General features: G+C 68.5%; 53 protein-coding genes, 2 tRNA genes and 1 riboswitch (1 of these 56 cut by a window edge). Of the genes, 23 read left to right on the top strand and 32 right to left on the bottom strand.

The features are described 5' to 3' along the window. The 3 genes from KRX52_RS11715 to rimK all read left to right on the top strand — a co-directional run. Positions 1–1,322, top strand: the 3' portion of a protein-coding gene (locus KRX52_RS11715) for a diguanylate cyclase (protein ID WP_217681906.1). 160 nt of this gene lie to the left of the window's left edge; only the last 1,322 of its 1,482 coding nucleotides appear in the window; its start codon lies beyond the left edge, outside the window; it ends in the stop codon at positions 1,320–1,322. Between the two features lie 63 nt (positions 1,323–1,385). After that, complete coding sequence (gene rimB, locus KRX52_RS11710) at positions 1,386–1,865, top strand: retropepsin-like aspartic endopeptidase RimB (RefSeq protein ID WP_217681905.1); 480 nt, start codon at positions 1,386–1,388, stop codon at positions 1,863–1,865. Continuing rightward, positions 1,862–2,767, top strand: a complete 906-nt coding sequence (gene rimK, locus KRX52_RS11705; RefSeq protein ID WP_217681904.1) for a 30S ribosomal protein S6--L-glutamate ligase — start codon at positions 1,862–1,864, stop codon at positions 2,765–2,767. The genes rimB and rimK overlap by 4 nt, the downstream gene beginning before the upstream one ends. 153 nt (positions 2,768–2,920) lie before the next feature. Here the strand turns inward: rimK and KRX52_RS11700 are convergent, their stop codons facing one another. Beyond that, the gene (locus KRX52_RS11700) at positions 2,921–4,234 is read right to left on the bottom strand and encodes an ATP-binding protein (protein WP_217681903.1); all 1,314 of its coding nucleotides are present in this window, start codon (positions 4,232–4,234) and stop codon (positions 2,921–2,923) included. Beyond that, positions 4,231–4,974 (bottom strand): osmolarity response regulator transcription factor OmpR, encoded by a 744-nt coding sequence (gene ompR, locus KRX52_RS11695; RefSeq protein WP_217681902.1) that lies wholly within the window; start codon positions 4,972–4,974, stop codon positions 4,231–4,233. Before ompR ends, KRX52_RS11700 begins: the two co-directional genes overlap by 4 nt. Before the next feature lie 178 nt (positions 4,975–5,152). Here ompR and KRX52_RS11690 point away from each other — a divergent pair, with 178 nt between their 5' ends. The 3 genes from KRX52_RS11690 (at position 5,153) to gshA (ending at position 9,654) form a co-directional block, all read left to right on the top strand. Beyond that, the gene (locus KRX52_RS11690) at positions 5,153–7,471 is read left to right on the top strand and encodes a Tex family protein (RefSeq protein WP_217681901.1); all 2,319 of its coding nucleotides are present in this window, start codon (positions 5,153–5,155) and stop codon (positions 7,469–7,471) included. Between the two features lies 1 nt (position 7,472). Continuing rightward, the gene (locus tag KRX52_RS11685; RefSeq protein ID WP_217681900.1) at positions 7,473–7,856 is read left to right on the top strand and encodes a PaaI family thioesterase; all 384 of its coding nucleotides are present in this window, start codon (positions 7,473–7,475) and stop codon (positions 7,854–7,856) included. Positions 7,857–8,073: 217 nt separating this feature from the next. Then, positions 8,074–9,654 carry a glutamate--cysteine ligase gene (gene gshA / locus KRX52_RS11680; protein ID WP_217681899.1) on the top strand — a complete coding sequence of 527 codons (1,581 nt, stop codon included), beginning with the start codon at positions 8,074–8,076 and terminating at the stop codon, positions 9,652–9,654. A 150-nt stretch (positions 9,655–9,804) separates the two neighbouring features. Here the strand turns inward: gshA and argA are convergent, their stop codons facing one another. After that, the gene (gene argA, locus KRX52_RS11675; protein WP_217681898.1) at positions 9,805–11,103 is read right to left on the bottom strand and encodes an amino-acid N-acetyltransferase; all 1,299 of its coding nucleotides are present in this window, start codon (positions 11,101–11,103) and stop codon (positions 9,805–9,807) included. A 149-nt stretch (positions 11,104–11,252) separates the two neighbouring features. Continuing rightward, positions 11,253–12,401: an acetylornithine deacetylase gene (argE, locus tag KRX52_RS11670; protein ID WP_217681897.1), complete on the bottom strand. Its 1,149-nt coding sequence runs from the start codon at positions 12,399–12,401 to the stop codon at positions 11,253–11,255. A gap of 219 nt (positions 12,402–12,620) precedes the next feature. Here argE and KRX52_RS11665 point away from each other — a divergent pair, with 219 nt between their 5' ends. The 4 genes from KRX52_RS11665 (at position 12,621) to tfpB (ending at position 18,092) form a co-directional block, all read left to right on the top strand. Continuing rightward, positions 12,621–14,093 (top strand): inorganic phosphate transporter, encoded by a 1,473-nt coding sequence (locus KRX52_RS11665; protein WP_217681896.1) that lies wholly within the window; start codon positions 12,621–12,623, stop codon positions 14,091–14,093. 90 nt (positions 14,094–14,183) lie between these two features. Then, a complete protein-coding gene (locus KRX52_RS11660) occupies positions 14,184–15,545 on the top strand; it encodes a CYTH domain-containing protein (RefSeq protein ID WP_217682138.1) in 1,362 nt (453 codons plus the stop codon). Positions 15,546–15,796: 251 nt separating this feature from the next. Then, entirely contained in the window at positions 15,797–16,147 is a 351-nt protein-coding gene (locus KRX52_RS11655; protein ID WP_217681895.1) for a hypothetical protein, read from the top strand. A gap of 160 nt (positions 16,148–16,307) precedes the next feature. Then, a complete protein-coding gene (gene tfpB, locus KRX52_RS11650) occupies positions 16,308–18,092 on the top strand; it encodes a type IV pilus assembly ATPase TfpB (RefSeq protein ID WP_217681894.1) in 1,785 nt (594 codons plus the stop codon). A 61-nt stretch (positions 18,093–18,153) separates the two neighbouring features. Here the strand turns inward: tfpB and KRX52_RS11645 are convergent, their stop codons facing one another. From KRX52_RS11645 to hpaI, 3 genes are all read right to left on the bottom strand, one after another. Beyond that, entirely contained in the window at positions 18,154–18,588 is a 435-nt protein-coding gene (locus KRX52_RS11645; protein ID WP_217681893.1) for a GlcG/HbpS family heme-binding protein, read from the bottom strand. 52 nt (positions 18,589–18,640) lie between these two features. Continuing rightward, a complete protein-coding gene (gene hpaR, locus KRX52_RS11640) occupies positions 18,641–19,093 on the bottom strand; it encodes a homoprotocatechuate degradation operon regulator HpaR (protein ID WP_217681892.1) in 453 nt (150 codons plus the stop codon). A 98-nt stretch (positions 19,094–19,191) separates the two neighbouring features. Beyond that, complete coding sequence (gene hpaI / locus KRX52_RS11635; protein ID WP_217681891.1) at positions 19,192–19,992, bottom strand: 4-hydroxy-2-oxoheptanedioate aldolase; 801 nt, start codon at positions 19,990–19,992, stop codon at positions 19,192–19,194. Between the two features lie 289 nt (positions 19,993–20,281). Between hpaI and KRX52_RS11630 the strand changes: the two genes are divergently transcribed. After that, positions 20,282–21,508 (top strand): Bcr/CflA family multidrug efflux MFS transporter, encoded by a 1,227-nt coding sequence (locus KRX52_RS11630; protein ID WP_217681890.1) that lies wholly within the window; start codon positions 20,282–20,284, stop codon positions 21,506–21,508. Positions 21,509–21,762: 254 nt separating this feature from the next. Here KRX52_RS11630 and KRX52_RS11625 read toward each other — a convergent pair whose 3' ends face one another. The 17 genes from KRX52_RS11625 to KRX52_RS11545 form a co-directional block, all read right to left on the bottom strand. Then, on the bottom strand, positions 21,763–24,480 hold the full coding sequence (locus tag KRX52_RS11625) for a DUF6701 domain-containing protein (RefSeq protein ID WP_217681889.1): 2,718 nt from the start codon (positions 24,478–24,480) through the stop codon (positions 21,763–21,765). Continuing rightward, entirely contained in the window at positions 24,477–24,911 is a 435-nt protein-coding gene (locus KRX52_RS11620; RefSeq protein ID WP_217681888.1) for a hypothetical protein, read from the bottom strand. Before KRX52_RS11620 ends, KRX52_RS11625 begins: the two co-directional genes overlap by 4 nt. Next, a complete protein-coding gene (locus tag KRX52_RS11615) occupies positions 24,901–25,890 on the bottom strand; it encodes a PulJ/GspJ family protein (protein ID WP_217681887.1) in 990 nt (329 codons plus the stop codon). Before KRX52_RS11615 ends, KRX52_RS11620 begins: the two co-directional genes overlap by 11 nt. Next, positions 25,878–26,375, bottom strand: coding sequence for a type II secretion system protein (locus KRX52_RS11610; protein ID WP_217681886.1), 498 nt, complete (start codon positions 26,373–26,375; stop codon positions 25,878–25,880). The genes KRX52_RS11615 and KRX52_RS11610 overlap by 13 nt, the downstream gene beginning before the upstream one ends. Continuing rightward, entirely contained in the window at positions 26,372–26,818 is a 447-nt protein-coding gene (locus tag KRX52_RS11605) for a GspH/FimT family pseudopilin (RefSeq protein WP_217681885.1), read from the bottom strand. Before KRX52_RS11605 ends, KRX52_RS11610 begins: the two co-directional genes overlap by 4 nt. A 280-nt stretch (positions 26,819–27,098) precedes the next feature. Then, positions 27,099–27,572 (bottom strand): type II secretion system protein, encoded by a 474-nt coding sequence (locus KRX52_RS20975; protein ID WP_217681884.1) that lies wholly within the window; start codon positions 27,570–27,572, stop codon positions 27,099–27,101. A gap of 46 nt (positions 27,573–27,618) precedes the next feature. Beyond that, on the bottom strand, positions 27,619–28,149 hold the full coding sequence (locus KRX52_RS20970) for a prepilin-type N-terminal cleavage/methylation domain-containing protein (protein ID WP_217681883.1): 531 nt from the start codon (positions 28,147–28,149) through the stop codon (positions 27,619–27,621). 30 nt (positions 28,150–28,179) lie between these two features. Next, the gene (locus KRX52_RS11590) at positions 28,180–28,689 is read right to left on the bottom strand and encodes a hypothetical protein (protein WP_217681882.1); all 510 of its coding nucleotides are present in this window, start codon (positions 28,687–28,689) and stop codon (positions 28,180–28,182) included. Next, on the bottom strand, positions 28,686–29,930 hold the full coding sequence (locus KRX52_RS11585; RefSeq protein ID WP_217681881.1) for a type II secretion system F family protein: 1,245 nt from the start codon (positions 29,928–29,930) through the stop codon (positions 28,686–28,688). The genes KRX52_RS11590 and KRX52_RS11585 overlap by 4 nt, the downstream gene beginning before the upstream one ends. Further along, positions 29,930–31,651, bottom strand: a complete 1,722-nt coding sequence (locus KRX52_RS11580; RefSeq protein ID WP_217681880.1) for a GspE/PulE family protein — start codon at positions 31,649–31,651, stop codon at positions 29,930–29,932. Before KRX52_RS11580 ends, KRX52_RS11585 begins: the two co-directional genes overlap by 1 nt. Then, complete coding sequence (locus KRX52_RS11575) at positions 31,651–33,057, bottom strand: tetratricopeptide repeat protein (protein WP_217681879.1); 1,407 nt, start codon at positions 33,055–33,057, stop codon at positions 31,651–31,653. The genes KRX52_RS11580 and KRX52_RS11575 overlap by 1 nt, the downstream gene beginning before the upstream one ends. Then, complete coding sequence (locus KRX52_RS11570) at positions 33,054–33,998, bottom strand: ExeA family protein (RefSeq protein WP_217681878.1); 945 nt, start codon at positions 33,996–33,998, stop codon at positions 33,054–33,056. The genes KRX52_RS11575 and KRX52_RS11570 overlap by 4 nt, the downstream gene beginning before the upstream one ends. Before the next feature lie 4 nt (positions 33,999–34,002). Beyond that, entirely contained in the window at positions 34,003–35,625 is a 1,623-nt protein-coding gene (locus KRX52_RS11565) for a pilus (MSHA type) biogenesis protein MshL (RefSeq protein ID WP_254797543.1), read from the bottom strand. Further along, positions 35,625–35,960, bottom strand: a complete 336-nt coding sequence (locus KRX52_RS11560; protein WP_367890538.1) for a Type II secretory pathway component — start codon at positions 35,958–35,960, stop codon at positions 35,625–35,627. Before KRX52_RS11560 ends, KRX52_RS11565 begins: the two co-directional genes overlap by 1 nt. Continuing rightward, on the bottom strand, positions 35,953–36,687 hold the full coding sequence (locus KRX52_RS11555; protein WP_217681877.1) for a type II secretion system protein M: 735 nt from the start codon (positions 36,685–36,687) through the stop codon (positions 35,953–35,955). Before KRX52_RS11555 ends, KRX52_RS11560 begins: the two co-directional genes overlap by 8 nt. Then, positions 36,684–37,307: a PilN domain-containing protein gene (locus KRX52_RS11550; RefSeq protein WP_254797542.1), complete on the bottom strand. Its 624-nt coding sequence runs from the start codon at positions 37,305–37,307 to the stop codon at positions 36,684–36,686. The genes KRX52_RS11555 and KRX52_RS11550 overlap by 4 nt, the downstream gene beginning before the upstream one ends. Next, the gene (locus KRX52_RS11545) at positions 37,307–38,212 is read right to left on the bottom strand and encodes an MSHA biogenesis protein MshI (protein ID WP_254797541.1); all 906 of its coding nucleotides are present in this window, start codon (positions 38,210–38,212) and stop codon (positions 37,307–37,309) included. Before KRX52_RS11545 ends, KRX52_RS11550 begins: the two co-directional genes overlap by 1 nt. 107 nt (positions 38,213–38,319) lie before the next feature. Here KRX52_RS11545 and trmL point away from each other — a divergent pair, with 107 nt between their 5' ends. After that, complete coding sequence (gene trmL, locus KRX52_RS11540; RefSeq protein WP_217682133.1) at positions 38,320–38,781, top strand: tRNA (uridine(34)/cytosine(34)/5-carboxymethylaminomethyluridine(34)-2'-O)-methyltransferase TrmL; 462 nt, start codon at positions 38,320–38,322, stop codon at positions 38,779–38,781. 160 nt (positions 38,782–38,941) lie between these two features. On the opposite strand, the gene secB is transcribed toward trmL, so the two are convergent. Genes secB through KRX52_RS11525 form a run of 3 tightly spaced genes read right to left on the bottom strand, consistent with a single transcriptional unit; the run spans position 38,942 to position 40,113 of the window. Beyond that, entirely contained in the window at positions 38,942–39,415 is a 474-nt protein-coding gene (gene secB / locus KRX52_RS11535; RefSeq protein ID WP_217681876.1) for a protein-export chaperone SecB, read from the bottom strand. Between the two features lie 28 nt (positions 39,416–39,443). After that, positions 39,444–39,698: a glutaredoxin 3 gene (grxC, locus tag KRX52_RS11530; RefSeq protein WP_217681875.1), complete on the bottom strand. Its 255-nt coding sequence runs from the start codon at positions 39,696–39,698 to the stop codon at positions 39,444–39,446. Position 39,699: 1 nt separating this feature from the next. After that, a complete protein-coding gene (locus KRX52_RS11525; protein ID WP_217681874.1) occupies positions 39,700–40,113 on the bottom strand; it encodes a rhodanese-like domain-containing protein in 414 nt (137 codons plus the stop codon). A 167-nt stretch (positions 40,114–40,280) separates the two neighbouring features. On the opposite strand from KRX52_RS11525, the gene gpmI reads away from it, so the two are divergent. The 3 genes from gpmI (at position 40,281) to KRX52_RS11510 (ending at position 44,534) form a co-directional block, all read left to right on the top strand. Further along, positions 40,281–41,816 carry a 2,3-bisphosphoglycerate-independent phosphoglycerate mutase gene (gene gpmI, locus KRX52_RS11520; RefSeq protein WP_217681873.1) on the top strand — a complete coding sequence of 512 codons (1,536 nt, stop codon included), beginning with the start codon at positions 40,281–40,283 and terminating at the stop codon, positions 41,814–41,816. Positions 41,817–41,901: 85 nt separating this feature from the next. Next, positions 41,902–43,188 (top strand): murein hydrolase activator EnvC family protein, encoded by a 1,287-nt coding sequence (locus tag KRX52_RS11515; protein WP_217681872.1) that lies wholly within the window; start codon positions 41,902–41,904, stop codon positions 43,186–43,188. A 26-nt stretch (positions 43,189–43,214) separates the two neighbouring features. Next, positions 43,215–44,534: a S41 family peptidase gene (locus KRX52_RS11510; protein WP_217681871.1), complete on the top strand. Its 1,320-nt coding sequence runs from the start codon at positions 43,215–43,217 to the stop codon at positions 44,532–44,534. Positions 44,535–44,730: 196 nt separating this feature from the next. On the opposite strand, the gene hisF is transcribed toward KRX52_RS11510, so the two are convergent. From hisF to hisB, 5 genes are all read right to left on the bottom strand, one after another. Beyond that, a complete protein-coding gene (hisF, locus tag KRX52_RS11505) occupies positions 44,731–45,501 on the bottom strand; it encodes an imidazole glycerol phosphate synthase subunit HisF (protein ID WP_217681870.1) in 771 nt (256 codons plus the stop codon). Between the two features lie 124 nt (positions 45,502–45,625). Next, positions 45,626–46,363: a 1-(5-phosphoribosyl)-5-[(5-phosphoribosylamino)methylideneamino]imidazole-4-carboxamide isomerase gene (gene hisA, locus KRX52_RS11500; RefSeq protein ID WP_217681869.1), complete on the bottom strand. Its 738-nt coding sequence runs from the start codon at positions 46,361–46,363 to the stop codon at positions 45,626–45,628. 36 nt (positions 46,364–46,399) lie between these two features. Then, a complete protein-coding gene (locus tag KRX52_RS11495; protein WP_217681868.1) occupies positions 46,400–46,660 on the bottom strand; it encodes a DUF2164 domain-containing protein in 261 nt (86 codons plus the stop codon). Next, entirely contained in the window at positions 46,660–47,298 is a 639-nt protein-coding gene (hisH, locus tag KRX52_RS11490) for an imidazole glycerol phosphate synthase subunit HisH (RefSeq protein WP_217681867.1), read from the bottom strand. Before hisH ends, KRX52_RS11495 begins: the two co-directional genes overlap by 1 nt. Further along, positions 47,298–47,891 (bottom strand): imidazoleglycerol-phosphate dehydratase HisB, encoded by a 594-nt coding sequence (gene hisB, locus KRX52_RS11485; protein ID WP_217681866.1) that lies wholly within the window; start codon positions 47,889–47,891, stop codon positions 47,298–47,300. The genes hisH and hisB overlap by 1 nt, the downstream gene beginning before the upstream one ends. A 139-nt stretch (positions 47,892–48,030) precedes the next feature. Here hisB and KRX52_RS11480 point away from each other — a divergent pair, with 139 nt between their 5' ends. The 8 genes from KRX52_RS11480 (at position 48,031) to KRX52_RS11445 (ending at position 54,991) form a co-directional block, all read left to right on the top strand. Then, entirely contained in the window at positions 48,031–48,435 is a 405-nt protein-coding gene (locus KRX52_RS11480) for an acetyl-CoA sensor PanZ family protein (RefSeq protein WP_217681865.1), read from the top strand. Between the two features lie 125 nt (positions 48,436–48,560). Continuing rightward, positions 48,561–50,798: an AsmA family protein gene (locus KRX52_RS11475; protein WP_217681864.1), complete on the top strand. Its 2,238-nt coding sequence runs from the start codon at positions 48,561–48,563 to the stop codon at positions 50,796–50,798. Beyond that, positions 50,795–51,862: an A/G-specific adenine glycosylase gene (gene mutY, locus KRX52_RS11470; RefSeq protein ID WP_217681863.1), complete on the top strand. Its 1,068-nt coding sequence runs from the start codon at positions 50,795–50,797 to the stop codon at positions 51,860–51,862. The genes KRX52_RS11475 and mutY overlap by 4 nt, the downstream gene beginning before the upstream one ends. 35 nt (positions 51,863–51,897) lie before the next feature. Continuing rightward, positions 51,898–52,170 (top strand): oxidative damage protection protein, encoded by a 273-nt coding sequence (locus KRX52_RS11465; RefSeq protein ID WP_217681862.1) that lies wholly within the window; start codon positions 51,898–51,900, stop codon positions 52,168–52,170. 107 nt (positions 52,171–52,277) lie between these two features. Beyond that, positions 52,278–52,353 (top strand) — tRNA-Phe (locus KRX52_RS11460). Positions 52,354–52,381: 28 nt separating this feature from the next. Next, a tRNA-Phe gene (locus tag KRX52_RS11455) sits at positions 52,382–52,457 on the top strand. Between the two features lie 111 nt (positions 52,458–52,568). Beyond that, a riboswitch (cyclic di-GMP riboswitch) is annotated at positions 52,569–52,643 on the top strand. A gap of 89 nt (positions 52,644–52,732) precedes the next feature. After that, positions 52,733–53,689, top strand: a complete 957-nt coding sequence (locus tag KRX52_RS11450; RefSeq protein ID WP_217681861.1) for a calcium-binding protein — start codon at positions 52,733–52,735, stop codon at positions 53,687–53,689. A gap of 84 nt (positions 53,690–53,773) precedes the next feature. Next, positions 53,774–54,991 (top strand): methyltransferase, encoded by a 1,218-nt coding sequence (locus KRX52_RS11445; RefSeq protein WP_367890537.1) that lies wholly within the window; start codon positions 53,774–53,776, stop codon positions 54,989–54,991. The last annotated feature ends 228 nt before the right edge of the window (positions 54,992–55,219 follow it).

The raw sequence follows: 55,219 nt of genomic DNA, 5'->3' as shown, positions 1-55,219 counted from the left end.
AGCGCGCCTATCTGCAGGTCCACCCGGCGGTTCCGCTGTGCGTCGACCCTGACTGGTGGCCGTTCGAGGTCATCGACCCCGCCGGGCGGCATGCCGGCATCAGCGCCGACCTCATCGCCCTGGTGACCCAGCGCACCGGCGTCAACCTCCAACTGCAGCCCAAACGCAACTGGGAGGAAAGCCTGGCGGCGTCGCGGAGCGGCGACTGCCTGGCGCTGAGCTTCCTCAACAGCACACCCGAACGCGAGCAGTGGCTGATTTTCACCGAGCCGCTGCTGGTCGACCCGAACGTGATCATCACCCGCGAGGAGCATCCGTTCGTTTCCGACATCGGCGCGCTGCAAGGCAAGAGCATTGCCCTGCCGCGCGGCACCGCCATGGCCGAGCGCATCGCCCGCGACTTCCCCAACCTGCGCATCGTGCCGACCGACTCGGAACGCGAAGCCCTGGCGCTGGTGTCGGAGCGCAAGGCCGACCTGACCCTGCGCTCGCTGATCGTCGTCGCCGCCACCATCAAGCACGAAGGCTGGTTCAACCTGAAGATTTCCGGGCAGATCCCTGGCTACGACAACCAGTTGCGCATGGGCGTGCTCAAGTCGGAGACCACGCTGCGCGCCATCCTCGACAGGGGCATCGCCACCCTCACCCCCCTCGAGCGCCGGCAGATCGTCGACCGCCATGTGAACCTGACGGTGGTGACCGACGTGGTCACCGACTACACCCTGGCCATCTGGCTGGGTATCGTGCTCGCCGCCATCCTGGCGACCAGCCTGGTCTGGATGGCCCGGCTCAGGAAGCTCAACCGCCAGCTGCGCTCAATGGCCGAGACGGACCTGCTCACCGGGCTGCCCAACCGCCATGCCATCGATTCGTCATTCGCCCTGGATATCCTCCGTGCCCAGCGCTACTGCCGGCCGCTGTCGGTGATCCTGCTGGACATCGATTTCTTCAAGTCGGTCAATGACGACCTCGGCCATCTGATGGGCGACAAGGTGCTGGTGGAGTTCGCCCGCCTGCTCAGGGACGGACTGCGCAACGTCGACAGCGTGTGCCGCTGGGGCGGCGAGGAGTTTCTGGTGATCTGCCACGAGACCACCCTCGAGCAGGCCGCCACACTGGCCGAACGCACCCTGCAGCGGGTACGCGAGCATGGCTTTCCCTGCCGGCGGCCGCTCACGGCGAGCGCCGGCGTGGCCACGGTCATGCCGGGCGATACCGTGGTGGCGCTGGTACAACGCGCCGACGATGCGCTGTACGATGCCAAGCACAGCGGCCGCGACCGCGTCGCCCTGAACCTGGCCGCCCAGGCCGATGTCAGATGAGCAGCAGCGCCCCGTCATCGCGGACGGCGGCCATGCTGCGCAGCCAGACCGGAGTTGAGCCCCGTGAAGACTTTCGACCATCTGGCCGTGATCGGCCTGCGCGAATGGATCGCCCTGCCCGACCTGGGCCTGGCCGGCCTGCGCGCCAAGATCGACACCGGCGCCAGCACCTCGACCCTGCACGCCAGCGACATTGAGCCCTTCGAGCGCGACGGCCAGCCCTGGGTGCGCTTCACCGCCCACCTGGGCAGCCTGGTGCAGCGCCGCCACTGCCACCGCGAAGCGCCGCTGGTGTCGATGAAGACCATCCGCAGCTCCACCGGCCATACCCAGCACCGCTACGTAATTTGCACCAATATGGTGCTCGGCGACCGCCACTGGCCGGTAGAATTCACCCTGACCTGCCGCAAGACCATGCGCTATCGCGCCCTGCTCGGCGCCAAGGCGCTGGTCGAGGGCCAGCTGGTGGTCAATCCCGCGCTCACTTATGTCCAGGGCAAGCCGCTGTTGGCGGCGCCCGCTACCTCCTCAGGTGTCCGATGAAAATCGCTGTACTGTCGCGCAACCCGCGCCTGTATTCCACCCGCCGCCTGGTCGAAGCCGGCCAGCAGCGCGGGCATGAAATGCTGGTGATCGACACCTTGCGTGCCTACATGAACATCGCCAGCCACAAGCCGCAGATCCACTACCGCGGCCAGTCGCTGGAAGGCTTCGACGCGGTGATCCCGCGCATCGGCGCCTCGGTGACCTTCTACGGCTGCGCGGTGCTGCGCCAGTTCGAGATGATGGGCGTGTTCCCGCTCAACGAGTCGGTGGCGATCAGCCGCTCGCGCGACAAGCTGCGCTCGCTGCAGCTGCTGTCGCGCAAGGGCATCGGTCTGCCGGTGACCGGCTTCGCCCACTCGCCGGACGATATTCCCGACCTGATCCGCATGGTCAGCGGCGCGCCGCTGGTGATCAAGGTGCTGGAAGGCACCCAGGGCATCGGCGTGGTGCTGTGCGAGACGGAGAAGGCCGCCGAGTCGGTGATCGAGGCGTTCATGGGTCTCAAGCAGAACATCATGGTCCAGGAGTACATCCGCGAGGCCGGTGGCGCCGACATCCGCTGCTTCGTGGTCGGCAACAAGGTGATCGCGGCGATGAAGCGCCAGGCCAAGCCCGGCGAGTTCCGCTCCAACCTGCACCGCGGCGGCTCGGCCAGCCTGATCAAGATCACTCCCGAGGAGCGCATGACCGCGATCCGCGCCGCCAAGGTCATGGGCCTGGGAGTGGCCGGGGTCGACATCCTGCGCTCCAACCACGGTCCGCTGGTGATGGAGGTCAACTCTTCGCCGGGCCTGGAAGGCATCGAGACCACCACCGGTCAGGACGTCGCGGCGATGATCATCCAGCACATCGAGGAGCACGCCCGGCCCAACCAGACTCGCACCAAGGGCAAGGGGTAAGCCGGAAAAGGCAACGCATGCGTTGCCCCGGCGAACGCCCGGCCAGGGATGGCCGGGCCGGGGTCTCGCGCCCACACGGTGTCCCGACAGGGACGTCATCACCGACGCAGACTTGATCCCTCGCGGGTTACGCCACTGCGCGGCTAACCCGCCCTACGCAGCATCCCTGGGCAACAGCAACCCCAGCGGCAGACACACCCGCGCCTCCACGCCGCCGCCGGAGCGGTTGCGCAGCTCGACGCTGCCGCCGTGCTGGGCGGCGATGCGCTTGACGATGGCCAGGCCGAGGCCGGTGCCCTGGGTACTGCGCGCGCGGTCGCCGCGGATGAACGGATTGAAGATAGTCTCCAGCTCGGCCGGATCGATGCCCGGGCCGCGATCCAGCACGCTAAGCACCACGTAGGGTGCCGCCGCACCGCCGGACAGACTGGAGCACACTTCCACGCCGCTGCCGCCGTGGCGCAGGGCATTGCCCATCAGATTGGCCAGCAGGCGCTTGATCGACACCCGGCGCAGCGGCATGGCCGGCAGCGGCTCCAGGCACAGGCGCACGCGCTCCTCGCTCTGGTTGAGCGGCGCGGCCACCTCGCGGATCAGCTCGTTGAGGTCCAGCTCCTCCAGCGGCTCGTCGCGGCCGTCGCGGATGAAGGCGAGGAACTGGTCGAGGATGGCGTCCATGTCCTCGATGTCGCGGACCATGTCCTCGGTCAGCTCGTTGTCGGCGGGCAGCAGCTCCAGCGACAGGCGCAGGCGGGTCAGCGGCGTGCGCAGGTCGTGGGACACCCCGGCGAGCATCAGCTCGCGCTCGCGGGCGGCCTGCTCGACGTCGGCGGACATCTGGTTGAAGGCCCGGTACAGCTCGGTCATCTCGCTGGGCGTGTCGCCCACCGGCAGACGCACGCTGCGCCCGCGGCCGATCTGGCGGGCGGCGAACACCAGGCGCTTGAGCGGCAGGCTGAGCTGGCGCACCAGCAGCCAGGCCGCGGCGGTGGACAGCAGGCCGATGGCGAGGAACCAGCCGAGCACGCTCCAGATGCGCTGGCCCTTGAGCGGATAGGGATACAGCGGCACCTCGACCCAGTCCGGGCCGAGCGCCGGCGCCAGCACCCACAGCTTGGGCGAGCGCTGCGCGCGCATGCGCAGTTCGGTCGCGTCGCCCAGTTCCAGACGCAGCTGTTCCTCGAGCACCTCGGTGTAGGGCCAGTGGTACTCGCCCTGCGGCACCTCGTCCTGCTTGAGCTGGCGCAGGCCGGCCGCTGCGGCGATGGCCCCGCGCGACGATTCGTCGGCCGCCCAGTAGGCACGCACGGTCAGCGCGGTGCCGTGGCTGTACTGGCGGTCGACCAGCATGTCCTGATTCATCAGCAGGTAGACCAGGGTCAGCGCCTTGGAGAACAGCACGACGATCAGCACCAGCCAGAGGATGCGGGCGAACACGCTCTGCGGAAACCAGAGGGGGGTTCTCACTTGCGCGCGCTACCGTCCGGCACGAACACGTAGCCGACGCCCCATACGGTCTGGATGTAGCGCGGCTTGGACGGGTCGGGCTCGATCAGCCGGCGCAGGCGCGAGATCTGCACGTCGATGGAGCGCTCCAGGGCGTCCCACTCGCGGCCGCGCGCCAGGCTCATCAGCTTGTCGCGGGTCAGCGGCTCGCGAGCGTGCTGCACCAGCGCCTTGAGCACGGCGAACTCGCCGGTGGTGAGCATGTGCACCTCGCCGCCGCGGCTCAGCTCGCGGGTGCCGAGGTTGAGCTCGTAGTCGCCGAAGGTCACCGTCTCCTCCTCGCTGCCCGGCGCGCCGGGCACCAGCGGCGCCTGGCGACGCAGCACGGCGCGGATGCGCGCCAGCAGCTCGCGCGGGTTGAACGGCTTGGCCAGGTAGTCGTCGGCGCCCTGCTCGAGGCCCTGAATGCGGCTGGACTCGTCGCCCTTGGCGGTGAGCATGATGATCGGCATGGCGTTGCCCTGCTCGCGCAGGCGGTGGCAGGCGCTCAGGCCATCCTCGCCCGGCAGCATCAGGTCGAGCACCACCAGGTTGAACAGCTCGCGCGAAAGCAGGCGGTCCATCTGCTCGACGTTCTCCACCGTCTTGACGCGGTAGCCCTGCTCGTCGAGGAAGCGCTCGAGCAGACGGCGCAGACGCACGTCGTCGTCGACGATGAGGATTTTTTCGCCTTCCGGCTGGCTGCTGGCGGTGCTGTTCATCGGGAGTCCTCGAAAATATCGGCCGATTATGGCGCAGGCGCGGCAGCGCCACGTACAGCCATTGTTAGCAGATTTTTCCCCCGCCCCGCCCTGCGCCTCGCCAGAATCGGGCCGCTGGGTATAATCCGGCCCTTTGCGGCCACCCGGCCCTCTTCCCCCGCTTGCAGCAGGAAGCCTTATGGACAGCATCAACGCCCGCATCGCCGAGGAACTCGGCGTCCGCCCGCAACAGGTCGCCGCCGCCGTGGCGCTGCTCGACGAAGGCTCGACCGTGCCCTTCATCGCCCGCTACCGCAAGGAAGTCACCGGCAGCCTCGACGACACCCAGCTGCGCACCCTCGAAGAGCGCCTGCGCTACCTGCGCGAGCTGGACGAGCGCCGCGTCTCGATCCTCGCCAGCATCGAGGAGCAGGGCAAGTTGACCCCGGAGCTGGCCCGCGAGATCAAGCTGGCCGACACCAAGACGCGCCTGGAAGACCTCTACCTGCCCTACAAGCAGAAGCGCCGCACCAAGGGCCAGATCGCCCTGGAAGCCGGCCTTGGCGAGCTGGCCGACGCGCTGTTCGCCGACCCGGCGCTGGACCCGGAGAGCGAAGCGGCGCGCTTCGTCGACGAAGGCAAGGGCTTCGCCGACGTCAAGGCGGTGCTCGACGGCGCCAAGTACATCCTCATGGAGCGTTTCGCCGAGGACGCCGACCTGCTGGCCCGCCTGCGCGGCTTCCTCAAGGACAACGCCACCCTCAGCGCGCGCCTGGTCGCCGGCAAGGAGCAGGAAGGCGCCAAGTTCAGCGACTACTTCGAACACGACGAACCGCTCAAGGGCGTGCCGTCGCACCGCGCGCTGGCGATCTTCCGCGGCCGCAACGAGGGCATCCTCAGCGCCAGCCTCAAGGTCGGCGAGGAACTGCCGGGCACCATGCACCCCTGCGAAGGGATGATCGCCGAGCGCTTCGGCCTCGAGCAGCGCGGCCGCGCCGCCGACAGGTGGCTGGCCGAAGTGGTGCGCTGGACCTGGAAGGTCAAGCTGTACACCCACCTGGAAACCGACCTGCTCGGCGAGCTGCGCGAGGCCGCCGAGAGCGAGGCGATCAACGTGTTCGCCCGCAACCTGCACGACCTGCTGCTCTCCGCACCGGCCGGCCCGCGCTGCACCCTGGGCCTCGACCCGGGCCTGCGCACCGGCTGCAAGGTCGCCGTGGTGGATGCCACCGGCAAGCTCTTGGACACCGCCACCGTCTACCCGCACGCGCCGCGCAACGACTGGGACGGCACCCTCGCCGTGCTGGCCCGCCTGTGCGCCAAGCACCAGGTCGAGCTGATCGCCATCGGCAACGGCACCGCCAGCCGCGAGAGCGACAAGCTGGCCGCCGACCTGATCAAGCAGATGCCCGGCCTCAAGCTGACCAAGGTGATGGTCTCCGAGGCCGGCGCCTCCGTTTATTCCGCTTCTGAGCTGGCGGCCCGCGAATTTCCCGATCTGGACGTGTCGATCCGCGGCGCGGTGTCCATCGCCCGCCGCCTGCAGGACCCGCTGGCCGAGCTGGTGAAGATCGAGCCCAAGGCCATCGGCGTCGGCCAGTACCAGCACGACGTCTCCCAGCTCAAGTTGGCCCGTTCGCTGGACGCGGTGGTCGAGGACTGCGTGAACGCCGTCGGCGTGGATGTGAACACCGCCTCCGCCGCCCTGCTGGCGCGCATCTCCGGCCTCAACGCGACCCTGGCGCAGAACATCGTGCAGTTCCGCGACGCCAACGGCGCCTTCGCCTCGCGCGCCGCGCTGAAGAAGGTGCCGCGCCTGGGCGACAAGACCTTCGAGCTGGCCGCCGGCTTCCTGCGCGTGATGAACGGCGACAACCCGCTGGACGCCTCGGCGGTGCACCCGGAGACCTACCCGCTGGTCAAGCGCATCGCCGCCGACACCGGCCGCGACATCCGCTCGCTGATCGGCGACTCGGGCTTCCTCAAGCGCCTCGATCCGGCCAAGTTCACCGACGAGACCTTCGGTCTGCCCACCGTCAGCGACATCCTCAAGGAACTCGACAAGCCCGGCCGCGACCCGCGCCCGGAGTTCAAGACCGCCGAGTTCCAGGAAGGCGTCGAGAGCCTCAAGGACCTGGTGCCGGGCATGATGCTGGAAGGCGTGGTGACCAACGTCACCAACTTCGGCGCCTTCGTCGACATCGGCGTGCACCAGGACGGCCTGGTGCACATCAGCGCGCTGTCCGAGAAGTTCGTCAAGGATCCCTACGAGGTGGTCAAGGCCGGCGACATCGTCAAGGTCAAGGTCATGGAAGTGGACATCCCGCGCAACCGCGTCGGCCTGTCCATGCGCATGGGCGACACCCCGGGCGAGAAGGTCGACAGCCCGCGCAGTGGCGGCAAGCCGCGTGGCAACGCGCCGCGCAGCGAGCGCCACTCCAGCCAGGACAAGCCGGCGCCGAGCAACCCGGGGATGGCCGCGCTGTTCGCCAACGCCAAGCAGATCAAGAAGCGCTGAGATGACCGACGTCCGCGAAGTGACCACCAGCGCCTACAGCCACCTGCTCGGCTGCGAACCCATGCGCATCGACGGCGGCGAGGCCGAGGTGCGCCTGGTTCTCAAGCCCGAGCTGCGCAACCGCGCCGGCAAGCTGCACGGCGGGGCGATCTTCAGCCTGGTCGACATCGCCATGGGCCTGGCCTGCTCCAGCGCCCACGGCTTCGACCGCCACAGCGTCACCGTGGAGTGCAAGATCAACTACATGCGCGCCATCGACGAGGGCGATGTGCTCTGCCTGGCCAAGGTGATCCACCACGGCAGCCGCACCCTGGTGATGGAAGCCGAGGTGCGCCAGGGCGATGCGCTGGTGGCGCGTGCCCAGGGCACCTTCATGCTGGTCTGAGCGGCCGGAAGAGCGCCGGCAGCCGTAGGCTAGCCACGCAGGGTGGACAACTCGCGCCAGCGATTGTCCACCGCCGGTGGCACGCCGCATCGGTAGAAGTTCGCTGCGCGAGTCTTCTACCCTACGACTACACCGGCAGCGCGACACGCTCCTGCCCCTTGAGACTGCCGTCCGTCGCCCCCATAGTGCATACACAATGCCAACAGGAATCCGACTTTTGAGCGATCTACTTTCCCGCCGCCTGGCCCTGCTCGACAGTGCCGAACAGCGCGACCTGCTGCGCCACTGCCGCCACGGCCTGGAGAAGGAAAGCCTGCGCGTCGACCCCGCCGGCCAGCTGGCGCTGACCCCGCACCCGCAGGCGCTGGGCTCGGCGCTGACCCACGCGCAGATCACCACCGACTATTCCGAGGCGTTGCTGGAGTTCATCACCGCCGCCGAGGAAGACCCGGCGCGCACCCTCGACGAACTCGACGCCATCCATCGCTTCGCCTACGCCCAACTGGGCGAGGAGAAGCTGTGGACCCACTCGATGCCGTGCAAGCTGCCCGCCGAGGCCGAGATCCCGATCGCCGAATACGGCGCGAGCCATATCGGCCAGATCAAGCACGTCTACCGCAAGGGCCTGGCGGTGCGCTACGGCAAGGCCATGCAGTGCATCGCCGGCATCCACTACAACTTCTCGCTGCCCGAGGCCCTGTGGCCGCTGCTGCAGCAGGCGGAAGGCGATACCAGCCCGGCGCAGGACTACCAGTCGGAGCGCTACGTCGCCCTGATCCGCAATTTCCGCCGCTACAGCTGGCTGCTGATGTACCTGTTCGGCGCCTCGCCAGCGGTGTGCGCCAGCTTCCTCAAGGATCGCGAGCACCACCTGGAAACCCTCGGCGAGGGCACCCTGTACCTGCCCTGGGCGACCAGCCTGCGGATGAGCGACCTCGGCTACCAGAACAACGCCCAGGCCAGCCTGCGCCCCTGCTACAACGACCTGGACAGCTACCTCGGTAGCCTGCGCCAGGCAGTGTCGACGCCCTACCCGCCCTATGAGGCCATCGGCCTGCACGACCAGGCCGGCGAATGGCAGCAGCTCAACACCAACGTGCTGCAGATCGAAAACGAGTACTACTCGAGCATCCGCCCCAAGCGCGTGGCCAATCCCGGCGAGCGGCCGATCCAGGCCCTCGGCGCGCGCGGCGTGCAGTACGTGGAAGTGCGCTGCCTGGACATCGATCCGTTCCTGCCGCTGGGCATCGACCTGCTGACCGCGCGCTTCCTCGACGCCTTCCTGCTGTTCTGCGCCCTGGAAGACAGCCCGACGATGCCGGGCGACGAGTGCCGCGAATGCACCAGTAACTTCGCCCTCACCGTCAAGGAAGGCCGCCGCCCGGGCCTGCAGCTCAGCCGCCACGGCCAGCCACGCGAACTCAAGGCCTGGGGCCTGGAGCTGCTCGAGCGCCTGGCGCCCTGCGCCGCCCTGCTCGACGCCACCCACGGCGACAACCTGCACCAGCAGGCGCTGAACGCCCAGCGCGCCAAGCTGGAGGATGCCAGCCTGACGCCCTCGGCGCGGGTGCTGCGCAGCCTGCGCGAGGACCATCTCAGCTTCTTCGCCTTCGCCCAGCGCCAGTCCGAACGTCACGCCGCCTGGTTCCGCGCCCGACCGCTGGACGCAGCGGACAACGCCGCCTTCGAACAGTCCGTCCGCGACTCGCTGGCCACCCAGGCCGAACTGGAAGCTAGCGAGCAAGGCAGCTTCGAGGAGTTCGTCGAAAGCTACATGGCGGCGATCGAGCCGGCCTGAGCGCGCCGGCTCTCGTAGGGTGGAAAACTCGCGCAGCGATTTTCCACCTCGGCCGACACGGTGGACAAGGCGGCGCCGTTGTTCACCCTACCCCGCTCCACAGACGACAAAGCCCATGCCAAGGCATGGGCTTTGTCGTTTCCGCACGCCTTACAGCGCCTTCTCGAACACCTTCGACTGGCGCTGGAAGTTGTACAGCGAGGCGCGCGCCGCCGGCAGGCGTTCGACGCTGCTGGCCTTGAAGCCGCGCTCCTGAAACCAGTGCGCGGTGCGGGTGGTGAGCACGAACAGGGTCTTCAGGCCCTGGGCGCGGGCGCGCTGCTCGATGCGCTCGAGCAGGTCGTCGCCACGGCCGCCCTGGCGGTACTCGGGGTGCACGGCCAGGCAGGCCAGTTCGCCCCAGTCGGAGTCCGGCACCGGGTACAGCGCGGCGCAGGCGATGATCAGCCCCTCGCGCTCGACGATGCTGAACTGGCCGATCTCGCGCTCGAGCACCTCGCGCGAACGGCGCACCAGGATGCCCTGCTCCTCCAGCGGGCGGATCAGGTCGAGCAGGCCGCCGACATCGTTGATGTCCGCCTCGCGCACCTGCTCGAACTGCTCCTGGGCCACCAGGGTGCCGGCGCCCTCGCGGGTGAACAGCTCGTTGAGCAGTGCGCCGTCCTGGCCGTAGCTGACGATGTGGCTGCGCCGCACGCCGCCGCGGCAGGCCTGGGCCGCCGCATCCAGCAGCTCGCCCTGGTAGTCGCTGCCCAGGCGCGCCAGATGCGCCGGCACCTGCTGCGGGCGCAGCTCGCGCACCAGCTGGCCGGCCTCGTCGAGCACGCCGGCGCCGGCGCCGAAGAGGATCAGCTTGTCGGCCTGCAGCTCGATGGCCGCGCTCTGCGCCACGTCCTCGCAGGCCAGGTTGAAGATCTCGCCGGTCGGCGAGTAGCCCAGCGACGACAGCAGCACGATGCGCCGCTCGTCGAGCAGGCGCTCGATGCCCTGGCGGTCGATGCGCCGCACCTCGCCGGTGTGCTGGTAGTCGATGCCGTCGACCACGCCGATCGGCCGCGCGGTGACCAGGTTGCCGCCGACCACGCGCAGGCGCGCGCCCTGCATCGGCGAGGAAGCCATGTCCATCGACAGGCGCGCCTCTATCCCCAGACGCAGGCCGCCGACCGCCTCGACCACGCACTCCAGGGTCGGCCCGTCGGTGACCCGCAGGCCGCGGTGGTAGCGCGGTTGCAGGCCGCGGGCGGCCAGGCGCGCCTCGATCTGCGGACGCGAGCCGTGGACCAGCACCAGGCGCACGCCGAGGCTGTGCAGCAGCACCAGGTCGTGGACGATGTTGCCGAAGTTGGCATGCTCGACACCCTCGCCCGGCAGCATGACCACGAAGGTGCGGTCGCGGTGGGCGTTGATGTAGGGCGAGGCGTGGCGGAGCCAGTTAACGTAGTCGTGCATGAAGAACCTGCCTGTAGGTACTGAGGGCGCCCATGCTCCGGCGCGGGCGCCCGGCCGGGACGCTACGCGCCCCGGCCATGGAATAGCGGACGCCGAGCGTCCCGGGCGATGCTCCCACGCCGGAGCGTGGGAGCGATCAGAGCCGCCACTCAGGCGGGGTTGAGGCAATAATGCCCGATCAGCTGGCGCAGCAGCTCGACGCACGGCGCGATGCGCGCCAGATCGAGGTACTCGTCCGGCTGGTGGGCGCAGGCGATGTCGCCGGGGCCGAGGACGATGGTCTCGCAGCCGAGCTGCTGCAGATAGGGCGCCTCGGTACCGAAGGCCACCGCCTCGGCGGCCGTACCGGTGAGGCGCTCGGCCAGGCGCACCAGCTCGCTGTCGGCGGCCTGCTCGAACGGCGGCACGCCGGGGAACAGCGGGCCGTAGTCGATGCGCACGCCGCGCTGCTCGGCCAGCGGCTGCAGCTTGCCGCGGATCGCCGCGCGCAGCTGCTCGGGGTCCATGCCCGGCAGCGGACGCAGGTCGAACTCCAGGGCGCACTGGCCGCAGATGCGGTTGGGATTGTCGCCGCCGTGGATGCAGCCGAGGTTCAGCGTCGGCTGCGGCACGTTGAACAGCGGGTTGGCGAACTCGCGCTGCCACTGGCCGCGCAGCGCCAGCAGCTCACCGATCGCCGCGTGCATGGCCTCCAGGGCGCTGCGCCCCAGATTCGGGTCGGAGGAGTGGCCGCTCTGCCCATGGATGTCGATGCGCTCCATCATCACGCCCTTGTGCAGGCGGATCGGCTTGAGACCGGTCGGCTCGCCGATCACCGCGGCGCGGCCCAGCGGACGGCCGGCGGCGGCCAGGGCGCGGGCACCGCTCATCGAGCTTTCCTCGTCGCAGGTGGCGAGGATCAGCAGCGGCCGGCGGAACGGCCGCTCGAGCAGCGGCTTGACCGCCTCGATGATCAGCGGGAAGAAGCCCTTCATGTCGCAGCTGCCCAGGCCGTACCAGCGGTCGTCGGCCTCGCGCAGGGCCAGCGGATCGCTTTGCCACAGCGCGGCGTCGAACGGCACCGTATCGCTGTGCCCGGCCAGCACCAGCCCGCCGGGGCCGCTGCCGTAGGTCGCCAGCAGGTTGGCCTTGCCGGGGGCGATGTCCTGGATCTCGCAGGCGAAGCCAAGATCGCTCAGCCAGCCGGCCAGGCGCTCGATCAGCGGACGATTGGGCAGGTCCAGGGCGGCCTGGGTACAACTCACCGACGGCAGGGCGATCAGCTCGGCGAACTGCTGCTTGAGACTGGGAAGGGGCATGACGGGCACTCGGGAAAGCGTGCCTTGCATGATAGGCCGGGAAGCCCCCTGTTGATAACAGCTGCAAAGCGTTCCTGGCACCCCGCCAGGCCGGAGGCCGGTTTCCCGGCCGGCAATCGCCTGCGACAAGTGGCCCCCTGGCCTCCTGGCAGATGGCCAGACGAGTCCTGTGGCCTTCTGGCATAATCGCGCCCCCAACCAAACCGTAAGAAAAACTTCATGTTCGATCTCTTCAGCGGACTGGATGCCTGGGTCGTGGTCAGCCTGCTCCTCGCCCTGCTCTTCGTCCTCAGCTTCGAGTTCATCAACGGTTTCCATGACACCGCCAACGCGGTGGCCACGGTGATCTATACCAATGCCATGCCGCCGCACCTGGCGGTGATCTTCTCCGGCATCTTCAACTTCCTCGGCGTGTTGCTCGGCGGTGTCGGCGTGGCCTACGCCATCGTCCACCTGCTGCCGGTGGAGCTGCTGATCAACGTCGACACCGGCCGCGGCCTGGTGATGGTGTTCGCCCTGCTCACCGCCGCCATCACCTGGAACCTTGGCACCTGGTATTTCGGCATCCCGGCGTCCAGCTCGCACACCCTGATCGGCTCGATCCTCGGCGTCGGCCTGGCCAACGCCCTGCTCACCGGCATCCCGCTGGGCGAAGGGGTCAACTGGAAGAAGGCCATCGACATCGGCATGTCGCTGATCGTCTCGCCGCTGGCCGGCTTCAGCATCGCCGCCCTGCTGCTGCTGGCGCTGCGCAAGCGCTTCCCGATCAACAAGATGCACGACACCCCGCACATCCGCTCGGAGCACAAGGGCAAGAAGCATCCGCCCTTCTGGAACCGTCTGGTGCTGATCATTTCCGCCATGGCCATGAGCTTCGTGCACGGTTCCAACGACGGCCAGAAGGGTATCGGCCTGATCATGCTGGTGCTGATCGGCATCGTGCCGGCCAAGTTCGTCCTCGACCAGGGCAGCACCACCTACCAGATCGAGCGGACCCGCGATGCGGCGATCCACCTGCAGCAGTTCTACGAGCGCAACCATGCGCCGCTGCAGGGCTACCTGGCCCTCGGCAAGAACCACGGCACCGAGCTGCCCAAGCATTTCCGCTGCGATCCCCAGCTCACCGAGCCGACCATCGCCGCCCTGCTGGGCAACCTGGAAGGCATCACCAACTATCAGGACATGGAAGCCGAGAAGCGCATCCAGGTACGCCGCTACCTGCTGTGCCTGGACGACACCGCGAAGAAGGTCGGCAAGCTCGACGGCCTGTCCGCGGGCGAGAAGGCCGACCTGGAAAAACTGCGCAAGGACCTCACCGCCACCACCGAGTACGCGCCGTTCTGGGTGATCCTGGCGGTCGCCCTGGCCCTCGGCCTCGGCACCATGATCGGCTGGAAGCGCGTGGTGCGCACCGTCGGCGAGAAGATCGGCAAGCAGGGCATGACCTACGCCCAGGGCATGTGCGCCCAGGTCACCGCCGTGTTCGCCATCGGCATGGCCAACATCTACAGCCTGCCGGTATCGACCACCCATATCCTCTCCTCCGGCGTGGCTGGCACCATGGTCGCCAACCGCAGCGGCCTGCAGAGTGGTACCGTGCGCACCATCCTGACCGCCTGGGTGCTCACCCTGCCGCTCTCGATGGCGCTGGCTGCCGGCTTCTTCTGGCTGGGCACCAAGCTGTTCGTCTGAGCGATAATGTCGCGGTGATCTCGAGAGGGGGCTTCGGCCCCCTTTCCCGTTATGGCCGCCCGACGCGGCTCAACCTCCTGTGAGTCGATGATGGTCAAAGAAACCGAAATCAAGCTGCGCGCCAGCCGCGCCACCCTCGCCGCCCTGCGCGAGCACCCGCTGCTGAAGAAGCGCAACAAGAGCGGCTGGCAGCAGTCCGAGCTGTTCAACCAGTACTTCGACACCCCCGAGCGCGACCTCGCCCAGGCGCGGGTCGCCCTGCGCCTGCGCCGTGACGGCGAGCAGTACATCCAGACCCTGAAGAGCCGCGGCCAGAGCGTCGCCGGGCTGTCCGAACGCAACGAGTGGGACTGGCACCTGGACAAGAACAAGCTGGACCTGAAGAAGCTGACCGACGAGTGCTGGCCGGCCGAACTGGCCGAGCTGGACAAGAAGACCCTCAAGCCGATCTTCACCACCAACTTCGTCCGCGAAAAAGCCGACATCGCCTGGGGCCGCGGCAAGGCCAAGGTGGTGATCGAGGCGGCGCTGGACCTCGGCAAGGTGGTCGCCGGCAAGCAGGAAGAGGAAATCTGCGAGCTGGAGCTGGAACTGCGCGAAGGCGACCCCGCCGCGCTGCTGGAACTGGCCGCCGAGCTGGCCGCCACCCTGGCGCTGATGCCCTGCGACATCAGCAAGGCCGAACGCGGCTACCGCCTGTTCAACCCGGCCAGCTACAGCCTGACCCTGCCCGAGCCGCAGCTCGACGCCGCCATGACGCTGGACGACGCCTTCACCGCGCTGGCCTGGCAGTTGCTCGGCAACAGCCAGCGCCTCGCCGAACAGTACCGCTTCAACGGCCACTGGAAACTGCTGGAACAGTGGCTGCAGCAGCTGATCGACCTGCGCGCCCTGCTCGGCAGCCTCGGCCAGGCCGCGCCGCGCGCCAGCTCGCGCGAGCTGCGCGAGGCGCTGGATGCCCTGCTCGAAGACTGGCGCCCGCACGTGCAGGCCGGCCAGGACGACGACAGCGTGCGCCAGGCCACCCCGGAGCAGTTCGCCGAGGAGCTGAGCGATCCGCGCTGGGGGCTGTTCTCGCTGCAGACCTCGCGCTGGCTGCTCAGCCGCAGCTGGACGGAGAAGCGCACCGAGCGCGGCGCGCGCATCGGTGCCGCCGCCATCGGCCGCTGGCTGCAGCGCTTCCTCGCCGAGGAAGCCGCCGCCCTGCAGCTGGACCGCTACCAGCGCCAGCCGGAAGACCTCGCCGAACAGCTGCCGCGCCTGGAGCGCATGCTGGTGTGGCTGCGCCTGGCGCGCAGCGTGCTGGAGATCCCGGAAGCCGACCGCCTGTACGGCGAGCTGAACAAGCTGGCCGAACTCGCCAACCGCCCGCTGGACGAGGAAGCGCTGCCGGCACGCACCGAGCAGGCGCTGACCGTGTTCATGCTCAAGGGCTGGAAGGCGCTGAAGTGACGCCACGCCCGTAGGGTGCGCCGCGCGCACTAGCCGCCGTGCGCTGGTGCGCATGGCGCACCCTACGGCGGGCCGACCCGCCGAAACATGACCGCCGTCGGCAACGGAGCGCGACGTTCACGGCATGCTTGAGCAACCACGCGCCCGCGTGCGCCTGCCTCCCTCACCACGAAAGGATTCGACCGTGAGCAGACCCGCACCCCATCCTCACCCCCATGCCTCGGCCAGCGCGTCGGAACGCCGGGTGCCCCATGGATAGCCGCTGCCCCGCCTGCCGCACCGAGCTGCAGGGTCGCTACCTGGGCACGCTCGACATCCGCTGTCCGCACTGCGCCGCTGCGCTGCGCTACAACGTCCACCCCATGGAAAACGGCCCCTGGCATCTGGAAATCGGCATCTATGTATTTGGCTTCGCCAGCCTGGCCGTCGCCGCTGTAACCACCGTCCTCCTCGGCTGGCCGCCCGTCCTGGCCCTGCTCGTCGCGCTCGGCGCGACAATGGCCTACGCCTGGGCCGCCTGGCGGCGTGCCCGCAGGAGCATTCCGCAGGACTGGCCGCGCTGGCGGGCGGAAAGCCACTCACGGCGCAGCCCGCCAAGGTGACGCCCGTAGGCGTGCGCCGCGCGCACCCGCCGACGTGCAGCGGTGCGCATGGCGCACCCTACGCGGAGCCATCCGGCCAAAACATGACCCACCCCGGCGACAGCCCGGGGATTTCCCGGCAAGCTTGCCCCTCGCGCCAACCGCCTGCCCGAGGAAGCCCATGACCGCCTTGTCCACCCCCGCCCAGGATCGCTGGATCGATCTCAACGACCTGCTGCGCGAGCTGGTCGCCCAGGGGCGGCTCGATCAGGACAGCGCCGAACAGTGCCTGGCGATCCGCCGCAGCGCACTGAACAACCAGCAGCACCCGCTGGAATTCCTCGCCGCGCAGCAGGTCGACGACCGCGCCCATCCAGGCAGGAAGCTCGACCTGGAAAGCCTGACCCAGTGGCTGGCGCAGTTCGCCGGCCAGCCCTACCTGCGCATCGACCCGCTGAAGATCGACGTCGCCGCGCTCACCCCGCTGATGTCCTACGCCTTCGCCCAGCGCCACAAGATCCTCGCCGTGGCGGTGGACAGCGAAAGCGTGACCATCGCCAGCGCCCAGCCGTTCGTCGCCAGCTGGGAAGCCAACCTGACCCACGTGCTCAAGCGGCCGATCAAGCGGGTGGTGGCCAACCCCGCGGACATCCAGCGCTTCACCACCGAGTTCTACCGCCTGGCGCGCTCGGTCAGCGGCGCCGCGGCCGGCGAGCAGAAGATCAGCGGGGTCGGCAACTTCGAGCAGCTGCTCAATCTGGGCGCCGGCGACCAGGAGCCGGATGCCAACGACGCCCACATCGTCACCATCGTCGACTGGCTGTTCCAGTACGCCTTCCAGCAGCGCGCCAGCGACATCCACATCGAGCCGCGCCGCGAGCAGGGCACCGTGCGCTTTCGCATCGACGGCGTGCTGCACAACGTCTACCAGTTCCCGCCGCAGGTGACGATGGCCATCGTCAGCCGCCTGAAGAGCCTGGGACGGATGAACGTCGCCGAGAAGCGCAAGCCGCAGGACGGCCGGGTCAAGACCAAGGCCCCGGACGGCGGCGAGATCGAGCTGCGCCTGTCGACCCTGCCCACCGCCTTCGGCGAGAAGCTGGTGATGCGCATCTTCGACCCCGAGGTGCTGCTCAAGGGCTTCGACCAGCTGGGCTTCTCCGCCGACGACCTGCGCCGCTGGCAGAGCATGACCGGCCAGCCCAACGGCATCATCCTGGTCACCGGCCCCACCGGCTCGGGCAAGACCACCACGCTGTACACCACCCTCAAGCAGCTGGCCACCGAGGAGGTGAACGTCTGCACCATCGAGGACCCGATCGAGATGATCGAGCCGGCGTTCAACCAGATGCAGGTGCAGCACAACATCGACCTGACCTTCGCCGGCGGCGTGCGCGCGCTGATGCGCCAGGACCCGGACATCATCATGATCGGCGAGATCCGCGACCTGGAGACCGCCGAGATGGCCATCCAGGCGGCGCTGACCGGCCACCTGGTGCTGTCCACCCTGCACACCAACGACGCGCCCAGCGCCATCAGCCGCCTGCTGGAACTGGGCGTGCCGCACTACCTGCTCAAGGCCACCATTCTCGGCGTGATGGCCCAGCGCCTGGTGCGCACCCTGTGCCCGCACTGCAAGGCACCGCACGCCATCGAGGCCGCCGACTGGCAGGAGCTGACCCGGCCGTGGAACGCGCCGCTGCCGAGCAACGCCATGCGCGCCGTGGGCTGCAACGAGTGTCGCGACACCGGCTACCGCGGCCGCGCCGGGGTGTACGAGATCATGCTGCTGTCGGAGGGGCTCAAGCAGCATATCCAGCCCGACACCGAACTCAGCGGCTTGCGCCGCCAGGCGTTCAAGGAAGGCATGCGCAGCCTGCGCCTGTCCGGCGCGCAGAAGATCGCCGCCGGGCAGACCACGCTGGAGGAAATCCTGCGGGTCACGCCGCAGAGCGAGCAGCGCTGAGGGCGTCATGACGCCCAGTGATGCGGTGGGAAAGACCTACGGTCGTTTCCCACCCTACGGATCACGCCTGATTGAGCGCGGCGAGAATGGCATTGACGCCGGCCTGGGCGCACTGCTCGTCCTGCTCGGCGGTGGCACCGGACACGCCGATGGCGCCGACCACGGTCCCGTCGACCTTGACCGGCACACCACCGCCGAACATCGCCAGGCGCGGACGCTGCAGCAGGCCGTCGCGCACGCTGGCCGGCATGCCGGCCAGGCGCTGTTCCCAGGCGCTGGTGGCGACACCGAAGCCGGTGGCGGTCCAGGCCTTGTCGAGGGCGATGTCGCGGCTCGGCGCCGGGGCGCCGTCCATGTGCGCCAGGTGAATCAGCTGGCCGCTCGCATCGACGATCGACACGCTGACGCGCACCTGCAGATTGCGGGCTTCGGCGAGCACCGCCGGCAGGGCCAGCAGGGCCAGATCCAGGGACAGGGAGGGTTGATTGCGTAACATCGGACACCTTGCAGTGGGGTTATTGTTCTAGGGACGGACAACCGCAGCCCGTTCAGGCGCTGCGGCCGCCCGGCATAGCGGGATCGATCTTGCCCAGGTCCTGCAGCAGGCGCATCAGCGTGCGGAAATTCTCCGCGCCGAACTGGCGCTGGATGTCCTTGTACAGGCGGGTCATCTCGCTGCTCATTTCCTCGAACAGCGCGACGCCCTTGGCGGTCAGGCTGACGCACAGGCGGCGCCGGTCGCTGGCCGGCTTCCAGCGCCGCACCAGGCCGTCGCGCTCCAGGCGCACCAGCACCCCAGTCAGGCTCGGGCGCAGGATGCAGGCCTGCTCCGCCAGCTGGTGGCTCTCCAGCTCGTCGCGGCGAGGCTGGCTGAGGATGCGGATGACCCGCCACTGCTGCTCGGTCAGTTCGTACTGATTGAGCAGCGGACGGAAGAAGCCCAACGCCGCTTCGCGCGCCTGCAGCAGGGCCTGGATCAGTGAGGGTTGGGACTTGTGCATGGGGCCTGGATCTTCCTGCGAAAACGACATGACACCGCCCCAGGCGGGGCGGCGATGTTTTACCACGGATGGCGGCGGCGCTCGCCGCGTTCGCTACCTCAGTAGACGCTGCCGCTGACGGACGGCGCCGACTCGATACCCTTGAAGCTGTTAGCCAGCTGCTTCAGCGAGCGCATCAGCACGCTGCTGTCGACGCCCACGGCGACGAAGGAACAGCCCAGCTCCAGATAGCGGCGGGCGAGCTTCTCGTCGCCGGAGAGGATGCCGGCAGCCTTGCCGGCCTTGCGGACCCGGGCGATGGCGTCCTCGATGGCGGCCTGCACCTCGGGATGGCCGGGGTTGCCGCGGTGGCCCATGGCCGCCGACAGGTCGGCCGGGCCGATGAACACGCCGTCGACGCCCTCGACGGCGGCGATGGCATCGAGGTTTTCCAGGCCCTTGAGGTTCTCCACCTGGACCAGCAGGCACATCTGCGCGTCGGCTTCGTCCAGATAGGTGGGGATGTTGTTCCAGCGCGAGGCACGCGCCAGGGAGGCGCCGACGCCGCGAATGCCCTTCGGCGGATAGTGGATGGCGGCGACCAGTTCCTCGGCCTGCTCGGCACGCTCCACCATCGGCACCAGCAGGGTCTGCGCGCCGATGTCGAGCAGCTGCTTGATCAGCACCGGATCGCCGATCGGCGGGCGGATCACCGGCTGGCTGGCATAGGGAGCGACCGCCTGCAGCTGGCCGAGCAGCGAGCGCAGGTCGTTGGGCGCGTGTTCGCCGTCGAGCAGCAGCCAGTCGAAACCGGCGTTGGCCGCCAGCTCGGCGCAGTAGGGATCGGCCAGGCCGATCCACAGGCCAATCTGCTGCTCGGCCATCAGGCGCTGCTTGAAGGTGTTGACGGGCATCGGCATCGTTCAGTTCTCAAACAAGGGGCGGGAGATGGGACCCGGCAGGTCGCCGGCGACCAGGACGCTCGCGCCGTCCCTGGCCGCCAGCGGACGGCGCGAGCCTGTGGCGGCGACAATCCGTGGAAATTTTCCTTAGGGTGCCAGCTTGCAGGCCTGTCCGGCTATACCCCCGGCCGGATGTTTGTGCACTCTGCGCCCCCGAGGCCGACTCGGCCGCGGCTTGCCGCGCCCCAGCCGGTAAACTAGGCGCCCCAGGCCTTGCTCCTGTCCCCGGCCAACCTCTGGAGAACGCATGTCCGCCGCCGTCACCCACCCGCAACGCCTGATCGTCCTGCTCGCCGCCCTGGTGGCGTTCGGCCCGCTGTCGATCGACATGTACCTGCCGAGCCTGCCGCTGATCGCCCAGGACCTCGGTGCCGCCGAGGCGCAGATCCAGCTGACCATCAGCGTGTTCCTCGCCGGCCTGTGCGCCGGCATGCTGATCTACGGGCCGCTGTCCGACCGCTTCGGCCGGCGCAAGCTGCTGCTCGGCGGCATCGCCCTGTACCTGCTGGCCAGCCTGGGCTGCGCCCTCGCCGCCCAGGCCGAACACCTGGTGTTCTGGCGCATCCTGCAGGCCCTCGGCGGCGCCGGCGCCTCGGTGCTGGCGCGCACCATCGTGCGCGACCTGTTCCCGCTCAAGGACGCCGCCCGCGTGCTGTCCCTGATGCACCTGGTGACCATGTTCGCCACCCTGATCGCCCCGCTGATCGGCGGCTACCTGATCCTGCTGGCCGGCTGGCGCTCGCTGTTCGTGGTGCTGATGGCCTTCGCCGGGGTGTGCCTGCTGGCCGTGGTCTGGAAGATTCCGGAAACCCATCCCGCCGACGCCCGCGGCGCCTCGCTCGCCGCCGTGTTCCGCGCCTACGGGCATATCGCCGTGCAGCCACAGGCGCTCGGCTACATCCTGTGCATGGGACTGTCGTTCGGCGGCATGTTCGCCTTCTTCACCGCCTCGCCGTTCGTCTACATCGAGCATTTCGGCGTGTCGGCGCAGCAGTACGCCTGGCTGTTCAGCCTGAACGTCAGCGGCATCATCGTCGCCACCCTGCTCAACGCCCGCCTGGTCACCCGCCTCGGCCCGCAACGCATGCTGGTGTGCGGCGCCAGCATCGCCGCCCTGTCCGGCCTGGCCCTGGCCATCCTCGGCGGCAGCGGCATCGGCGGCCTGAGCGCCATCGTCGCCTGCCTGCTGTTCTACATCAGCGTCACCGGCCTGCTCGGCGCCAACTGCGTGGCCAGCCTGCTGGCACATTTCCCCAAACAGGCCGGCGCCGCCGCCGGACTGGCGGTGGCCGGCCAGTTCGGCTTCGGCACCGCTGCCAGCGCGCTGGTCAGCGCCCTGCACGACGGCAGCCCGCTGCCGATGAGCCTGGTGGTCGGTATCACCGGGGTCGGCAGCCTGCTGGCCCTGCTGCTGACCCGCGCGCCCCAGCCTGGCCGCACGGAAAATGCCGCCGAAGCGACACCCAAGCTGTAATTGGCATGTCATGTGCATTGAGTACCGTATCCAGTTTCGGGGACCACGGTACAGGCAGGCCGGGGAATCCCCTTTTTATGCCCAGAGCCCCGGATCGCAGCGCGATCCGGGGCTTTTTCATATCTGCTGGGTCTAGCCTGCCCTCTCCCCCTAGCGGGAGACGCTCTAGATAGCGGGAAAGCGGACTGTCGGATAGCCGCCAGACTGTCGCCTCCCGCACACGGATTGTGCACCTGCACCGCCAGAGTGCAGGGTCAGCGATAGATTTCGCGGCGGAAGATCAGCGCGCGCTGGGTGGACAGCACACCGAAGGTCGCCCGCGCCGAAGGCGCCTCGGGGGTGCCGTTGCCATCCCAATCGAACAGCAGCCAGGGCAACGCCGGGGTCGCGCCTTTCAGGCCGGACAGGCTGACCAGCGCGCTGCCCTTCTGATTGGGCGCCGGCAGGCGAATGACACCCGTCGGCGTCGGCGTGCCAGCCGGCGGAGCCTCAAGAGTGCCGGGCGGCGTCGGGAAGTGGCTCGCCAGCAGGTCGCCGGTGAAGCCGGACAGCACCACCTGGCCCAGCGCTGCCTGCGTCGAGCAGCTATCGCCCGTCGTAGCGCCGAATACCGGACCGCCAGCCGAGGCCTGCCAGCTTTCCAGCCAGTAGGGCAGATCCAGCCCCTGGTTCTCCGGGCCACTGGCCGCATCGATGCGCAGGCGCCCCAGGCGCACCTCGGTGCCGCCGAAGGCATGGACGAAGTCCTGGCAGGCGGCGGCGCTGCCAGCGCTGCCGCGGTAGCAGACGCCGTCGAGATCGCTCAGCTGGACGGCAGGCAACTTCAGCTGCACATGCGCGCCGGCAGCAGTCAGCACGAACGGCAGATCCTCGGCCGTCGGTGGCGACGGCAGTTGCCACAGCAGCGCATCGGCCAGCCGCGTGCCTTCGGCCCGCCAGTCGAAGGCCCGGCTGCCGTCGGCCGCGCCACTATCCGTCACCGCCAGCGACTGCGGATCGCCCAGGCTCTGCAGACGGGCGACCAGGCCCGGCTTGCTGGCGTCGCTGAAGGCGTAAGGCTGGCGCTGCGGTGGCGCCAGCCGCCAGAACGGATCGCGGTCGTAGTTGCGCGTCACCTCGCCCTGGCGGTTGTAGCTGGTGACGACGATCCCTGGCTGCCCGCCGGCGAAAGTGATGGTCTGCCCCTGATAACTGAAGGCGCCGCAGGCCGGGGTCAGGCTGGCGGTACTGGTCACGCCCAGATACGCGGGGGTGAAGCGGCCGATCAGCGCGCTCTCGCCGCCGCTGACGCTCTGGCCGAAATAGCTGCCGGCCACCGGCACCGCACTCAGGCGGAAGATGCCGACCTCGCCCTGGCTCACGGCCAAGCTGGTAGTTGTGCCCAGCGCATGGTCATAGCTGCCCAGCACGCTCCTGCTGCCGGTGCTGGCATCGTGGCGGTAGAAGGCACCCGTCACGCCACCAGCGGCCGCCGTCGGCGCAACCAGCGTGGAGTTCAAGGCAATGCCGTTCAGGCGGAAGTTCGGTGTGCTCGGGTTGTCGCGCAGCGCGGCCTCGGTCAATGCCTCGCCGTCGGCCTCCCAGGCTACCGCGCGGATGTTCAGCGGGAAGCTGTCGCCGGCCATGCGCAACACGCTGCAGCCTGCCGGATTCGAGGCCGTGCAGCTGGCGTCGGCCGGGGTGGCTATATGCAGGCCGTAGGGTTTGCTGACGAACTCATCCGACCCGGACATGAGCAGGCCGCTCTCGACGCCGCTCCCGACATACTGGGCATTCAGGCGCATCAGCCCGGCATCGGCGTAGCGCACACTCAGGAGCGCTGTCGCCGTGCTGTCGAAGCTCAGGTTCAGGCTGGTCGGCGCTGCCGCGCTCATCGCCACAGGCACATCGTTGACCCGCACCGGCAGACTGCCAGTACCGGGATCGACATAATCGCTCCAGAACTGCAGCGTGCGCGTGGCCGGGCCGAAGGCTGGCACGCACAGCTGGCTGTTGGCGTCCTTGCGCACCGCCTGCAGGGTGATGCCGGCCTGCGGTTTGGCGGCCAGCAGGGGCGGCACATCGAAGATGAAGCCGCTGTCGTAGAACAGCACCCGGCAATCGACGGTACTACATTGCCGCGTGTTGTTGGCCGCTGGAACGGCCGATGCCACGCCAAGGGTCACATAGCCCGGAGCATTGCCGTGCAGCTTGAGGGAAGCCTGACCACCGTTGAAGGCCACCACGTTGCTGGGCGCCCAAGTGGAGGGACTCAAGGTGAGACTGACGCTGCCCTCGTACAGACGGCTGCAGGTGGCATCCGCACAGGCCTTCAGGGTGACATCCAGCGGGCTGCAGGTCAGCCCGGTCGCAGCATGTAGAAAGCGAAAGTGGTCGATCTGTCCCACCGAGTTCGGATTGTCGCAGAGCGTACCGAAGTCGGCTCCCGTCAGAGCGCTGGGATCATAGGAAATGTTGTTGCCCTTTTGCAGGCTGCCCGCGGCAGAAACGCCGCCGTAGATGGCCGGGTTGTTGCCGATGGTCACATTGCCCGTCGCATAGATCAGCGCATTGAGTTTGGTATTGCTGCTGTTCTGGATATCGAGATTCCCTATCACGATGATAATCAGATTTCTCGGATTGCCATCCTTATTGATCTCTGCGTTGTTGCCGATGACCAGATTGCCCTTGACGTAGACCCGGGCCGTTCCCGCGCTTGGCGCAGTCAATACCCAGTTGTTGGGCGAGATGCCGCCCGCCCAGTAGCTGTCGCTCACCGACACCGCCCGCGGACTCGCCGCCGTCAGGGCGGGAAGCGTCGAAGCATCGAAGCTCGGTAGTGACAACATCGGCACGTAGGCATTCAGGCCATCGCCAGCCGGCCCCGGGAAAAACACCTCGGAGCACAATACCGCCCATGCCCCCGGACTGGCGGTAACCAGCAGCACGGCCAGCAAAACCCGTATCGAATGCCCCCAGCGTTTCAAATTCATCGCTCCACCGTCACTTCCAGCCGCCGCCAGGCATAGTCCACCCGGCTATCCGGGCTACCGTTGCTGGCCGTGGCGGTCAGCCGGTACAGGTTGAAGGTGCGGATGCCTTCCGTGTAGCTCTGTGCGCAGACGGCCGTGGCGCAGGGCAGCTTGACGCAGGTGAGGCTCACGCTGAATTCGCTCAGGCCACTTCCGGCCAGGGATGGACTCCCCACCGGACAGACGCCCGCCGTGTTGCTCTCCAGCATCAGCTGGTGCAGGCCCCACTCCAGGCCGGCGCGGGCGGCCTGGTAGGCGCGGGCCTGCTGGAGGGCCAGGTCGAGGCTGCTGTTCTGGGTGATCGACAGCCGGCTCATGGTCGCCACCACCACGGCGATGATGACCATCACGAACAGCGCCGCCACCAGGGCGAATCCACGTTCAGGGCGCATTGTTCACCTGTACCTGCTGGGCCAGCCGGATGCTCTCGCCCGCCGCACCGACGGTCAGGCGCAGGGAGGCCAAGCCGGTGCCGGGCGCGTAGCTGAAATTGCAGGACTCCACGCGGTCGGCCTGCAGGCGGCCGGTAGCCGGCAGGGTCGCGGGCAGCGTGGCCGACAGTTGGTCGTGTTCGTAGCGCAGCAGCTGGCCGCCGCTGCAGCGATAGCCGACCACGCGATCGGCGAAGTAGATGCGCCGCTGCGCCGAGGGCGCGGCGAAGGCGAAAGTACCGCCCGCCCCCGGTGGGGTGACGCGGATCAGGCTGATGCCGGGATAGCTGGCCGAATTGGACTCCGCCAAGCGGGTGAAGACCGTGTTGGTCGGGGTGATGTTCCCCGGATTGCTCAGCGTCCAGCTGAACGGGCTGCTGGCGATCACCAGCCAGCCGGCGGCCGGCGGCGTGAAATCCGGGGCGAACACCTGCAGCACATCGCAGGCCGGCACCCCCGCCACCAGCGGGCCGTTGCACTGCGCGGCCGGGGTGGCGGAAAAGTTCAGACTGTTGTCGAGCGGGCGGTTGGGCAGGTAGCGGCCGCCGCTGTGGATCAGCAGCAGCTCCAGTGTCTGGCCATCGGCGCTGACCCGCAGCGAACCGGGCACCGCCTGGCGGATGTCGCGCTGCATGCGGTTGAGGGCCGTGGCGCCGATGTCTACCAGCTCGGCGCGCCGACTCTGCGCGACGAAACCCTCCAGCGGGCGCGACAGCACGCTGCTGACCAGCGCCCCGACCACGGCGCAGAGGACGATCACCAGGATCAGTTCGACCAGGGTGAAGCCGCGCTGGCGACAGCCAAGCGGTTGTAGGGTGGATGGCCACCCCGTGGAAAACCGCGCAGCGTTTTCCACCAAGCCTGCGGTGGGCAACGCTGCGCGGTTACCCACGCTACGCGGGCCAGATGTGCAGGAGGCGGCGCAGATCAGGGCACGCATGCGTAGGCTCCTGCGCCATCGTACTCGCCATAGCAGGTGCGCCAGCCGGCGAGGCTCAGCATCTGACCGCCCGGCGCCTCGACCGTCACCGTCACCTGCAGTGCCGCCGCAGCGGTCGGTCCGTTGAAGGCCTGCGGCGTCACCGCGACACGCACCCTGTAGTCCTGCAGACCGGCGATCAGGGTGCCATCGGCACCGCGGGCACCGGCATCGTCGAGGCCGGCGTAGTCGCAGATATTGTCGAACGCGGCGCGGGCTGCCGGTCGCGGCGGGCACTGGGTATGGCTGGTCGGATCGAGGAAGTTCCGGGCGAGGATCTCTTCCAGATAGGCCTCGGCGATGGCCAGGCTCTGCTGGCGCAGCATCGGGTCGGCCGAGCGTCCGCCGATGGCGGCCATGGCGCCATACAGCGCCGCCGCGGCGATGCCGACGATGACGATGGCGATCACCAGCTCGACCAGGGTCATGCCGCGCTGGCGCCTCATGGCACGAACCCCGTGACCGCCTCGACACGCACGGCATGGCTGCCACCGAGGGTGACGCTGACCGCCTGGCTGGGCCGGCCGAGGGCATCGAAGTCGACGCTGAACGCGGCCGACAGCGTGATGCCGGCCGGCGGCGTACCAGCGTAGGGCGCCTGGCCGCTGGCGGGGTCGAGCACGCTGGGCGTGAAGGTATTGCCGCTGCCCTCGCAGTCGGCATCGCGCAGCAGGCGGTAGCCGCTCGCGTCGAGGCTGAAACGGATGCGGCAGCCGCCGGCCAAGGCCAGCTTCTGCGCATGACGCAGGCCGGCGCGGACTTCCTCGGCGTACAGCCGCTCGTCGAAGGTCGAGCGTTCGAAAAAGCGCGGCCCCACCACGGCGGCGAGGATGCCGATGACCACGATCACCAGGATCAACTCGACGAGGGTGAAGCCGCGGGAATGCATGGGGTCAGCAGCAACTGGTCTGCACGCCGGCGATGCGCACATCCCGGCCCAGATCGGCTAAGCGCGGCAGGGCAAAGGCGCAGAGGATAGCGAGCATCACGATCACCAGAGTCAGTTCAATATCAGGGTAAAGCCACGTTGTTGTTGCATGCCGACAGTCCTTGTCCGGCGAATTCAGCCAGCTCCGAGCCGGCAGTTGGGTAATTAGTTGACAGGTGCCCGGAGGCACCTGTCTGGTTTAGCGTAGTAACAGCAACGGGGTCTGTCCCCATTTACTCCCTTAGTTACATCCGCCAGTAGTAGCAACAACACTTGCAGGAGCCTCAGCACCAGCGGTTGTGTTAGCCGCGGTATAAGCGACTACGCAGGTACTGGTAGAAACTGCAGAGCCACCAGCAGGAGCAACATAGAGGACCGCAGCAGAGCCACTACCACCAGTACTCACCTCAGCACCATCAACCTGAGCGGCAGCGATAATCCCATCTGCATCGGCAGTCGGATAACCGCCAATCATGGTGATAGGCACGTTTTCAATGGTCACACCTGTGCTACCGCTTGCTCCAGCAGCAACTTGAGATGCATGAGCAATCCCAGCGGCAGAACGCATTGCGCCAGCCAGCCCCTCTACAGTGGCCGTACGGGCCTGACCACCAAAGTCCGCAAACCGCGGCAGCGCAAACGCCGCCAGAATGCCCAGTACCACGATGACCATGATCAGTTCGATCAGAGTGAAACCGCTTTGCTGTTTCTTCATGATTATTTCCTTCCAGATTGGCTATTCAAGTTATAGGCAGAACAAATCAGTCGGCGTTAGTGGTTACAACGCCATTAACGGCGTTATAAACAATGGTGCGAGACGACGGAGTGGAGGTCGCGGTGCGACCATCAAGACGGTAGGTGTAGGTGCAACCATTAGTATCGGCCTCGGCCTCGTAATCGGTGGTGGCAGTAGGAACAGCAACCGAAGGTGCAGACCCCTGCAGCAAAGCAGTCCACAACTGAGCACAGTCAGCATCTGCCGGGGCGCCGTTGTTACCACCACTCGCCACTGGCCAGCCTTCGGTATTCACGTCCACATCATCGGCACCGAAGCCCACGATATTGTCGTTCGGGTTGGTGGCATTCAGCGCGCCCTTGCCGCGATTCAGTTCCCACTGCGAGTGCACCAGCGCCACGCCCGCCGCCAGCGCACCACCGGTGCCCTGCACTGCCGCGGTATGCGCATCCTCGGTCGCATTCATGAAGCGCGGCAGCGCCACCGCGGCGAGGACGCCGAGGATAACGATCACCACCACCAGTTCGATCAGGGTAAAGCCCTTCTGTTGTTTCATTTCCATCTCCATTTGCCCCTGCGGGCGTCGTCATCGGTCAATCCTGTCCACCGCCCGCAGCTCCACGGCGGTCAGCCGTCCGGTCTCTGCGGTTTCCATCGTCTGCTGCGGAAGGCGTACCAACTGCCAGACCTGCACGCCTTCCTCCCCACCACTGCGCCAGCCGCTGAAGCGGGCGCGGTACAGCACGCGGGCCTGCTGCGGCAGGAAGTACCAGCAGCCCCGGCTCGGCGTCTGGCCGTCAGCCAGCTCGCCGCAGTAGTTGCCCTGCTGCCCGCGCAGCAGGACAAACGGATTGCGCGTGGCCCAGCCCGCGTCCAGCGGGCGGCCCTGCGCCATATTCTCGGCGGCCAGCGCGTTGAGGCTGTGCGCCAGGTTCCCGACCGTCGCATTCATGGCTCCACGCTCGCTGGCAGCCACAATATGCCATAACGTGATAAGGATCACATTGGCCAGGATCAAAACAAGTACCGCCCGACTGCCCTGCTGCAACGGCGCAATCAGCAGCAGTCGCTCGGCGCGCGCCGGCAGCGGCCTCACTTGATGCCCTTGGCCGCCGCCGACAGCTCCCACATCGGCAAGAACACCCCCAGTGCCAGGATCAGCACCATCATGCCCATGGCGACGATGAGGATCGGCTCGATGGCATCGGCCAGGCGCTTGAGGTCGTAGTCGACTTCCTGCTCGTAGAAATCGGCGACCTCGATGAACAGGTCATCCAGCGCGCCGGTCTCCTCGCCGACCGCCATCATCTGCAGCACCAGCGGGGTGAACAGGCCGCTGGCGGCGGCGCCGCGGGTCAGTGCCTCGCCGCGCTCGACGCCCTCGCGCATGGCGGTGATCGCCGTGCCGATGTGGCGGTTGCCCACGGTGTGGCTGTTGATGCCCAGGGTCTGCAGCAGCGGCAGGCCGGCGCGGTACATCATCGCGAAGGTGCGGGTGAAGCGGGCCAGGGCGATGCGCTCGAAGATCGGCCCGACGATCGGCAGCCTGAGCTTCCAGCGGTCCCAGATCAGTGCGCCGGGCTCGGTGGCGACCCAGCGGATGAAGGCAGTAAGGCTCCCGGCAAGGGCGAGGCCGAGCAGCCACCACCAGTGCTGCATGAATTCGGAGAAGCCGATCAGCACCCGCGTCGGCCAGGGCAGCTCGGCGTGGAACTGGGCGAACACCTTGGAGAAGGCCGGGATCACCAGCAGGTTGATCACCGCCAGCGCCACGCTCATGGCGATCAGCACGAACAGCGGGTAGCGGGTGGCCTGCTTGATGCGCTTGCGTGTCTCGCGCTCCATCTCCAGGTAGCCGGCCAGCTGGCGGAAGGCCTGGTCGAGCTGGCCGGTGTTCTCGCCGACGCTGATCATGCTGACGAACAGCGGGTTGAACACCTTGGGGTGGTTGCCCAGGGAGGCGGCCATGGCCGTGCCGCCCTCGAGGTCGCCGCGCAGGGTCTGCAGCACCTCGCGGAAGTACGGGTTGCGGGTCGATTCGGCTAGGCCGCCGATGGCGCGGATGATCGGAACGCCGGCCTTGTTGAGGCTGTACATCTGCCGGCAGAAGATGATCAGCTCCTCCAGTTCGACCCGCTCGCGGCCGAGCAGCTTGTTCAGCTGGCGCAGGATGTCCTGGTCTGGCGCCGCCGCCTTCTCCGCCAAGGCGTCGATGCTCAACGGGGTGATGCGCTCGGCCAGCAGCTCGCCGGCCAGCGCTTCGGCGCTCGCCGCCTGGCGGCTGCCGCTGATCTTGCGGCCCTGGGCATCGCGCCCGCTGAAGCGGAACTGCGCCATCAGGCGATCCGCTCGTCACTGAGGCTGGCGCTGACCTTGAGCACTTCCTCGACGCTGGTCAGCCCGGCCAGGGCGAAGTCCAGCGCGCCGGCGGCCAGCGGCCGGTAGTGCGGCTGGGCCCGCGCGGCGTCGATGAAGCCCTGGGCATCGTGGCGGCGCAGCGCGGCGGCCAGCGGCGCATCGATCTCGAGCAGCTCGTAGACGCCGATCCGCCCCAGGTAGCCGGTGTTGTGGCACTGGTGGCAGCCGCTGCCACGCACGAAGCGCCGACCGGCCAGCGACTGGCCGCCGATGCCCTCCAGCCAGTGGCGCTCGCGCTCCTCGGGCAGGTGCTCCTCGCGGCAGTGCTCGCAGACCCGGCGCACCAGGCGCTGGGCCAGCACGGCGTTGAGGGCGTTGGCGACCAGGAACGGCTCGGCGCCCATGTCGATCAGGCGCAGCGGCGAGGTCAAGGCGTCGTTGGTGTGCAGGGTGGACAGCACCAGGTGGCCGGTGAGCGCGGCGCGCAGGGCGATCTCGGCGGTCTCGCGGTCGCGGATCTCGCCGACCAGCACGATGTCCGGGTCCTGGCGCAGGGCGGCGCGTAGCACGCGGGCGAAGGTCAGCTCGATCTTCGGGTTGACCTGCACCTGGCTGATCCGCGGCAGGCGGTATTCCACCGGGTCCTCGACGGTGATGATCTTCTTCTCCGGGCTGTTCAGCTCGGACAGCCCGGCGTACAGGCTGGTGGTCTTGCCCGAGCCGGTGGGGCCGGTGACCAGCACGATGCCGTGCGGGCGCTGCAGCAGGGTGCGAAAGCGCGCCAGCATGTCGGCCGGCATGCCGGTGCGGTCGAGGCTGAACACCCCGGCGCTCTGGTCGAGCAGGCGCAGCACCACCGACTCGCCGAACTGCACCGGCATGGTCGACACGCGCACGTCGAGGTTGTGGTTCTTGACCCGGATGTTGAAGCGGCCGTCCTGCGGCAAGCGCTTCTCGGAGATGTCCAGGCCGGCCATGATCTTCAGGCGCATGACTAGCGCCGAGACGATGCGGGTTTCCTTGATCAGTTGCTCGTTGAGCACGCCGTCGACGCGCTGGCGCAGGCGCAGGACCTTCTCGTCCGGCTCGATGTGGATGTCCGAGGCCTTCATCTGCACGGCGTCCTCGAACAGCATCTGCAGCAGGCGCACCACCGGGGCGTCGCTGTTGTCGAGGCTGAGGCCGCTGAAGTCGAAGTCGCTCTCCTCCAGACGCTCGTCGAGCTGGCCGGCCAGCTCGGCGATTTCGTTGGTGCGCCGGTAGAAGCGGTCGAGGTTGTCGAGCAGGTCGCTCTCGCGCACCACCGCCGGCTTGAGCGGCTGGCGCAGCAGGCGGCTCAGCTCGTCGAGGGCGTAGAGGTCGAGCGGATCGCCCATGCCGACCAGCAGGCCGTCGCCCTCCTCGACCAGCAGGATGGCGCGAAAGCGCCGCGCCAGCGCCTCGGGCAGGCGCTGGACCAGCGCCTCGTTGAACTTGAACTGGCGCAGGTCGACGTAGGGAATATCGAGCTGGCGCGACAGCGCCTCGAGCAGCTTCTGCTCGGACACGAAGCCGAGATCGACCACCGCGCGGCCGAGCTTGGCGCCGCTGCGCTTCTGCTCCTGCAGGGCCAGCTGCAGCTGGCCCTCGCTGATCAGTCCGGCCTGGACCAGCAGGTCGCCCAGGCGCACCTTGCGCTGACGCAGATCGACGCTATCCATCAGGAGGCCCCTCCGAGGGCTTGGGCACGTTCGCGGGCATAGCGGCGACTGCCGTCATCCAGGCCCTGGCCCTGCAAGGCCTGGCGATAGTGCTGGGCGGCAGCGGCGCGCTCGCCGAGCTGCTCGAGGGCGATGCCCAGGCCCAGCTGCCAGGCGGACTGTTCAGGGCGCAGCAGCACCAGGTTGCGGTACAGCTGGGCGCTCTCGCGCCACTGGCCGGTCTGCTGGTAGCTGGCGGCGAGCAGCGCGTGGTAGGCCGGATCGCCGGCCAGCGGCGGCAGATGGGCGGCCAGGGTGGCCACCGCCGCCGCGCTGTCGCCGGCCTGCAGCTGGGCACGGGCCAGCAGCAGGCGCAGCTCGCTGTCGGCCGGGAAACGCTGCAGCCGCGCCGGCAGCTCGGCGATCAGGCGCTCGCCGCGGCCGTCGGCCAGCCAGGCACGCGCCAGCCAGCGCAGCGCTTCGCCATTCTCCGGCTGGCGGCGATTGAGCTCCTCGAGCAGGCCGATGGCGCGACTGCGCTCGCCGGCCAGCAGGGCCTGGCGCGCCTCACTGAGGGCATCCGGCTGGTGACTGGCGACGTTGACCTGCGGGCTGCGGGCAACCCGCGGTGCGACCGCCGGCTCGTCGGCCGGCGTGCGCACGGGCGGCTGGGCGGCGCGCGGCGCTGGCTCCGCGCCGGACGGCTCGACCGCCCGCTTCGCCTCCACGCGGGGCGCGGCCGGGTAGTCGGCGAGCAGCGGCGCGGCAGGCTCCTCGGCCCCGGCCACCGGCAGCCGCGCGGGATCGAAGTCGTCCGCCTCGGCCACCAGCGGCACCTCGATCCACAGCTGCCAGCGCTCGCCGGCCGGCTCCAGGCGGTCGCGCACCTGCAGCGCGTCGCCGAGGCCGACCAGCAGCAATTCGGCACCGTCGCCCACGGCCGAGAGGCTCCAGTTCAGACTGCGCCCGCCGTGCTCGAAGCGCCCCTCGCGCGGGCCGCCGTCGCTCAGGCGCAGGTGTGGCAGGCGCAGGCTGACCACGCCGCTCTGCTCGCTGCGCTGGTAGGCGGGTGCGCGGTCGAGCAGCAATTGCAGGACGAAGCGGCCGTCGCCGTGCTGCGGCAGGGCGGCCAGCAGCTGGATCGGCGCCTCGGCGGCGCTGGGTGTGGCGACGGCAGGGGCCGGCTCGGCGGCAGCCGGCGCCGCCAGGTTGTCACTGACCGCCGGCGCGGACCACAGCCGCGACAGCAGCAGTGCCGCGAGCAGGGCGAGGAGCAGCCACGGCAGCGCCAGCAGCACGCGGCGCAGGTCGGCGCGCCGGCCGACGGCGGTTTCGTCGGCGGGCAGCAGGCCCTCCAGCGGCGCACGCTCGGCGGGCGGAGCGCGCCGGGCTTCCAGGTCGCGCAGCATGTCGTTGACCAGGCTCACGGCAGCAGTCCTCCCTGCGCCAGCCAGCCCTGCAGCCATGGCCACAGGCCGAGCAGGGTCAGCAGCGCGGCGGCACCGGCCAGGCTCCAGCCCAGCGACGCGGAGCCCTGGCGCAGGAACGGCCGCGCGCCCTCGGTGTCCTGCACCGCGCGCTGCACATGGCTGGCGCGCACGCGGCGGCTGCCGGCACCGAAGGCGACCATCAGCGCCTTGTGGGCGAGGATGTTGATCAGCCGCGGGATGCCGCCACTGCCGGCCACCAGGCGGCGCAGCGCGCCGGCCTCGAACAGCGCCTCGCCGCGGTAGCCGGCGTGGATCAGGCGCTCCTCGACGTAGCGGCGGGTGTCGGCCAGGTCCAGCGGGCGCAGGCGATAGGAGAAGGTGATGCGCTGGCGCAGCTGGCGGAACTCCGCCTGCTCGAGCACGGCGTCCAGCTCCGGCTGGCCAAACAGCACCACCTGCAGCAGCTTGCAGTGCTCGGTTTCCAGGTTGGTCAGCAGGCGCAGCGCTTCCAGGGTCTTCGGCGGCAGGGCCTGGGCCTCGTCGATCAGCAGCACTGTGCGCTTGCCTTCGGCGGCCAGTTCGATCAGCCGCTGGTTGAGGGCGGCCAGCAGGCTGTGGTCGTCCAGATGCTCGGTATCGGCGATGCGCAGCTCGTGGGCCAGCGCCTGGCGCAGGTCACGGGGACTGAGCCCGGGGTTGGGCAGCCAGGCCACCTGCCAGCACCCGTCATCCTCGCTGAGGGCGTTGAGCAGCGCGCGGCACAGCAGGGTCTTGCCGGTGCCCACCTCGCCGCTGACCTTGATGAAGCCTTCGCCCTCGCCCAGCGCCACCCGCAGCAGGTTGAGGCAGGCCTGATAGGGCGCCAGCCGCACCAGAAAGGCGGTGTTGGGGGTGAGCGCGAAAGGTTTCTCGCCCAGGCCGAAGAAGCTCAGGTACATGGGCCTACCTCAGCTCGCGGAAGCTGGCTGCGCTCTTCTGCAGCTCTTCGAGCCAGGTGTCGGCGCCGATCACCTGCGGGCGCAGCAGAATCACCAGTTCGCTGCGCACCAGATCCTTGCGCTGCTGCTGGAACAGCCAGCCGAGGATCGGCAGCTTCGACAGCCAGGGCACGTTGGCGTCGGTGTTGTCGTTGACATCCTCGAGCAGGCCGCCGATCACCACCACCTGGCCGCTGCGCGCCCGCACGATGGAGTCGGACTGGCGGGTGGTGGACAGTGCCAGCGGCAGGTTGAGCACGCGGTCCTCGCCGAAGCTGATTTCCTTGTTCTGGTCCTGCACGCGGCTGACGGTCGGCCGCACGTGCAGGGTGACCTCCTCGCGCTGGTTGATCTGCGGGGTCACGTCCAGGGAGATGCCGGAGAAGAACGGCGTCAGGGTGACATCCTGGGTCGGCTCGGCGATCCCGGTGGTGGTGGTGGTGTTGGTCGACGACACGTCGGTGACGAAGAACTCGTCGGTGCCGACCTTGATCACCGCCTTCTGGTTGTTCAGCGTGGAGATGCGCGGGCTGGACAGCACGCGCACCTGGCCCTGGGTTTCCAGCAACTGCAGCAGGGCGCTGAAGTCGCCGCTGCTGTACAGCGCGCTGAACACTCCGTCGATGCCCGAGGCGCCGCTCAGCGGGGCGCCAGCCAGGTCGAGGCTGAGCTTGCTGCCCAGCTGGGTCCAGTTGATCCCCGCCTGGAAGCTGTCGCTCAGGCGCACCTCGAGGATCTTCGCCTCGAGGATCACCTGGCGCTGCAGGTTGCGCTCGGCCTGCTCGAGGAAGGCCTCGACGTTCTGCTGGTCGCTGCTGGAGGCGCGCACCACCAGCAGGCTGGCCTGCGGGTTGACCACCACCGTGTTGCCTTCCTCGTCGCCGATCAGCGCGCCGACCACCTCGCCCACCTCTTTCCAGAAATCGACCTTGCTGGTGGTCAGCACCTGGCTGGCGTTGAGGGTGCTGGCCCCATTGCTGCCGCCGCTGCTGTCGTTGCCGTTGTTGCTGGCGGAACTGTTGGAGCTGTCGGAGTTGCTGTCGTCGCTGCCGGTGACCTGGCCGGAGCTGACCCGGGTATCGCTGGAGCCCTCGCGCTGCACGTTGAGGTAGTTGAGGTTGTAGGTGCGCGTCTGCAGCTGGTTGGGCAGGATGCGGTAGCCGTAGCTGGTGCGCTTGAAGTCGTAGCCGTAGGTGTCGCGTACCGCCCGCAGCACTTCATCGAGGGTGACGTTGCGCAGGCTGAAGGTGATCAGCCCGCTGACCTCGGGATGCACCACCAGGTTCTGCCCGGCGCTGTCCATCAGGCTGAGGAAGAACTCGCGGGCCTCCATGTCGCGCACCGCGACGTCGAAACGCGGGCCGCTGGAGAAACCGGCGCCGTCCGGCAGCAGCGGCGGCAGCAGCGCCGCCTGCACGGCCGGCGGCGGCACGTTGCTGCGCCGGCTCTGCGCCAGGCTGTCCTCGAGCAGGCGGTCGGTCTGCTCGCGCAGCCGGCGGTCGCCATCGGTGAAGGTCTGGCAGGCGGCCAGCAGGCAGCAGGCGGCGAGCAGGCCAAGGTGCGACAGGCGAAAAGGCATCATGGGCATCAGCGGCTCAGGCTCCGGGTGGCGGGAGTCAGAATGGGTTGAGTCAGGTGCAGCTCGCTGCGCTGCCCCTGGCGTTCGATCAGTACGCTGCGCGCGCGGATGGCCAGCACGCGCAGGTCGCCATGGCGCTCGCCGACCCGCAGGCTGCGCCCGCCGAGCACCGCACGCGCGCCGGCGGGGCCGCGCAGGATGGCCTGCAGCGGCGGCGCCGGGGCCGCCGCCTCGGCGGCCTCCGCGGCAGGGTTGGCCAGCGCCGGCGGCGGCAGGGTCGGGTCGACGGCGGCAGCAGCCAGCAACGGCAGTGCGCAGCCCAGGGTCAGCAGCCATCTAGACACCGATCCACCCCGCTTCTCGGCTCAGGGTGTACAGCTCGAGGGTGATCCGTGCCTTGCCCGGCCCGGCCTCGTCGACCTGGTAGTCGAGGCGCTCCCAGAACAGGCGGCGGCCGTCCTGGCCCAAGCTCTGCCGCTCGATGTCCTGCAGGTAGTCGCGCAGCTCGAAGTAGCTGCCCTCCAGGGTCAGGCGCATGCCGTGGCGGTAGAGGATCGGCGCGGGCGCCGGCGCTGCAGGGTTGGCGGTATTTGCCGTGGCGACGGCCGCCGGCTGGCCGCTGGCCGGCCGTTGCGGGTCGGCGGCGGGCGCGGCCGGCAGGACAAGCGGCGCGGAGAAGCTTTCCAGGCCCAGCAGGCGCAGGCCCGGGCGGGTCTGCAGCAGATCCTGCAGCACCCGCTGCATGCGCTGCGGATCGATCAGCGCGGCGGTTTCGCGCTGCAGGGCATCCAGCTGGCCGTCGCGCACGGCCTGTGCGGCCAGCAGCGCCTGGCGCAGCGCCAGGTCGGGATCGACAGCGGCGCGTGCCTGCAGCTCGGCCAGCGCGCTGCGCGCGTCCAGACGGCGGGTTTCGGCGCCCTGCTGTTCGCCCTGCAGCTGCTTGAGGCGCTGCGCCAGCGGGTCGTGGCCGAGCATCAGCCAGGCCATCGCCGGCAGCAGCAGGGCGACCGCGAAGGCCATCCACTGTTCGCGCGGGGCCAGGGCGTGCCAGCGTTGCAGTAACGGATTCATCGCGTGCCCTCCTCGCTGCCCGCCTGGGAGGCCAGGCGGAAGTGCAATACGCCGCGCTCGTCGCGGTCCAGGTCGAAGCGGGCGAACTGCCGCCCGGCGAAGGCCGAACTGCGGCCGAGGCTGTTCAGGTAATCGGGCAGCAGTTCGGGGCTCTGGCTGGCGCCCTCCAGCAGCAACTGGCTGCCGCCTTGCTCGAGACGGATGGCGCTCAGCCAAAGCCCAGCCACATGCCGTTCGGCGAGGGCGTCCAGCGGCGCGCGGAAACCGGCGCTGCGCTCGCGCAGCAGGGCCTGCAGGTGCTCGGCCAGCTGCTGCAGCTGGCGGTTGGCCGCCTCCAGCTCGGCCAGCTGGCCCGGCAGCCGCGGGTCGGGCTGCGGCTCGCGGAAGTTCTGCCGCCCCTGCGCCAGTTCGCCCTCGGCCTGGGCCGCGGCCTGTTGCGCCTGCCCGGCGGCAGCCTGCAGCTGTCCCATACGCCAGTAGCTCCAGCCACCGTCGAAGAGGATCAGGGCGAGCAGCAGCAGCGCGCCGAGGAGCATCAGGCTGGCCGATGGCCGTCCGGCGTCCGCGGCGGTTTCGCTCTGGTAGAGGTTGAGGTTCTGCATCGGCGTGCGCGCGGACATCAGCGTTGCTCCTGGCGCAGGGCCGCGCCCACGGCCGGCAGGCACAGGCCCTGCTGCGCGAGAGGCAGGGCCTGCAGCGGCGAGCCGGGCAGCAGCTCGTCAAGGAGCAGCGGCTGGACGCGCATCGACAGACGCGCCGCCAGTTCGGCCTGCACCGGCTCAGGCAGCGCCAGCAGCAGCAGACGGCTGACATAACCCTTACCCAGCTGGCTCTCGAAGTAGTCCAGCGAGCGCTGGATTTCCAGCGCCAGCTGCCCGCTTTCTTCGCCGCGGTTGTCCACCCCGCGCTCGATGCGCCGGGTCATGTACAGGTCGCCACCGTGCTGCACGCAGACCAGCCCCTCGCGGGCCCCCAGCTGCAGCACGGCGAGGTTCTGCCCCTCGGCGCCGGCCAGCAGGCCGAGGTTGCGCAGGGCCATTTCCGGGATGTCGATGCTGGCCAGGCGCAGACCGGCGCCCTGCACCAGTTCGGCCAGTGCCTGCATGCGCGCGCGCGCCAGCGTCGCGCAATAGGCCATGGGAGTACGCCCCCGGTAGGCATCGTCAGGCAGGGCGAAGGCATCCACCACCAGGCTGTCCAGCGGCTCGCTGACCAGTTCGCGGATGCGCCAGCGCGCGGCCGCGCGCAGCTCGCTGGCCGGCACGGCGGGACGCTCGATCAGCAGCAGTTGATAGTCGCTGGCCGCCAGCAACAGGTTGACCGGCAGCTTGACCAGGCCCAGCGCGCTGACGCGCTCGCGCAGCGCGCTGGCGAGTTCCGTCGGTGCTGCCGCGATGAACTCGCAGACCGCCAGCACAGGCACCCCGGCACGCCGCTGCACGCGGGTCAGCGCCAGCCCTCCGGGCACCGACGCCAGACCCAGCAGATCGTCGGCTAGTGCTTTCCTTCGCTTGAACCAGACCAACAGTGGGTACTCCTGGACTTCAGCCGAGGCACTCAGGCAGCCAAACCGCAAGCCGGGCACAAAGCGCTAGAATGCGTGCTCTCTCGCTTTGCGCAGGCATTGATTCGATGTTTCATGTTGTTCTTTTTCAGCCGGAAATTCCGCCCAACACCGGCAATATCATTCGACTGTGCGCCAACACCGGCTGCCAGCTGCACCTGATCGAACCGTTGGGTTTCGAGCTGGATGACAAGCGCCTGCGCCGGGCGGGGCTGGACTACCACGAATACGCGACAGTACACCGGCACAAAAATCTTGACGCATGTCTCAAAAAAATCGGCAGTGCCAGAATAATGGCTTTCACAACCAAAGCCAATAAGTCTTACGTCGAAACGAAATATCAGAAGGGCGACGTCTTCATCTTCGGCCCCGAGAGCCGCGGCCTGCCGCCCGAGATACTCGACCGCCTGCCGGCCGAAAACCTGCTGCGCCTGCCGATGCGTCCTGGCTGCCGCAGCCTGAACCTGTCCAACACCGTGGCGGTGGCGGTCTACGAGGCCTGGCGCCAGCTCGACTTCGCCCTCGAATGAGGGCCACCATGATGCCGGCGTAGTGTGACAGCCGCATCACAATGTGTGTTGATGCACATCAACAGCGCCAACGGCATCACATCCAGCCGACACCCGGCATAAAAAAACCCCGCATGGCCTGCGGGGTCTTTCATCTCTGGCGGGCGGTGCCGGACGACGATCAGGCCTGCGCCTCGGCCGCCTGCATGCGCGCCAGCTCCTGGGCATAGAGCGCATCGAAGTTCACCGGAGCCAGCATCAGCGCCGGGAAGGAGCCGCGCACGACCAGGCTGTCCAGGGTCTCGCGGGCATAGGGGAACAGCAGGTTCGGGCAGAACGCGCCGAGGGTGTGGCTCATCGCGGCGTTGTCCAGGCCCTTGACCAGGAAGATGCCGGCCTGCTGCACTTCGGCGATGTAGGCGACTTCCTCGCCGACCTTGACGGTGACCGACACGGTCAGCACCACCTCGTGGAAATCGCCGCCGAGATCCTTCTGCCGGGTATTGAGGTCGATGCTGATGCTCGGCTGCCAGTCCTGGCGGAAGATTTCCGGGGTCTTCGGCGCCTCGAAGGACAGGTCGCGCACGTAGATGCGCTGCAGGGAAAACTGCGGCTGGTCGTTCTGCGCAGCGGCGCCGTTGGCTTGTTCGGTCATGCTTGCTTCCTTGTTATCTAGGGATTGTTCAACCGCGCAGCAGGGCGTCCAGCTTGCCGGCACGCTCCAGGGCGTACAGGTCGTCGCAGCCGCCGACATGGGTGGCGCCGATCCAGATCTGCGGCACCGAGGTCCGACCCGCCTTGCGTGCCATCTCGGCACGCGCTTCGCGCTGGCCGTCGACGTTGATCTCGGTGAAGTCGACGCCCTTGTTGCTCAGCAGCTGCTTGGCGCGCATGCAGTAGGGGCAGTAGTCGCTGGAATAGATGACGACCGGCTGCATGTCACTTCACCACCGGCAGGTTGTCGCTGCGCCAGCTGGCGATGCCGCCGCCCAGACGGGTGACTGCGTAGCCGGCCTGCTTCAGCTTGCTGCACACGCTGCCGGCATGCTGGCCCATCGCGTCGACCACGATCAGGGTCTTGGCCTTGTGCTTCTCCAGTTCGCCGATGCGACTGTCGAGCTTGTCGTGGGGGATGTTCAGCGCATCGACGATGTGGCCGGTGGCGAATTCCTTGTGCGGACGCACGTCCAGCACCAGCGCCTCGCCGGCGTTGAGCTTGGCGGTCAGCTCGCGGCAGTTCAGGCTGCGCCCGCCGCGGCGCGCCTCGTTGGCCAGCAGCAGGGCCAGCAGCACCACGAACAGGGTGCTGAGGACATAGTGGTTAGAGGCAAACTCAATCAGGTGGGCGAGCATCGCAAGCATCCGGCACGGTAAAATGGCCAGCAGTATACACAGCCAGTCGGAACCGCTGAACCCGCGCAGCGCCACCTTCAGCGGGCAACGGTCCGCGCGCCGTGACGCCTGTGCGGCCAGCCAGTAAACTGCTGCTTTTCTGCCCATCCCCTGCACGAGTCGGACGCATGCCTGCCACGCCCAAACCCCTGGTTCTGATCATCCTGGACGGCTTCGGTCACAGCGACAGCCCGGATTACAACGCCATCTTCCACGCCAACACCCCGGTGTGGGATCGCCTGTGCGCCACCCGCCCGCACGGCCTGATCTCCGGCAGCGGCATGGACGTCGGCCTGCCCGACGGACAGATGGGCAACTCCGAGGTCGGCCACATGAACCTCGGCGCCGGCCGCGTGGTGTACCAGGACTTCACCCGGGTGACCAAGTCGATCCGCGACGGCGAATTCTTCGCCAACCCGGTGATCGGCGCGGCGGTGGACCAGGCGGTGGCGGCCGGCAAGGCGGTGCACATCCTCGGCCTGCTCTCCGAAGGCGGCGTGCACAGCCACCAGGAACACATCGCCGCGATGGCCGAACTGGCCGCTCGCCGCGGTGCCGAGAAGATCTACCTGCACGCCTTCCTCGACGGCCGCGACACCCCGCCGAAGAGCGCGCAGCCGTCCATCGAGCTGCTCGACGCCACCTTCGCCAAGCTGGGCAAGGGCCGCATCGCCAGCCTCACCGGCCGCTACTTCGCCATGGACCGCGACAACCGCTGGGACCGCGTCGAGCAGGCCTACAACCTGATCGTCGACGGCCAGGGCGAGTTCACCGCCGCCAGCGCCGTGGAAGGCCTGGAGGCCGCCTACGCCCGCGGCGAGAGCGACGAGTTCGTCAAGGCCACCACCATCGGCACGCCGGTGCGCGTCGAGGATGGCGACGCCGTGGTGTTCATGAACTTCCGCGCCGACCGCGCCCGCGAGCTGAGCCGCGCCTTCGTCGAGGCCGACTTCCAGGGCTTCGCCCGCCAGCGCGTGCCGCAGCTGGCCGGCTTCGTGATGCTCACCCAGTATGCGGCGAGCATCCCGGCGCCCTGCGCCTTCCCGCCGGCCTCGCTGGACAACGTGCTCGGCGAGTACCTGGCCAACAACGGCAAGACCCAGCTGCGCATCGCCGAGACCGAGAAGTACGCCCACGTCACCTTCTTCTTCTCCGGTGGCCGCGAGGAACCGTTCGCCGGCGAGGAACGCATCCTCATCCCGTCGCCGAACGTCGCCACCTACGACCTCAAACCGGAGATGAGCGCGCCGGAAGTCACCGACAAGATCGTCGAGGCCATCGAGAACCAGCGTTTTGATGTGATCGTGGTCAACTACGCCAACGGCGACATGGTCGGCCACACCGGCGTGTTCGCCGCCGCAGTCAAGGCCGTGGAATGCCTGGACGGCTGTATCGGTCGCATCGCCGCCGCGCTGGACCAGGTCGGCGGCGAGGCGCTGATCACCGCCGACCACGGCAACGTCGAGCAGATGGAAGACGAGTGCACCGGCCAAGCGCACACCGCACACACCTGCGAGCCGGTGCCCTTCCTCTATTACGGCCCGCGTCAGCTGCGCATCCGCGACGGCGGCGTGCTGGCCGACGTGGCGCCGACCATGCTCAAGCTGCTGGGCATGCCGATCCCCGCCGAGATGACCGGCACGCCGCTGGTCGAACGGCTGTAAGGATCACGCCCCGGCCCCGTCCGGGGCGTTTCTTTTGTCGCCCGCCGCGGCATACTAGAGCGCCTTGTCACTCGGAAGCCCGTCCATGCTGCGTGCCGCCCTGTTCGCCCTGCTCGCCTGCTGCCTCGCGCCGGCCATCGCCGACGAGCGCGCCGATGCCCAGCGCCAGCTGGAAGCCGCGCGCAAGGACATCGACGAGCTGCAGAAGCTGCTCGGCAGCCTGCAGCAGGAGAAGTCCGGCGTGCAGAAGCAGCTGCAGGGCACCGAGCGCGAGATGGGCGATCTGCAGAAGCAGATCGACGCCCTCGAGCAGCAGCTCAAGGACGGCGAGAGCGAAATCCAGCGCCTCGACGAGGAGAAAAAAAAACTCCAGAGCCAGCGCGCTGAACAGCAACAGCTGATCGCCATCCAGGTCCGCGCCGCCTACCAGAGCGGCCAGCAGGAATACCTCAAGCTGCTGCTCAACCAGCAGCAGCCCGAGCAGTTCTCGCGCAACCTGACCTACCACGACTACCTCAGCCGCGCGCGCAGCGAGCAGCTGGCCGCCTTCAACGACACCCTCGACCAGCTGCACGCCGTCGAGGCCGACCTGGCCACCCAGCACAGCCTGCTCGCCGGCCAGCGGGTCGAGCTGCAGGACCGCCGCGAAGCGCTGGAGCAGGTGCGCGGCGCGCACCGCGAGGCGCTGGCTAAACTCAACAGCGAACTCGGCGACGGCGACCGCAAGCTCAAGGCACGCCAGCAGGAGCAGGCCGAGCTGGCCGGCGTACTCAAGACCATCGAGGAAACCCTGGCCCGCCAGGCGCGCGAAGCCGAGGAGGCGCGCAGGCTGGCCGAAGCCCGCGCCAAGGCGGCCGCCGAAGCCGAGGCGCAACGCCGCCTGGCCGCCAGCGGCGCCAGCGAGAAGAAACCCGACAGCCTGCTGCGCGACGGCCCGCAGGTTTCCAGCAATGCACCGGCCTTCGGCGGCCCGTTCGCCCAGGCCCGCGGCCAGCTGCCCTGGCCGGTGGACGGCCGCCTGCTGGCGCGCTTCGGCACCCCGCGCGACGACGGCCGGCTGAAATGGGACGGCGTGCTGATCGGCGCCAGCGCCGGCACCCGGGTGCGCGCCATCCACGGCGGCCGCGTGGTGTTCGCCGACTGGCTGCGCGGTGCCGGCCTGCTGCTGATCGTCGATCACGGCAACGGCTATCTCAGCCTGTACGGCCATAATCAGAGTTTGTTGAAGGAAGCCGGCGATATGGTCAAGGCCGGCGAAGCCATCTCCACCGTTGGCAGCAGCGGTGGTCAGGATACCCCGGCGCTGTACTTCGCCATCCGCCAGCAGGGCCAGCCCAGCGATCCGCTGCGCTGGTGCCGCGCCCAAGGCTGACCGCACGCCCACTCAGGAGTTACCCCATGTCGTCGCGTTTTCGTCTCTCCGCCCTGGCCCTGTCTCTTGCGCTGCTCGGCGCCGCGCCGCTGGTGCAGGCTGTGGAGTCGGCCGATGGAACCAGCCCCGCGCCGCTCGCGGGCAAGGCCACCCTGCCGCTGGACGAACTGCGCACCTTCGCCGAAGTGTTCGAGCGCATCAAGACCGCCTACGTCGAGCCGATCGACGACAAGACCCTGCTGGAAAACGCCATCAAGGGCATGCTCAGCAACCTCGATCCGCATTCGGCCTACCTCGAGCCGGAGGACTTCAAGGAGCTGCAGGAAAGCACCAGCGGCGAGTTCGGCGGCCTCGGCATCGAAGTCGGCCAGGAGGATGGCCTGCTCAAGGTGATCTCGCCGATCGACGACACCCCGGCGGCGCGTGCCGGCATCGAGGCGGGCGACCTGATCGTCAAGATCGACGGCCAGCCGACCAAGGGCTGGACCCTGGTGCAGGCGGTGGACAAGCTGCGCGGCAAGGCCGGCAGCAAGATCGTGCTGACTCTGGTCCGCGAGGGCGGCAAGCCCTTCGACGTCAAGCTCGAGCGCGCGGTGATCAAGGTGCGCAGCGTGAAGAGCGAGCTGCTGGAAAAGAACTACGGCTACCTGCGCATCACCCAGTTCCAGGTCAACAGCGGCGAGGAAGTCGCCAAGGCGCTGGCCACGCTGAAGAAGGACAACGGCGGCAAGCTCGGCGGCCTGGTCCTCGACCTGCGCAACAACCCCGGCGGCGTGCTGCAGGCGGCGGTGGAGGTCTCCGACCACTTCCTGACCAAGGGCCTGATCGTCTACACCAAGGGGCGCATCCCCAACTCCGAGCTGCGCTTCTCCGCCGACAGCGCCGACGCCAGCGAAGGCGTGCCACTGGTGGTGCTGGTCAACGGCGGCAGCGCCTCGGCGGCCGAGATCGTCGCCGGCGCCCTGCAGGACCACAAGCGCGGCGTGCTGATGGGCACCGACAGCTTCGGCAAGGGTTCGGTGCAGACCGTGCTGCCGCTGAGCAACGAGCGCGCGCTGAAGCTGACCACGGCATTGTACTTCACCCCCAACGGCCGCTCGATCCAGGCCCAGGGCATCGTCCCCGACATCGTCGTCGAGCGCGGCAAGGTGACCCACGACGACGGCTCGAGCCAGGGGCTCAAGGAGGCCGACCTGTCCGGCCACCTGGGCAACGGCAACGGCGGCGCGGACAAGCCGAGCAACGGCAAGGCCGCGCCGGACACCAGCAAGCCGCAGGACGAGGACTACCAGCTGAGCCAGGCGCTCAACCTGCTCAAGGGCCTGAACATCACCCGCAAGCCGTGAGCCGGCGGGGGCGGCACTGGGTAGGGTAGCTAACTCGCGTAGCGATTACCTACCATCAAGGCCACGCCTGGGGACGGTAGAAGATCGCTGCGCGAGTCTTCTACCCTACCGCTACCTGCAGTCCTCCTGCCGATAGCTTGGGCACACAAAAACGGGAGCCACTGGCTCCCGTTTTCATTACCGCCGCAGCGCGCCTTCAGCGCACCACGATGCCGCGACTGGCCAGGTAGGCCTTGGCCTCCGGCACGGTGTACTCGCCGAAGTGGAAGATGCTCGCCGCCAGCACCGCGTCGGCCTTGCCTTCGAGGATGCCGGCCGCCAGGTGTTCGAGGTTGCCGACGCCGCCGGAGGCGATCACCGGCACGCCCACCGCCTCGCTGATCGCGCGGGTCACGCCGAGGTCGTAGCCGCTCTTCACGCCGTCCTGGTCCATGCTGGTCAGCAGGATCTCGCCGGCGCCGAGTTCTTCCATCTTCTTCGCCCAGAGCACCGCATCCAGCCCGGTGGGCTTGCGGCCGCCGTGGGTGAAGATTTCCCAGCGCGGGGTTTCGCCAGGCGCGGAGACCTTCTTGGCGTCGATGGCCACCACGATGCACTGCGAACCGAAACGCTGCGCCGCTTCGCCGACGAACTCCGGGTTGAACACCGCGGCGGTATTGATCGACACCTTGTCCGCGCCGGCATTCAGCAGGTTGCGGATGTCCTGCACGGTGCGCACGCCGCCGCCGACGGTCAGCGGGATGAACACCTGGCTGGCCATACGCTCGACGGTGTGCAGGGTGGTGTCGCGGCCGTCGACGCTGGCGGTGATGTCGAGGAAGGTGATCTCGTCGGCGCCCTGCTCGTCGTAGCGGCGGGCGATCTCCACCGGATCGCCGGCGTCGCGGATATTCTCGAACTTGACGCCCTTGACCACGCGGCCGTTGTCCACGTCGAGGCAGGGGATGATGCGTTTGGCGAGGGCCATGGCAATGTCTCTCGTAGGGTGGGTTAGGCCGCAGGCCGTAACCCACCGAAGCGGGTTGGAAATCGACACCAATCGGTGGGTTACGCCGCTGCGCGGCTAACCCACCCTACGGTCTACCTCAGGGTCAGCCCTTGAAGCCGTCGCACAGCGCCTGGGCTTCGGCCACGTCCAGCGTGCCTTCGTAGATGGCGCGGCCGGTGATGGCGCCGACGATGCCCGGGTTGCGGGTGTCGAGCAGCTTCTGGATGTCGCCGAGGTTGTGGATGCCGCCGGAGGCGATCACCGGGATACGGCTGGCATTGGCCAGGGCCACGGTGGCCTCGACGTTGCAGCCCTGCATCATGCCGTCCTTGCTGATGTCGGTGTAGACGATGGCGGCTACGCCGTCGGCCTCGAAGCGCTTGGCCAGATCGGTGGCCTGCACGCTGGAGACTTCCGCCCAGCCGTCGGTGGCGACGAAGCCGTCCTTGGCGTCCAGACCGACGATCACCTTGCCCGGGAAGGCGCGGCAGGCCTCGGCGACGAATTCCGGCTGCTTGACCGCCTTGGTGCCGATGATCACGTAGCTGACCCCGGCGCGCACGTAGTGCTCGATGGTTTCCAGCGAGCGGATGCCGCCGCCGATCTGGATCGGCAGCTGCGGGTAGCGCTTGGCGATGGCGGTGACCACCTCGCCGTTGACCGGCTGGCCCTCGAAGGCGCCGTTGAGGTCGACCAGGTGCAGGCGGCGGCAGCCGCCCTCGACCCACTTGGCGGCCATCGCCACCGGGTCGTCGGAGAATACGGTGGCGTCGTCCATCAGGCCCTGGCGCAGACGCACGCAGGCGCCGTCTTTGAGGTCGATCGCGGGGATAATCAGCATCGGTTGAACCTGCTCAAGTCTTGAATTCGGTAAGGGTCAGCTCTTCTCGAGCGCCCACAAGTCGCTTTCGATGCTCTCGAACCTGTCCTTCAGGTGCGCCTGCACATCGAGGATCGCCTTGTTGTAGAAGTACGGGGCAATGTCGCGGGCGAACAGATCCAGCAGCTCCTGGGCCTCGAAGGAGCCCAGCTGCAGCTCGAAGCGCTCGGCGAGGAAGCGCTTGAGGATCTGCTGCGCGGCCTGCTCCTGCGCGCTGTCCAGCGCGAGGAGCGGCGCCTTGCCCTTGGCCCGGCTCATCAGCGGCGGCCGTCCCAACTCACGAAGTTCTGCAGCAGCTGCAGGCCGTGGGTATGGCTCTTTTCCGGGTGGAACTGCACGGCGAAGCGCGAGCCCTCGGCCAGCGCTGCGGCGAAGTCCTTGCCGTAGTGGCCGCGGCCGGCGACCTGCGCCGGATTGCCGGCCTCGACGTAGTAGCTGTGCACGAAGTAGAAGCGCCCGCCGTCGGGGATCTCGTGCCACAACGGGTGATCGATGCTCTGCTGCACCTCGTTCCAGCCCATGTGCGGCACCTTGAGCGGCGCGCCGTCCTCGACCATGTCCTTGCCGAAGAAGCGCACCTGGCCGGGGAACAGGCCGATGCAGTCGACGCCATCGTTCTCCTCGCTGTGCTCCATCAGCGCCTGCATGCCGACGCAGATGCCGAGGAACGGGCGGTCCTGGCTGACCTCGCGCACCAGGCTGTCGAAGCCCAGGCGACGGATCTCGGCCATGCAGTCGCGGATCGCGCCGACGCCGGGGAACACCACGCGGTCGGCTTCACGGATGGCCTGCGCATCGCTGGTCACCAGCACCCGGCCAGCGCCGACGTGTTCCAGCGCCTTGGCCACCGAGTGCAGGTTGCCCATGCCGTAGTCGATGACGGCGACGGTCTGCATTACAGGCACCCCTTGGTCGACGGCATCTGCCCGGCCATGCGCGGGTCCTGCTCGACGGCCATGCGCAGGGCGCGACCGAAGGCCTTGAACACCGTCTCGATCTGGTGGTGGGTGTTGCTGCCACGCAGGTTGTCGATGTGCAGGGTCACCAGGGCGTGGTTGACGAAGCCCTGGAAGAATTCCTGGAACAGGTCGACGTCGAAGCCGCCGACGGTGGCGCGGGTGTAGGGCACGTTCATGGTCAGGCCGGGGCGGCCGGAGAAGTCGATCACCACGCGCGACAGCGCCTCGTCCAGCGGCACGTAGGAGTGGCCGTAGCGGACGATGCCCTTCTTGTCGCCGATGGCCTGGGCGAAGGCCTGGCCGACGGTGATGCCGACGTCCTCGACGGTATGGTGGTCGTCGATGTGCAGGTCGCCCTTGCACTCGATGTCCAGGTCGATCAGCCCGTGGCGGGCGATCTGGTCGAGCATGTGCTCGAGGAAGGGTACACCGATGTCGAATCGGGCCTTGCCGGTGCCATCCAGGTTGATGGAAACCTTGACCTGGGTTTCCAGGGTGTTGCGCTCGACGGACGCCTTGCGTTCGGCCATTGCCAGCTCCACAGAATCACGGGCAGATTTGAATGCGCCATTATAGGCCGGGGCCGGGGCCACGGGCTACCAACGCGGCCGGCGCATGCCGCGCGCCAAAAGACATACAATCCACGCAAGCCTACCGAAGGAGCACGCCATGCCCGTCATCGCCGAAGCCGTTACCCAGCCCAGCGCACAGGACCGTACCGACCTGGAAAAGATCTACGCCGACGCCCCCGCCTGGCTGCTGGCGCCCTACCCCGATGCCGCGAGCCTGATCGACGCCGGCCTGGCCGCCGGCAGCCTGATCGCCGGACGCTTCAATGACCGCCTGCTCGGCGCCGCCTGGCTGGCGCAGGACGCCGACGGCTGGCAGCTGTCGCACCTGTGCGTGCGCAAGCTCACCCGCGGCCGCGGCGTGGCCGCCCGCCTGGTCGCCGAGGCCCGCCGCCGCGCCGCCGAGACCAACCAGCCGCTGCGCCTGCTGGCACCGCCACGCCATCTGGAAGTCCAGGCCTGGGCCCACCGTCTGGAGCTGCCGCTGCAGGAACAGGAGGTCTGAAGCCACGCGGCGGGAACCCACCGCCGCCCCGGCACTCCAATCCTGTCGAACCGCCCGGCGCCCCACGGCGCCGGGCGCGTCTCTATACTTCGCCTGCTTCCGCCCCGCACAAGGACTCGTTCGCCATGAAAGCCTTCGGCAAGTTTCTCGGCCTGTTGCTGCTCGGCCTGCTGCTGATCCTGGTCGCCCTGGGCTTCGCCCTGACCCAGTTGCTCGACCCCAACGACTACAAGGACGAGATCCGCCAGCTCGCCCGCGACAAGGCCAACCTCGAGCTGAACCTCGCCGGCGAGATCGGCTGGAGCCTGTTCCCCTGGCTGGGCCTGGAAATCCACGACGCCACCCTGGCCAGCGCCAGCACCCCGCAGCAGCCGTTCGCCGACCTGAAGATGCTCGGCTTTTCCGTGCGCGTGCTGCCGCTGCTGAGCCGCGAAGTGCAGATGAGCGACATCCGCATCGACGGCCTGGACCTCAAGTTGCAGCGCGACGCCCAGGGCCATGGCAACTGGCAGGACATCGGCCGCCTGGCCGGCCAGCCGCAGCAGGCTACACCGCCCGCCGCCGGCAGCGCGCCCTCCGCCGGCACGCCGACGCCTGCGCCGAGCGTGGCGGCGCTCAAGCTGGACATCGACAGTCTGGCGGTGAGCAACACGCGCATCGTCTACCACGACGCCGGCAGCGGCCGGCAATACAGCATCGAAGGCCTCGACCTGCGTAGCGGCCCGATCCGCGAAGGCGCCAGCATCCCGCTGATCCTCAAGGGCCTGGCCAGCAGCAACCAGCCGCAGCTGCAGGCCACCAGCGAGCTCGTCGGCAACCTGCGCTTCGATACCGCGCTCCAGCGCTACCTGCTGGAGGACGTGGTGCTCAAGGGCGAGGCCTCCGGCGCGCCGCTCGGCAGCAAGACCCTGGCCTTCAGTGCCCAGGGCCAGTTGCTGGTCGACCTCGTCGCGCAGGTCGCCGAATGGAACAGCCTCAAGCTCAGCGCCAACCAGCTCCACGTCCTTGGCGAGCTGAAGGTGCGCGAACTGGACAAGCAGCCGCAGCTCGAAGGCGGCCTGTCGATTGCCGAATTCGACCTGCGCGCCTTCCTCGAGAGCATCGACCAGAGCCTGCCGCCGATGGCCGATGCCAACACGCTCAGGCGCGCCACCCTGGTCGCCGGCCTGAGCGCCAGCCCCACCAGCCTGACCCTGCAGGACCTCAAGCTGACGCTGGACGACAGCAGTTTCAGCGGCCAGCTCGCCGTCGCCGATTTCAGCCGGCAGAGCCTGCGCGCCCAGCTCAAGGGCGACCGCCTCGACCTCGACCGCTACCTGCCGCCACCCAGCGAGGCCGCCGAGGCCGCCAGCGCCAGCCGCAAGGCCGAAGTGCAGAAGAGCGCCCAGGGCAGCGGCGTAGGCAACACGCCACTGCCGGACAAGCCGACCACCCACGCCTGGAGCGAGGCGCCGCTGCTGCCGCTGCCGGCCCTGCGCCGGCTGGATGCCGAACTGACCGTCAACCTCGGCCAGCTGACCCTGCGCAAGCTGCCGATCGACAACGCCCGACTCAAGGTCAAGGCGCAGAACGGCCAGCTCGACCTCGGCGAGCTGCGTGGCGACCTGTTCGACGGCAACTTCGCCGTCAGCGGCAGCCTCGACGCGCGCAGCGACACCCCGCAGCTGCAATTCGCACCGAAGCTCGACAACATCCCGCTGGAACGCCTGCTGCACACCCTCAAGCCGGCGGAGAAGCCCCCGCTGCGCGGCAACCTGCAGCTGGACGCCAGCCTCAACGCCCGCGGCAACAGCGAGAAGGCGCTGATCGACAGCCTGGCCGGCAAGGCCAGCTTCGTCCTCGACGACGGCGCCCTGGCCGACGCCAACCTCGAGCAGCAACTGTGCCGCGGCATCGCCACCCTCAACCGCAAGACGCTGAGCAGCGAGTTCGCCGACAAGGACACCCCTCTGCAGGAACTGCGCGGCAGCCTGCAGGTGAAAAACGGCGTGGCCAGCAACCAGGACCTGCGCGCGCGCATCCCCGGCCTGACAGTGAACGGCAAGGGCGACATCGACCTGCGCGTGCTCGGCCTCGACTACCGCCTCGGCCTGACCATCGGCGGCGACCAGCGCGCGACGCCCGACCCGGCCTGTCAGGTCAACGAGCGCTACGCCGGTCTCGAATGGCCGCTGCGCTGCCGCGGCCCGCTGGAGCTGGGCGCCAAGGCCTGCCGCCTCGACCAGGACGGCCTCGGCAAGATCGCCGCCAAGATGGCCGGCGAGAAGCTGAGCGAAAAGCTCAATGAAAAGCTCGACGAAAAACTCGGCGACAAGGTCGACCCGGAACTCAAAGATGCCCTCAAGAACCTGTTCAAACGATGAGTGAACGCTACTTCGCCACCCGGGTACTGACCTGGTACGACCGCCACGGCCGCCACGACCTGCCCTGGCAGCAGGCCATCAGCCCCTACCGGGTGTGGGTCTCGGAAATCATGCTGCAGCAGACCCAGGTCGCCACCGTGCTCGGCTACTACGAGCGCTTCATGGCCGTCCTGCCCACGGTGCAGGCGCTGGCCGCCGCCAGCGAGGACGAGGTGCTGCACCTGTGGACCGGCCTCGGCTACTACAGCCGCGCCCGCAACCTGCACAAGACCGCACGGATCGTGGTCGAGCAGCACGGCGGCGAGTTCCCCCGCTCGGTGGCGGCCCTGAGCGAGCTGCCCGGCATCGGCCGCTCCACCGCCGGCGCCATCGCCAGCATCAGCATGAGCCTGCGCGCGCCGATCCTCGACGGCAACGTCAAGCGCGTGCTGGCGCGCTTCCTCGCCCAGGACGGCTATCCCGGCGAGACGCGGGTGGCCGCGCAGCTGTGGGACGCCGCCGAGCGCCTGACCCCGCCGACGCGGGTCAACCACTACACCCAGGCGATGATGGACCTGGGCGCCACCCTGTGCACCCGCAGCAAGCCGAGCTGCCTGCTCTGCCCGCTGCAGGACGACTGCCAAGCGCATCGCCTCGGCCGCGAGAAGGACTATCCGCAGCCCAAGCCGCGCAAGGTGCTGCCGCAGAAGCACACGCTGATGCCGCTGCTGCACGACGGCAGCGGTGCCATCCTGCTCTATCGGCGGCCGTCCAGCGGCCTGTGGGGCGGCCTGTGGAGCCTGCCGGAGCTGGCCGTGCGCGACGAACTGGCCGCACTGGCCGAGCGCCACGGCCTGCGTCTGGGCGCCGAGCAGCCACTGGCGGCGCTGAGCCACACCTTCAGCCACTTTCAGCTGCACATCGAGCCGCTGCTGATCGCCGTCGAGCCGCACGGCCACGCCGTGGCCGAAGGCGACTGGCTCTGGTATAACCTCGCCAGCCCGCCGCGCCTGGGGCTTGCCGCTCCAGTGAAGAAGCTGCTCAAGCGCGCGGCCGAAACCATCGACCCGCCGGCCAGCCGCTGAGGCAGCCCGCCGCCAACCCCCGCCAGGAGAGCGCAATGACCCGCATGGTGATGTGCCGCAAGTACAACCAGGAACTTCCCGCCCTCGACCGGCAGCCCTTCCCGGGCGCCAAGGGCGAGGACATCTTCAACCACATCTCGCAGCAGGCCTGGGACGAGTGGCAGAAGCACCAGACCATGCTGATCAACGAGCGCCGGCTGAACATGATGGATGCCGCCGACCGCAAGTTCCTGCAGGGCGAGATGGACAAGTTCTTCGCCGGCGAGGAGTACGCCCAGGCGGAAGGCTACGTGCCGCCCAGCGAATGACCCCCGGCCAGCGCCAGCTTTCTCGCTAAGCGCTTAAAAAAACTGATTTTTTTGCCGCCGACAGTTGACTCTGCGGCGGCAAAGGCGGTTTAATGCCGGCCGTTGTTGCCCAGGTAGCTCAGTCGGTAGAGCAGGGGATTGAAAATCCCCGTGTCGGCGGTTCGATTCCGTCCCTGGGCACCACTTATTTCAGGTGTCCAAACCCTGATATGCCCAGGTAGCTCAGTCGGTAGAGCAGGGGATTGAAAATCCCCGTGTCGGCGGTTCGATTCCGTCCCTGGGCACCACTGATTCACTACAGAAAGCCCTGGCCATGTGCCGGGGCTTTCTGCTTTCTGCCCCTGCGATTATCCCCTCCCTCTGCATTGGCGATGTCGCCGATCCGCTGCTAGCGTTTCTCCTGATAAAGCCGACCCCGTAGCGATGCGGGCACGGAAAGCCGCGGATCTCTCCGAGATGGCCGGGCCGCCGATTCTTGGTTTTTTCCAACATGGAAAGCCTTGGCTCGCGCATTGGCAAGAGCGCCGCTTATTCGACGGGCCAGGCTTGGGGGAGAGGGAAAATGGCAGCAATCAACGGCAGCGAGCTCGACGACACGCTCGAAGGCACCGACAGCAAGGACACGCTCAACGGCTTGGCAGGCGATGACACCCTGTCCGGCGCAGCGGGCAACGACAACCTCAACGGCCAGACCGGCGACGATACCCTGTATGGCGGCGATGGCAGTGACGTGCTCAACGGCCAGCAGGGCGATGACAGCCTGTACGGCGAAGCCGGCGAGGACACCCTGCACGGCCAGGAAGGCGACGACACGCTCGATGGCGGCGACGGCGACGACCGCCTCACCGGCCACGAGGGCGACGACACCCTCACCGGCGGCGACGGTGCCGACAGCTTCCACTACAGCTTCGCCGTCAGCGAGGGCGAAAGCGTCAGCGAACGCTTCACCGACTGGCTGAGCAGCCAGGGGCTGGCAGCCAAGGTCGATGCGAATGGACAGCTGATCGACGGCACCGGCCAGGGTGAATTCAACCAGCTGTACGGCGGCTGGCTGGAATACCTGATTGGCAAGTACGAGCTGAATCCCGACGGCAAGGTGATCGAGTTCAATCTCGACTTCACCGATGCTACCGGCGCTCCGGAAGCCTGGATCGATGGCGTGGACGTGCTGGCCGGCCTGATGGGCGAGCGCGAGGACTTCACCTACATCACCGGTGGCGCACGCAACCAAGTCACGCATACCCGCTACTACTCCGACCAGTTCAGCTTCGGCAGCGCCCTGAGCGCCAGCAGCAGCGACGGCCACGATACCATCACCGACTTCGAGCAGGGCGTCGACACCCTCGACTTCTCCGGCATTAGCGAGGAGCAGTTCAACGAGCTGTTCAACATCGCGCAAACCGATGTCGATGGCAGCGGCCCCCTGGACACGGTACTGACCCTCAACGGCGACGACAGCTGGTCGCTGACCCTGATCGGTATCGCTGACTTCGCCACCAGCGACATCCAGTTCGGCTGAGCCCGGCCATCCGGCGTGTCCACGTGGGCACGCCGGATGGCCGCCGCTATAATCCGCGCGCCTCCACCACCGGCCCGCCTCCCCGTGTCCAGCCCCGAACCTCTCCATGGCGCCCCGCTGCGCCAGCGCTTTGCCGAGCTGGATGCCTTCCTCGTCGCCCATCAGCCTCTGTGGCGCGAGGCCCCCTTCACCCGCCTCGCCCTCGACTGGGAGCGCGACCACGCCGAGCTGGCGCGCTGGCTGCGCGGGCGCAGCCTGGAGCAGGCCGAGGCCGCGCACAACCAGCCGGCACGGCTGGGGGCGCCGGCGCCCTTCCCCGCCCTGGCGGCGCAAGCAGCCGCCCTGTCCACCGTCGGCGTCCTGCCCGCCAAGCTCACCGCGCGCTTGCCGGCGCAGTTCAGCGTCGACGTTCCGGGGCGCAAGTGGCAGCAGATCGAGGCCTTCGCCGCCAGCCTGAGCTTTCACCAGCCGGTGCAGCACTGGCTCGACTGGTGCTCGGGCAAGGGCCATCTGGGCCGCCACCTGGCCCACGCCGGCACGCCGCTGACCTGCCTGGAATACGATGCCGCCCTGGTCGTCGACGGCCAGCGCCTGAGCCAGCGCCTGGCGCTGGATGCGCAGCACCTCGAGCAGGACGTGCTGGCCGCCAGTGCCGCCGCGCGATTGCACGCTACCCACACCCCGGTGGCCCTGCACGCCTGCGGCGAGTTGCACCTGCGCCTGCTGCGCCTGGCCAGCCACGCCGGCTGCCGCCAACTGGCCGTGGCGCCGTGCTGCTACAACCGCATCGCGGGAGATCGCTATGTGTCGCTGTCGCAGCCAGCCCAGGCCTCCTCACTGCGCCTCGACCGCGACGATCTGGGCCTGCCGCTGCTGGAAACCGTGACCGCCGGCGCGCGGGTACGGCGCCTGCGCGACCACTCGATGGCCCGCCGCCTGGCCTTCGACCTGCTGCAACGGCAGCTGCGCGGCGTCGACGACTACCTGCCGACGCCCTCGCTGCCGACGGCCTGGCTGCACAAGCCGTTCGCCGACTGGTGCCGCGACCTCGCCGCGCTCAAGCAGTTGCCGGCGCCGGGCGAGCGCGACTGGGCCGCCCTGGAAGCCGCCGGCTGGCAGCGCCTGGCCGAGGTGCGCAACCTGGAGCTGGTGCGCGGCCTGTTCCGCCGGCCGCTGGAAGTGTGGCTGCTGCTGGATCGCGCGCTGTACCTGGAAGAGCAGGGCTACCGGGTGCAGCTTGGCCAGTTCTGCGACTACCAGCTGACTCCGCGCAACCTGCTGCTGCTGGCGGAGCGCGACTGAACCCGGCGTAGGGTAGGTAACTCGCGCAGCGATTACCTACCGGGATGCGCGCACCGGGACAAGGGTAGAAGATCGCTGCGCGAGTCTTCTTATATGGACTCCCCCCGGTTTGCCAGCGAAATGCTGTTTCGACAAGCGTGGTACGACTGCTTCCGTATATCCGGCTTCTGATGGGGCCATCGGATGCCCCGAGCCATGATGAATATCCGCTCATGTGCGCCTGACTGC

Origin of the sequence: Geopseudomonas aromaticivorans, assembly GCF_019097855.1 — a bacterium.
GTDB classification, from domain to species: Bacteria; Pseudomonadota; Gammaproteobacteria; order Pseudomonadales; family Pseudomonadaceae; genus Geopseudomonas; species Geopseudomonas aromaticivorans.
Note: the sequence above shows the minus strand (reverse complement) of the source record. Positions and strands in the feature narration are given on the sequence as shown.

Coding starts and splice junctions, on each gene's coding strand:
- KRX52_RS11495 (WP_217681868.1), bottom strand. CDS start 46,660: ATGAGCCGGGCCAAGGGCAAGGCGCCGCTCCTCGCGCTGGACAGCGCG.
- KRX52_RS11480 (WP_217681865.1), top strand. CDS start 48,031: ATGCCCGTCATCGCCGAAGCCGTTACCCAGCCCAGCGCACAGGACCGT.
- hpaR (WP_217681892.1), bottom strand. CDS start 19,093: ATGCACAAGTCCCAACCCTCACTGATCCAGGCCCTGCTGCAGGCGCGC.
- gpmI (WP_217681873.1), top strand. CDS start 40,281: ATGCCTGCCACGCCCAAACCCCTGGTTCTGATCATCCTGGACGGCTTC.
- KRX52_RS11565 (WP_254797543.1), bottom strand. CDS start 35,625: ATGCCCATGATGCCTTTTCGCCTGTCGCACCTTGGCCTGCTCGCCGCC.
- KRX52_RS11510 (WP_217681871.1), top strand. CDS start 43,215: ATGTCGTCGCGTTTTCGTCTCTCCGCCCTGGCCCTGTCTCTTGCGCTG.
- hisH (WP_217681867.1), bottom strand. CDS start 47,298: ATGCAGACCGTCGCCGTCATCGACTACGGCATGGGCAACCTGCACTCG.
- KRX52_RS11620 (WP_217681888.1), bottom strand. CDS start 24,911: ATGCGCCCTGAACGTGGATTCGCCCTGGTGGCGGCGCTGTTCGTGATG.
- KRX52_RS11465 (WP_217681862.1), top strand. CDS start 51,898: ATGACCCGCATGGTGATGTGCCGCAAGTACAACCAGGAACTTCCCGCC.
- grxC (WP_217681875.1), bottom strand. CDS start 39,698: ATGCAGCCGGTCGTCATCTATTCCAGCGACTACTGCCCCTACTGCATG.
- ompR (WP_217681902.1), bottom strand. CDS start 4,974: ATGAACAGCACCGCCAGCAGCCAGCCGGAAGGCGAAAAAATCCTCATC.
- KRX52_RS11550 (WP_254797542.1), bottom strand. CDS start 37,307: ATGTCCGCGCGCACGCCGATGCAGAACCTCAACCTCTACCAGAGCGAA.
- KRX52_RS11655 (WP_217681895.1), top strand. CDS start 15,797: ATGGATAGCCGCTGCCCCGCCTGCCGCACCGAGCTGCAGGGTCGCTAC.
- secB (WP_217681876.1), bottom strand. CDS start 39,415: ATGACCGAACAAGCCAACGGCGCCGCTGCGCAGAACGACCAGCCGCAG.
- KRX52_RS11515 (WP_217681872.1), top strand. CDS start 41,902: ATGCTGCGTGCCGCCCTGTTCGCCCTGCTCGCCTGCTGCCTCGCGCCG.
- KRX52_RS11570 (WP_217681878.1), bottom strand. CDS start 33,998: ATGTACCTGAGCTTCTTCGGCCTGGGCGAGAAACCTTTCGCGCTCACC.
- KRX52_RS11690 (WP_217681901.1), top strand. CDS start 5,153: ATGGACAGCATCAACGCCCGCATCGCCGAGGAACTCGGCGTCCGCCCG.
- KRX52_RS11615 (WP_217681887.1), bottom strand. CDS start 25,890: ATGCGTGCCCTGATCTGCGCCGCCTCCTGCACATCTGGCCCGCGTAGC.
- KRX52_RS11630 (WP_217681890.1), top strand. CDS start 20,282: ATGTCCGCCGCCGTCACCCACCCGCAACGCCTGATCGTCCTGCTCGCC.
- KRX52_RS11525 (WP_217681874.1), bottom strand. CDS start 40,113: ATGCTCGCCCACCTGATTGAGTTTGCCTCTAACCACTATGTCCTCAGC.
- hisF (WP_217681870.1), bottom strand. CDS start 45,501: ATGGCCCTCGCCAAACGCATCATCCCCTGCCTCGACGTGGACAACGGC.
- KRX52_RS11605 (WP_217681885.1), bottom strand. CDS start 26,818: ATGCATTCCCGCGGCTTCACCCTCGTCGAGTTGATCCTGGTGATCGTG.
- KRX52_RS20970 (WP_217681883.1), bottom strand. CDS start 28,149: ATGAAACAACAGAAGGGCTTTACCCTGATCGAACTGGTGGTGGTGATC.
- tfpB (WP_217681894.1), top strand. CDS start 16,308: ATGACCGCCTTGTCCACCCCCGCCCAGGATCGCTGGATCGATCTCAAC.
- hpaI (WP_217681891.1), bottom strand. CDS start 19,992: ATGCCGATGCCCGTCAACACCTTCAAGCAGCGCCTGATGGCCGAGCAG.
- trmL (WP_217682133.1), top strand. CDS start 38,320: ATGTTTCATGTTGTTCTTTTTCAGCCGGAAATTCCGCCCAACACCGGC.
- hisB (WP_217681866.1), bottom strand. CDS start 47,891: ATGGCCGAACGCAAGGCGTCCGTCGAGCGCAACACCCTGGAAACCCAG.
- argE (WP_217681897.1), bottom strand. CDS start 12,401: ATGCCCCTTCCCAGTCTCAAGCAGCAGTTCGCCGAGCTGATCGCCCTG.
- KRX52_RS11580 (WP_217681880.1), bottom strand. CDS start 31,651: ATGGATAGCGTCGATCTGCGTCAGCGCAAGGTGCGCCTGGGCGACCTG.
- argA (WP_217681898.1), bottom strand. CDS start 11,103: ATGCACGACTACGTTAACTGGCTCCGCCACGCCTCGCCCTACATCAAC.
- KRX52_RS11475 (WP_217681864.1), top strand. CDS start 48,561: ATGAAAGCCTTCGGCAAGTTTCTCGGCCTGTTGCTGCTCGGCCTGCTG.
- KRX52_RS11665 (WP_217681896.1), top strand. CDS start 12,621: ATGTTCGATCTCTTCAGCGGACTGGATGCCTGGGTCGTGGTCAGCCTG.
- mutY (WP_217681863.1), top strand. CDS start 50,795: ATGAGTGAACGCTACTTCGCCACCCGGGTACTGACCTGGTACGACCGC.
- KRX52_RS11610 (WP_217681886.1), bottom strand. CDS start 26,375: ATGAGGCGCCAGCGCGGCATGACCCTGGTCGAGCTGGTGATCGCCATC.
- KRX52_RS11660 (WP_217682138.1), top strand. CDS start 14,184: ATGGTCAAAGAAACCGAAATCAAGCTGCGCGCCAGCCGCGCCACCCTC.
- KRX52_RS20975 (WP_217681884.1), bottom strand. CDS start 27,572: ATGAAGAAACAGCAAAGCGGTTTCACTCTGATCGAACTGATCATGGTC.
- KRX52_RS11685 (WP_217681900.1), top strand. CDS start 7,473: ATGACCGACGTCCGCGAAGTGACCACCAGCGCCTACAGCCACCTGCTC.
- KRX52_RS11645 (WP_217681893.1), bottom strand. CDS start 18,588: ATGTTACGCAATCAACCCTCCCTGTCCCTGGATCTGGCCCTGCTGGCC.
- KRX52_RS11585 (WP_217681881.1), bottom strand. CDS start 29,930: ATGGCGCAGTTCCGCTTCAGCGGGCGCGATGCCCAGGGCCGCAAGATC.
- KRX52_RS11625 (WP_217681889.1), bottom strand. CDS start 24,480: ATGAATTTGAAACGCTGGGGGCATTCGATACGGGTTTTGCTGGCCGTG.
- rimK (WP_217681904.1), top strand. CDS start 1,862: ATGAAAATCGCTGTACTGTCGCGCAACCCGCGCCTGTATTCCACCCGC.
- KRX52_RS11450 (WP_217681861.1), top strand. CDS start 52,733: ATGGCAGCAATCAACGGCAGCGAGCTCGACGACACGCTCGAAGGCACC.
- KRX52_RS11555 (WP_217681877.1), bottom strand. CDS start 36,687: ATGAATCCGTTACTGCAACGCTGGCACGCCCTGGCCCCGCGCGAACAG.
- hisA (WP_217681869.1), bottom strand. CDS start 46,363: ATGCTGATTATCCCCGCGATCGACCTCAAAGACGGCGCCTGCGTGCGT.